Origin of the sequence: Pseudomonas sp. SORGH_AS_0211, assembly GCF_031453455.1 — a bacterium.
In the GTDB taxonomy this organism is placed as follows: Bacteria; Pseudomonadota; Gammaproteobacteria; order Pseudomonadales; family Pseudomonadaceae; genus Chryseomonas; species Chryseomonas aestiva.
Genome location: NZ_JAVIZV010000001.1, coordinates 339194 through 396575, shown reverse-complemented (window position 1 = coordinate 396575; position 57382 = coordinate 339194). Strand labels below are relative to the sequence as shown.

At 66.5% G+C, this 57382-nt stretch carries 47 protein-coding genes, 1 tRNA gene and 2 pseudogenes (2 of these 50 cut by a window edge); 26 read left to right on the top strand and 24 right to left on the bottom strand.

The window, feature by feature from the left end; translation table 11 throughout:
• Nucleotides 1-934, bottom strand: the beginning of a protein-coding gene (gene glnE, locus QE393_RS01805; protein WP_310041776.1) for a bifunctional [glutamate--ammonia ligase]-adenylyl-L-tyrosine phosphorylase/[glutamate--ammonia-ligase] adenylyltransferase. 2027 nt of this gene lie to the left of the window's left edge; the window shows 934 of its 2961 coding nt (coding positions 1-934); its start codon is at nucleotides 932-934; the stop codon falls past the left edge of the window.
• Nucleotides 935-1263: 329 nt separating this feature from the next.
• Between glnE and aceE the strand changes: the two genes are divergently transcribed.
• From aceE to msrA, 4 genes and pseudogenes are all read left to right on the top strand, one after another.
• Nucleotides 1264-3906, top strand: coding sequence for a pyruvate dehydrogenase (acetyl-transferring), homodimeric type (gene aceE / locus QE393_RS01800; RefSeq protein WP_273809804.1), 2643 nt, complete (start codon nucleotides 1264-1266; stop codon nucleotides 3904-3906).
• Nucleotides 3907-3934: 28 nt separating this feature from the next.
• Nucleotides 3935-5924 (top strand): annotated as a pseudogene (gene aceF / locus QE393_RS01795) (dihydrolipoyllysine-residue acetyltransferase).
• Between the two features lie 282 nt (nucleotides 5925-6206).
• The gene (locus tag QE393_RS01790) at nucleotides 6207-8813 is read left to right on the top strand and encodes a bifunctional diguanylate cyclase/phosphodiesterase (RefSeq protein ID WP_273809807.1); all 2607 of its coding nucleotides are present in this window, start codon (nucleotides 6207-6209) and stop codon (nucleotides 8811-8813) included.
• A gap of 81 nt (nucleotides 8814-8894) precedes the next feature.
• A complete protein-coding gene (gene msrA, locus QE393_RS01785) occupies nucleotides 8895-9554 on the top strand; it encodes a peptide-methionine (S)-S-oxide reductase MsrA (protein WP_158889466.1) in 660 nt (219 codons plus the stop codon).
• A 391-nt stretch (nucleotides 9555-9945) separates the two neighbouring features.
• Here the strand turns inward: msrA and QE393_RS01780 are convergent, their stop codons facing one another.
• Nucleotides 9946-10782: a 23S rRNA (adenine(2030)-N(6))-methyltransferase RlmJ gene (locus tag QE393_RS01780; protein WP_273809811.1), complete on the bottom strand. Its 837-nt coding sequence runs from the start codon at nucleotides 10780-10782 to the stop codon at nucleotides 9946-9948.
• 129 nt (nucleotides 10783-10911) lie between these two features.
• On the opposite strand from QE393_RS01780, the gene QE393_RS01775 reads away from it, so the two are divergent.
• From QE393_RS01775 to selO, 3 genes are all read left to right on the top strand, one after another.
• Entirely contained in the window at nucleotides 10912-12651 is a 1740-nt protein-coding gene (locus QE393_RS01775) for a potassium/proton antiporter (RefSeq protein WP_273809812.1), read from the top strand.
• A gap of 98 nt (nucleotides 12652-12749) precedes the next feature.
• Complete coding sequence (gene mscK, locus QE393_RS01770) at nucleotides 12750-16094, top strand: mechanosensitive channel MscK (RefSeq protein ID WP_273809814.1); 3345 nt, start codon at nucleotides 12750-12752, stop codon at nucleotides 16092-16094.
• Between the two features lie 169 nt (nucleotides 16095-16263).
• Complete coding sequence (selO, locus tag QE393_RS01765; protein ID WP_273809816.1) at nucleotides 16264-17724, top strand: protein adenylyltransferase SelO; 1461 nt, start codon at nucleotides 16264-16266, stop codon at nucleotides 17722-17724.
• 187 nt (nucleotides 17725-17911) lie between these two features.
• Here selO and pncB read toward each other — a convergent pair whose 3' ends face one another.
• The 10 genes from pncB to QE393_RS01715 form a co-directional block, all read right to left on the bottom strand.
• Nucleotides 17912-19114 carry a nicotinate phosphoribosyltransferase gene (gene pncB, locus QE393_RS01760; protein WP_273809818.1) on the bottom strand — a complete coding sequence of 401 codons (1203 nt, stop codon included), beginning with the start codon at nucleotides 19112-19114 and terminating at the stop codon, nucleotides 17912-17914.
• Nucleotides 19115-19197: 83 nt separating this feature from the next.
• Nucleotides 19198-19416 (bottom strand): hypothetical protein, encoded by a 219-nt coding sequence (locus QE393_RS01755; protein WP_178083940.1) that lies wholly within the window; start codon nucleotides 19414-19416, stop codon nucleotides 19198-19200.
• A complete protein-coding gene (locus QE393_RS01750; RefSeq protein WP_273809821.1) occupies nucleotides 19413-20111 on the bottom strand; it encodes a lipopolysaccharide kinase InaA family protein in 699 nt (232 codons plus the stop codon). Before QE393_RS01750 ends, QE393_RS01755 begins: the two co-directional genes overlap by 4 nt.
• A gap of 27 nt (nucleotides 20112-20138) precedes the next feature.
• Nucleotides 20139-20825, bottom strand: a complete 687-nt coding sequence (locus QE393_RS01745; RefSeq protein ID WP_273809823.1) for a class I SAM-dependent methyltransferase — start codon at nucleotides 20823-20825, stop codon at nucleotides 20139-20141.
• Nucleotides 20826-20916: 91 nt separating this feature from the next.
• Nucleotides 20917-22206, bottom strand: a complete 1290-nt coding sequence (locus QE393_RS01740; protein WP_310041771.1) for a HAMP domain-containing sensor histidine kinase — start codon at nucleotides 22204-22206, stop codon at nucleotides 20917-20919.
• Nucleotides 22207-22208: 2 nt separating this feature from the next.
• Nucleotides 22209-22883, bottom strand: coding sequence for a response regulator transcription factor (locus QE393_RS01735; RefSeq protein WP_133863004.1), 675 nt, complete (start codon nucleotides 22881-22883; stop codon nucleotides 22209-22211).
• A gap of 176 nt (nucleotides 22884-23059) precedes the next feature.
• The gene (groL, locus tag QE393_RS01730; protein ID WP_133863005.1) at nucleotides 23060-24700 is read right to left on the bottom strand and encodes a chaperonin GroEL; all 1641 of its coding nucleotides are present in this window, start codon (nucleotides 24698-24700) and stop codon (nucleotides 23060-23062) included.
• 39 nt (nucleotides 24701-24739) lie between these two features.
• On the bottom strand, nucleotides 24740-25033 hold the full coding sequence (locus QE393_RS01725) for a co-chaperone GroES (protein ID WP_007161933.1): 294 nt from the start codon (nucleotides 25031-25033) through the stop codon (nucleotides 24740-24742).
• A 189-nt stretch (nucleotides 25034-25222) separates the two neighbouring features.
• Nucleotides 25223-25681 carry an FxsA family protein gene (locus tag QE393_RS01720; protein ID WP_310041769.1) on the bottom strand — a complete coding sequence of 153 codons (459 nt, stop codon included), beginning with the start codon at nucleotides 25679-25681 and terminating at the stop codon, nucleotides 25223-25225.
• Nucleotides 25682-25832: 151 nt separating this feature from the next.
• Nucleotides 25833-26840, bottom strand: a complete 1008-nt coding sequence (locus tag QE393_RS01715) for a DUF481 domain-containing protein (protein ID WP_273809829.1) — start codon at nucleotides 26838-26840, stop codon at nucleotides 25833-25835.
• Nucleotides 26841-27076: 236 nt separating this feature from the next.
• Here QE393_RS01715 and QE393_RS01710 point away from each other — a divergent pair, with 236 nt between their 5' ends.
• Both QE393_RS01710 and QE393_RS01705 read left to right on the top strand, forming a co-directional pair.
• Complete coding sequence (locus QE393_RS01710; RefSeq protein WP_273809831.1) at nucleotides 27077-27415, top strand: MGMT family protein; 339 nt, start codon at nucleotides 27077-27079, stop codon at nucleotides 27413-27415.
• 28 nt (nucleotides 27416-27443) lie between these two features.
• Nucleotides 27444-29159 (top strand): AmpG family muropeptide MFS transporter, encoded by a 1716-nt coding sequence (locus QE393_RS01705; protein ID WP_273809832.1) that lies wholly within the window; start codon nucleotides 27444-27446, stop codon nucleotides 29157-29159.
• A 7-nt stretch (nucleotides 29160-29166) separates the two neighbouring features.
• On the opposite strand, the gene QE393_RS01700 is transcribed toward QE393_RS01705, so the two are convergent.
• Together QE393_RS01700 and QE393_RS01695 are read right to left on the bottom strand one after the other, a co-directional pair.
• Nucleotides 29167-30003 (bottom strand): mechanosensitive ion channel family protein, encoded by an 837-nt coding sequence (locus tag QE393_RS01700; protein ID WP_405046272.1) that lies wholly within the window; start codon nucleotides 30001-30003, stop codon nucleotides 29167-29169.
• 104 nt (nucleotides 30004-30107) lie between these two features.
• Nucleotides 30108-30587, bottom strand: a complete 480-nt coding sequence (locus QE393_RS01695) for a YajQ family cyclic di-GMP-binding protein (RefSeq protein WP_133863011.1) — start codon at nucleotides 30585-30587, stop codon at nucleotides 30108-30110.
• Nucleotides 30588-30711: 124 nt separating this feature from the next.
• Here QE393_RS01695 and QE393_RS01690 point away from each other — a divergent pair, with 124 nt between their 5' ends.
• From QE393_RS01690 to QE393_RS01675, 4 genes are read left to right on the top strand one after another with little or no spacing between them, the layout of a single operon-like run.
• The gene (locus tag QE393_RS01690; protein ID WP_273809837.1) at nucleotides 30712-31626 is read left to right on the top strand and encodes a putative 2-dehydropantoate 2-reductase; all 915 of its coding nucleotides are present in this window, start codon (nucleotides 30712-30714) and stop codon (nucleotides 31624-31626) included.
• Between the two features lie 43 nt (nucleotides 31627-31669).
• Nucleotides 31670-33691 carry an ATP-binding protein gene (locus QE393_RS01685; RefSeq protein ID WP_273809839.1) on the top strand — a complete coding sequence of 674 codons (2022 nt, stop codon included), beginning with the start codon at nucleotides 31670-31672 and terminating at the stop codon, nucleotides 33689-33691.
• Between the two features lie 21 nt (nucleotides 33692-33712).
• Nucleotides 33713-34273, top strand: coding sequence for a cob(I)yrinic acid a,c-diamide adenosyltransferase (locus QE393_RS01680; RefSeq protein WP_310041763.1), 561 nt, complete (start codon nucleotides 33713-33715; stop codon nucleotides 34271-34273).
• Nucleotides 34270-35334, top strand: a complete 1065-nt coding sequence (locus QE393_RS01675; protein ID WP_273809842.1) for an ion transporter — start codon at nucleotides 34270-34272, stop codon at nucleotides 35332-35334. Before QE393_RS01680 ends, QE393_RS01675 begins: the two co-directional genes overlap by 4 nt.
• On the opposite strand, the gene QE393_RS01670 is transcribed toward QE393_RS01675, so the two are convergent.
• The 3 genes from QE393_RS01670 to QE393_RS01660 form a co-directional block, all read right to left on the bottom strand.
• The gene (locus QE393_RS01670) at nucleotides 35315-36169 is read right to left on the bottom strand and encodes an ATPase (RefSeq protein ID WP_310041760.1); all 855 of its coding nucleotides are present in this window, start codon (nucleotides 36167-36169) and stop codon (nucleotides 35315-35317) included. The genes QE393_RS01675 and QE393_RS01670 overlap by 20 nt on opposite strands.
• 173 nt (nucleotides 36170-36342) lie before the next feature.
• Nucleotides 36343-37287 (bottom strand): NAD(P)-dependent oxidoreductase, encoded by a 945-nt coding sequence (locus QE393_RS01665; RefSeq protein ID WP_273809845.1) that lies wholly within the window; start codon nucleotides 37285-37287, stop codon nucleotides 36343-36345.
• An 82-nt stretch (nucleotides 37288-37369) separates the two neighbouring features.
• On the bottom strand, nucleotides 37370-38257 hold the full coding sequence (locus QE393_RS01660) for a LysR family transcriptional regulator ArgP (protein WP_310041758.1): 888 nt from the start codon (nucleotides 38255-38257) through the stop codon (nucleotides 37370-37372).
• A gap of 99 nt (nucleotides 38258-38356) precedes the next feature.
• On the opposite strand from QE393_RS01660, the gene QE393_RS01655 reads away from it, so the two are divergent.
• Together QE393_RS01655 and QE393_RS01650 are read left to right on the top strand one after the other, a co-directional pair.
• Nucleotides 38357-38956, top strand: coding sequence for a LysE/ArgO family amino acid transporter (locus QE393_RS01655; protein WP_273809849.1), 600 nt, complete (start codon nucleotides 38357-38359; stop codon nucleotides 38954-38956).
• 62 nt (nucleotides 38957-39018) lie between these two features.
• A complete protein-coding gene (locus tag QE393_RS01650; RefSeq protein ID WP_273809850.1) occupies nucleotides 39019-39984 on the top strand; it encodes a hypothetical protein in 966 nt (321 codons plus the stop codon).
• Nucleotides 39985-39993: 9 nt separating this feature from the next.
• Here the strand turns inward: QE393_RS01650 and QE393_RS01645 are convergent, their stop codons facing one another.
• Nucleotides 39994-40608: a pseudouridine synthase gene (locus tag QE393_RS01645; protein ID WP_273809853.1), complete on the bottom strand. Its 615-nt coding sequence runs from the start codon at nucleotides 40606-40608 to the stop codon at nucleotides 39994-39996.
• Between the two features lie 63 nt (nucleotides 40609-40671).
• Between QE393_RS01645 and QE393_RS01640 the strand changes: the two genes are divergently transcribed.
• Complete coding sequence (locus tag QE393_RS01640) at nucleotides 40672-41703, top strand: MBL fold metallo-hydrolase (protein ID WP_273809855.1); 1032 nt, start codon at nucleotides 40672-40674, stop codon at nucleotides 41701-41703.
• A gap of 3 nt (nucleotides 41704-41706) precedes the next feature.
• Here QE393_RS01640 and QE393_RS01635 read toward each other — a convergent pair whose 3' ends face one another.
• Nucleotides 41707-42042, bottom strand: a complete 336-nt coding sequence (locus QE393_RS01635; protein ID WP_017640065.1) for a protealysin inhibitor emfourin — start codon at nucleotides 42040-42042, stop codon at nucleotides 41707-41709.
• A gap of 12 nt (nucleotides 42043-42054) precedes the next feature.
• Nucleotides 42055-43116, bottom strand: a complete 1062-nt coding sequence (locus QE393_RS01630; RefSeq protein ID WP_133863023.1) for a M4 family metallopeptidase — start codon at nucleotides 43114-43116, stop codon at nucleotides 42055-42057.
• Between the two features lie 134 nt (nucleotides 43117-43250).
• Here QE393_RS01630 and QE393_RS01625 point away from each other — a divergent pair.
• A tRNA-Gly gene (locus QE393_RS01625) sits at nucleotides 43251-43324 on the top strand.
• Between the two features lie 94 nt (nucleotides 43325-43418).
• On the opposite strand, the pseudogene QE393_RS01620 reads toward QE393_RS01625, so the two are convergent.
• Nucleotides 43419-45107, bottom strand: a pseudogene (locus tag QE393_RS01620) (ATP-binding protein); the annotation flags it as partial.
• Between the two features lie 734 nt (nucleotides 45108-45841).
• Between QE393_RS01620 and cycA the strand changes: the two are divergent.
• Nucleotides 45842-47224, top strand: coding sequence for a D-serine/D-alanine/glycine transporter (gene cycA / locus QE393_RS01615; RefSeq protein WP_310041750.1), 1383 nt, complete (start codon nucleotides 45842-45844; stop codon nucleotides 47222-47224).
• A 15-nt stretch (nucleotides 47225-47239) separates the two neighbouring features.
• On the opposite strand, the gene QE393_RS01610 is transcribed toward cycA, so the two are convergent.
• The 3 genes from QE393_RS01610 to QE393_RS01600 all read right to left on the bottom strand — a co-directional run bounded on the left by QE393_RS01610 (nucleotide 47240) and on the right by QE393_RS01600 (nucleotide 51050).
• Entirely contained in the window at nucleotides 47240-48511 is a 1272-nt protein-coding gene (locus tag QE393_RS01610; RefSeq protein WP_310041748.1) for a Y-family DNA polymerase, read from the bottom strand.
• On the bottom strand, nucleotides 48504-48935 hold the full coding sequence (locus QE393_RS01605) for a LexA family transcriptional regulator (protein ID WP_133862066.1): 432 nt from the start codon (nucleotides 48933-48935) through the stop codon (nucleotides 48504-48506). Before QE393_RS01605 ends, QE393_RS01610 begins: the two co-directional genes overlap by 8 nt.
• A 96-nt stretch (nucleotides 48936-49031) precedes the next feature.
• Entirely contained in the window at nucleotides 49032-51050 is a 2019-nt protein-coding gene (locus tag QE393_RS01600; RefSeq protein WP_310041746.1) for a methyl-accepting chemotaxis protein, read from the bottom strand.
• Between the two features lie 175 nt (nucleotides 51051-51225).
• Between QE393_RS01600 and QE393_RS01595 the strand changes: the two genes are divergently transcribed.
• From QE393_RS01595 to QE393_RS01560, 8 genes are all read left to right on the top strand, one after another.
• Nucleotides 51226-52689: an amidohydrolase family protein gene (locus tag QE393_RS01595; RefSeq protein WP_273809941.1), complete on the top strand. Its 1464-nt coding sequence runs from the start codon at nucleotides 51226-51228 to the stop codon at nucleotides 52687-52689.
• Between the two features lie 265 nt (nucleotides 52690-52954).
• Nucleotides 52955-53734: a transporter substrate-binding domain-containing protein gene (locus QE393_RS01590; RefSeq protein WP_273810341.1), complete on the top strand. Its 780-nt coding sequence runs from the start codon at nucleotides 52955-52957 to the stop codon at nucleotides 53732-53734.
• A 48-nt stretch (nucleotides 53735-53782) separates the two neighbouring features.
• Nucleotides 53783-54445 carry an amino acid ABC transporter permease gene (locus QE393_RS01585; protein WP_273809943.1) on the top strand — a complete coding sequence of 221 codons (663 nt, stop codon included), beginning with the start codon at nucleotides 53783-53785 and terminating at the stop codon, nucleotides 54443-54445.
• Between the two features lie 10 nt (nucleotides 54446-54455).
• Nucleotides 54456-55118, top strand: a complete 663-nt coding sequence (locus QE393_RS01580) for an amino acid ABC transporter permease (RefSeq protein ID WP_160924018.1) — start codon at nucleotides 54456-54458, stop codon at nucleotides 55116-55118.
• On the top strand, nucleotides 55115-55891 hold the full coding sequence (locus QE393_RS01575) for an amino acid ABC transporter ATP-binding protein (RefSeq protein ID WP_158889395.1): 777 nt from the start codon (nucleotides 55115-55117) through the stop codon (nucleotides 55889-55891). Before QE393_RS01580 ends, QE393_RS01575 begins: the two co-directional genes overlap by 4 nt.
• A gap of 28 nt (nucleotides 55892-55919) precedes the next feature.
• The gene (locus QE393_RS01570) at nucleotides 55920-56306 is read left to right on the top strand and encodes a RidA family protein (protein ID WP_273809947.1); all 387 of its coding nucleotides are present in this window, start codon (nucleotides 55920-55922) and stop codon (nucleotides 56304-56306) included.
• Between the two features lie 14 nt (nucleotides 56307-56320).
• Nucleotides 56321-57094, top strand: a complete 774-nt coding sequence (locus tag QE393_RS01565) for an IclR family transcriptional regulator (protein ID WP_273809948.1) — start codon at nucleotides 56321-56323, stop codon at nucleotides 57092-57094.
• Nucleotides 57091-57382, top strand: the 5' portion of a protein-coding gene (locus tag QE393_RS01560; protein ID WP_310041740.1) for an amino acid deaminase. The gene runs 917 nt beyond the window's last position; only the first 292 of its 1209 coding nucleotides appear in the window; its start codon is at nucleotides 57091-57093; its stop codon lies beyond the right edge, outside the window. The genes QE393_RS01565 and QE393_RS01560 overlap by 4 nt, the downstream gene beginning before the upstream one ends.

The following is a 57382-nucleotide window of genomic DNA, read 5'->3' as shown; positions in this document are numbered from 1 at the left end:
TGGCGGAGAAATCCAGATAGCGCCGATAGACGAAGGGTCGCAGCAGGGTCAGCAACTCGGCACCGCTGGCCTGATCGCCGCCGACCACCCGTGCCTTGATCATGGCGTAGCGTTCCCAGTCGCGGCCCTGGTCCTGGTAATAGAGCTCCATGGCGGCAAAGCTAAGCACCAGGGCGCCGGCGCTGCCATAGGGCCGCAGGCGCATGTCGACGCGAAAGACGAAACCCTCCACCGTAGTGGCGTCCAGCGCCTTGATCAGTCGCTGCCCGAGGCGGGTGAAGAATTCCTGGTTGTCCTGCTCGCGCCGCGCGCCGCGCGTCTCCCCGCCCTCGCCATAGGCGAAGATCAGGTCGATGTCGGACGACAGATTCAGCTCTCCTGCGCCCAGCTTGCCCATGCCCAGCACCACCAGCTGCTGGGGCTGACCGCTGTGGCGTCCGGTCGGCACGCCGAACTGGCTGCACTGCTGGGCATAGAGCCAGGCGCAGGCCTGGTCGATGCAGGCGTCGGCCAGGTCGCTGAGGTCGCGGCAGGTCTCCACCAGGTCGGCGCGCCGGGTCAGGTCGCGCCAGACGATGCGCACCTGCTGCAGCATGCGAAAACGCCGCAGCCGGCGCCCCAGCTCGGCTTCGTCCGGGCAGGCGGCCAAGGCCTCGCGCAGGCGCTGCGCCATGGCGCCCGGCGCCAGCGACAGCTCCAGATCGCCGCTGTCGACCAGCGCCAGGCAGGACTCGGGCAGGCGGCAGAACTGCTCGACGACGAAATCACTGAGGGCCGCCACCCGCCGCCAGTCGGCACGCAGCGGCGCGGACCAGTTCGCCTGGCGGGCCGCCGCCACGGGCAGCGGGGCCAGGGCGTCGGCCAGGCGCCGGTCGGCGAGCTCGGCACAGGCGACAAGAGTCGGAGGCAGTTCGGGACGAAGGAGGGGTATCATGGGCAGTCCTGCGCAGGGACGGTCGAACCCCACCACCCTGCCGCGAACCCCATGCCAGGGACATTCCGACGGACCACCTGGTCCGAGCGGGAACCGTTTTCTCGTCCGCGGTTCGGAGTTCGCGAGCCCTCGAGCAGCGCGTTCGACAAACGTCGAATTGTTTTTTATCCCATTACAGCTCGGAGCTGAAACGGATTTGAATTTGTAGTAAAACTACACGCCGATCGGAACCGTCCGGTCATAAATCCAAGAATTTTCGCTGCCCCCAAGAGGCCGGCGGCGACCCTGAGGCGACCGATTTTGGAAGCCTTTCCGCCCTGGAGCAAGCCATGCAAGATCTCGATCCCGTCGAAACCCAGGAATGGCTGGACGCCCTGGAGTCCGTCCTCGACCACGAAGGCGAGGAGCGCGTTCATTATCTGATGACCCGCATGGGCGAACTGGCTACCCGCAGTGGTACCCAGCTGCCCTACTCCATCAATACCCCCTATCGCAACACCATTCCAGTGACCAGGGAAGCCCATATGCCGGGCGACCTGTTCATGGAGCGACGCATCCGCTCGCTGGTTCGCTGGAACGCCCTGGCGATGGTCATGCGCGCCAACCTCAAGGATCCGGATCTGGGTGGTCACATCTCCACCTTCGCCTCCAGCGCCACCCTCTATGACATCGGCTTCAACTATTTCTGGAAGGCGCCCAACGAAGAGCACGGCGGCGACCTGATCTACTACCAGGGCCACGCTTCCCCCGGCGTCTACGCCCGTGCCTTCCTGGAAGGCCGCCTCTCCGAAGACCAGATGAACAACTTCCGTCAGGAAGTGGACGGCAAGGGCCTGTCGAGCTACCCGCACCCGCACCTGATGCCCGACTTCTGGCAGTTCCCGACCGTGTCCATGGGTCTAGGCCCGATCACCGCCATCTACCAGGCCCGCTTCATGAAGTACCTGGAGAACCGCGGCTACATCCCCGCCGGCAAGCAGAAGGTTTGGTGCTTCATCGGCGACGGCGAGTGCGACGAGCCGGAAACCCTGGGCGCCATCTCCCTGGCCGGCCGCGAGAACCTCGACAACCTGATCTTCGTCATCAACTGCAACCTGCAGCGCCTCGACGGCCCGGTCCGCGGCAACGGCAAGATCGTCCAGGAACTGGAAGGCATCTTCCGTGGCGCCGACTGGAACGTCACCAAGGTCCTCTGGGGCCGCATGTGGGATCCGCTGTTCGCCCGCGACACCGAAGGCCGCATGCAGCAGCGCATGGACGCCGTGGTCGATGGTGAATACCAGAACTACAAGGCCAAGGACGGTGCCTATGTGCGCAAGCACTTCTTCGGCGCCAACCCCGAGCTGCTGAAGATGGTCGAGGACCTGTCCGACGACGAGATCTGGAAGCTCAACCGTGGCGGTCACGACCCCTACAAGGTCTATGCGGCCTACCACCAGGCGGTCAACCACAAGGGCCAGCCCACCGTCATCCTGGCCAAGACCATCAAGGGCTACGGCACCGGTGCGGGCGAAGCCAAGAACACCGCGCACAACACCAAGAAGGTGGATGTGGAGTCGCTGAAGAAATTCCGCGATCGCTTCGACATCCCGCTGAACGATTCCCAGCTCAGCGAACTGCCCTTCTATCGTCCGGCCGACGACAGCGCCGAGATGAAGTACCTGATGAGTCGTCGCGAGTCCCTGGGCGGTCACCTGCCCCAGCGTCGCGCGCGCAGCCTGAGCATCCCCACCCCGCCCCTGGAGACCCTGAAGGCGGTGCTGGACGGCTCCGGCGATCGCGAGATCTCCACCACCATGGCCTTCGGCCGCATCCTGTCGCAACTGGTCAAGGACAAGGACCTGGGCAAGCGCATCGTGCCCATCCTCGCCGACGAGGCCCGTACCTTCGGCATGGAAGGCATGTTCCGCCAGCTGGGCATCTACTCGCCCCACGGTCAGCTCTATGAGCCGGTCGATCGCGACCAGGTGATGTACTACCGCGAAGAGAAGGACGGCCAGATCCTCCAGGAAGGCCTCAACGAGGCCGGCGCCATGTCCTCCTTCATCGCTGCCGGTACCGCCTACAGCAACTACAACCAGCCCATGCTGCCGGTCTACATCTTCTATTCGATGTTCGGCTTCCAGCGTATCGGCGACCTGGCCTGGGCGGCGGGCGATGCCCAGACCCGCGGCTTCCTGCTGGGCGGCACCTCCGGCCGTACCACCCTGAACGGCGAAGGCCTGCAGCACGAGGACGGTCACAGCCACATCCTGGCCGGCACCATCCCCAACTGCCGCAGCTACGATCCCACCTATGCCTACGAGCTGGCGGTGATCATGCGCGAAGGCATCCATCAGATGATGGAACTGCAGCAGAGCGTCTTCTACTACATCACCGTGATGAACGAGAACTACCAGCAGCCGGCCATGCCCCAGGGTGTCGAGGAAGGCATCATCAAGGGCATGTACCTGCTGGAAGAGGAAAAAGGCGACTTCAAGCACCGCGTCCAGCTGCTGGGCTCGGGCACCATCCTCAACGAGGTCCGCGCCGCGGCGAGCCTGCTGCGCGAGATGGGTGTCGGCGCCGACATCTGGAGCGTCACCAGCTTCAACGAACTGCGCCGCGAAGGCCTGGCCGTCGACCGCTGGAACCGCCTGCACCCGCTGGAAGAGCGCCGCCTGACCTACGTCGAGCAGTGCCTGGGCGAGCGCCAGGGTCCGGTCATCGCCTCCACCGACTACATGAAGCTGTTCGCCGACCAGATCCGCCAGTGGGTCCCCACCGAATTCCAGGTGCTGGGTACCGACGGTTTCGGTCGCAGCGACAGCCGCAAGAAGCTGCGTGATCATTTCGAGGTCGACCGTCGCTGGGTCGCCGTCGCCGCTCTGCAGGCGCTGGCCAACCAAGGCAAGCTGGAACGCAAGGTCGTGGCCGACGCCATCACCAAGTTCGGCATTGACACCGAGAAGCGCAATCCCCTGGATTGCTGATGCGGCACACGGATAAGAGGAAACAACTGTGAGCGAGACCATCCGCGTACCCGACATCGGCAGTGGCGACGGCGAAGTCATCGAGCTGCTGGTGAAGGTCGGCGATACCGTCGAGGCCGAACAGAGCCTGGTGGTGCTGGAGTCCGACAAGGCCAGCATGGAGATTCCGGCCCCCAAGGCCGGCAAGATCGCCGCCCTGCACATCAAGGTCGGCGACACCCTCAAGACCGGTGATCTGCTGATCGACCTGGAAGGCGAGGACGCCGCCACCGGCAGCGAACCCGCCGCCGAGCCCAAGGCCGAGTCCAAGCAGACCCAGGTCGAGGAAAGCGAAACCCCGACGCCGGCCGGCGACGAGGACGCTTCGGCGTCCGCCGGCGAAGGCGAGTCCCAGGAAATTCACGTTCCGGACATCGGCTCCAGCGGCAAGGCCAGCATCATCGAGGTGGCGGTCAAGCCCGGCGACACCATCGCCGCCGAGCAGACGCTGATCACCCTGGAATCCGACAAGGCCAGCATGGAAATCCCCTCCCCCGCCGCCGGCGTGGTGGAGAGCGTTTCCGTCAAGGTCGGCGACGAAGTGGGCACCGGCGATCTGATCCTGGTCCTCAAGGGCGCAGCCAATGCCAAGCCGAGCAAGAGCGTCGAATCCAAGGCCGGCGACAAGCCCGCCAAGGAAGCCGCCGAACCCGAGCTGCACGAGGAAGCCGCCGCCGAGCCGGCTGGTGAATCGGTCGAGGAGATCAAGGTCCCCGACATCGGCTCCACCGGCAGTGCCAACGTCATCGAGGTGCTGGTCAAGGCCGGTGACCAGGTCAAGGCCGAGCAGTCGCTGATCGTGCTGGAGTCCGACAAGGCCAGCATGGAAATCCCGGCGCCCAAGGCGGGCGTGGTGGAAAGCGTCGCCATCAAGGTCAATGACCAGGCCAAGACCGGCGATCTGATCCTGACCCTGAAGGTGGCCGGTGCCGTGCCCAAGCAGGCGGCCAAGCCGGCTGCCGGCAACGCCGCCGCCAGCGCGCCGTCTGCCGAGAAGAAAGCCGAGGCTCCGGCCAAGGCCGCCGCTCCCGCCAGCGCACCTGCCGCCGGCAAGGGCAAGAAGGTCCATGCCGGTCCGGCCGTACGCATGGTCGCCCGCGAGTTCGGCGTCGATCTGGGCGAGGTCACCCCGACCGGTCCCAAGGGTCGCATTCTCAAGGAAGACGTCCAGACCTACGTCAAGGATCAGCTGCAGAAGAGCAAGGCGGCTCCGGCCGCGGCTGCAGGGGCCACCGGTGGCGCCGGCATCCCGCCGATTCCCACCGTGGACTTCAGCAAGTTCGGCGAGATCGAAGAGGTGCCGATGACGCGCCTCATGCAGGTCGGCGCCAACAACCTGCATCGCAGCTGGCTGAACGTGCCCCACGTCACCCAGTTCGACCAGTCCGACGTGACCGATCTGGAAGCCTTCCGGGTCGGCCAGAAAGCCGTGGCGGAAAAGGCCGGCGTCAAGCTGACCATCCTGCCGTTCCTGCTCAAGGCCTGCGCCCATGTGCTCAGGGAACTGCCGGACTTCAACGCCTCCCTGGCCCCCAGCGGCAAGGCGGTGATCCGCAAGAAGTACGTGCACATCGGCTTCGCCGTGGACACCCCGGACGGCCTGCTGGTCCCGGTCATCCGCAACGTCGACCCAGAAGAGCCTCCTGCAACTCGCCGCCGAAGCCGCCCAGCTGGCGGAAAAGGCGCGGACCAAGAAGCTCAGCGGTGACGACATGCAGGGCGCCTGCTTCACCATCTCCAGCCTGGGTCACATCGGCGGTACCGGCTTCACGCCGATCGTCAATGCTCCGGAAGTGGCGATCCTCGGGGTGTCCAAGGCCAGCATGCAGCCGGTCTGGGACGGCAAGGCCTTCCAGCCGCGCCTGATGCTGCCGCTGTCGCTGTCCTACGATCACCGCGTGATCAACGGGGCTGCCGCCGCGCGCTTCACCAAGCGCCTGGGCGATCTGCTGGCGGAAATCCGTAGCCTGCTGCTGTAAGCCGCCACAGGACGGTAACGGCTTCCCGCTACCGTCTTCCGGTGTAGCGCAAGAACCCCGCTCAGGCGGGGTTTTTGCTGCCAGATCAACCGAAAGATCCAGGAAAAAGGTAGGATGGGCGCCCCGAGTGCCGCCCCTTGCATGGGCCCACCTCTATCGGGCAACCTTGACAGCCATCCCAGCGTGCTGGCGAGGCGGAAAGGAAAAAGGATTAATGATTTGTCTGTCCTTTCCGATAAACCTAGGACATCTTTCCGTCTTCACAAGGACGCGGACCCTCGCATGAGTATTCACTCCGATGCTGCCGATGCCGCGGTAGCCGATCAGGCGGGCGCGCTCAGCGCTCCCGCCCGATTGGGCTTGCTGCGCTTCGAGCGTCTGAATGAAGCCTCCTGGGCGATGCTCTATCTCGATTCCCGCTGTGAAGCCAGCCTTGGCCTGCCCGCCCAGGCGCTGTGCTCGCTCATCGATGCCCCCTATGCCAGCCTGATGGAGCCCAGCGTCCGTCATCGCCTGCACGAAGACATCCAGCTGCAACTCGCCGAGCACGGCAGCTATCAGGTGCGCTACCTGTTCCACTCCCCTACGGCCCCGTACCAGGTGGTCGAGGTGGGCGAAAGCCTGCAGCGCCATGGTCGCCCCCTGCTGCGCGGCTATCTGCTGCGGGTGATGAACGACGATGCCCTGGCCGGCGAATGGGAAGCCCACAACCTGGCCCTGCGCTCCACCCTGGCACTTCTGCAGGACAGCCAGGACCACAGCCAGCAACGGCTGGGGATGGCCCAGGCGCGGCAGACCCTGCTGCTCGAGCTGTCCCGGCTGGCCCTGCGCCAGGCACCGGTCGACGACGAACTGGTGCAACTGCTGCGTGCAGAGGGCCCGGCCGCCTTTGCCGCGGACGAACTCGGCCTGTGGCGTTACGAGGGCAATGGCCTCGTCACCCTGTGCAAGGAAGAGCGCCTGCCGACGCTGTGCAGCGACCACCGGCGCCGGTTGCGCGAGCAGGGCGTGATCGAAGACGCCAGTCAGGTGCTGCACCCGCCCCATACCGGGGGCGGAACGGCGCTGGACGTGGCGCTGCTGCATGACAATCAGCTGATCGGTCTGCTCTGCCTGCGACGGGACCGTGCGGCCACCTGGGAAGCCGAGGACGTCACCTTCGCCCGCAGCCTGGCGGAGTGCCTGGCCGCCCTCCTCCAGCAGCCGGAGCGCCTGCCCAAGGTCCCCCACCCCCTGACCCGGGTGATGGAAGCCAGCAACGATGCCTTCCTGCTGCTGGATGCCGGCGGTTGCCTGGAGCACGCCACCGACAGCTTCGCGCGGATCACCGGATACCCCATCGGCAAGCTGCAGGGCCTGCACGTCGAATCCCTGCCAGCCCTGGAAAACTGGGGCGAGCTGCTCTACGAAGCCTGGCAGCGGTTGGCGCACCAGGACAGCTGGCAAGGCGAACTGCGCTGCTATCGTCGCGACGGCGAGACCTACTGGGGCCAGCTGTCGCTGTCCAAGATCCAGCAGCCCAATGGCGACCTGCAGGGCTATCTGGGCATCTTCCAGGACACCAGCAAGACCCGCTTCGCCCAGCAGCACAACGACGAACTGGTGTTTCGCGACAGCCTCACCGGGCTGGCCAACCGCAACCACTTCATCGCCCGGCTGGAAGCGCGCCTGGAGCAGTCCAGTCCGAGCCGCGAACACTCGCTGCTACTGGTGGACGTCGACAATTTCAAGAGAGTCAACGACAGCCTCGGTCATCGCATCGGCGACCAGTTGCTGGTGGGTCTGGCCCGGCGCCTGCGCAGCGCCCTGGGCAAGGGCGCACTGATCGCCCGCATCGCCAGCAACGAATTCGCCGTGCTGCTCGAAGGCATGGACGCGGTATCCGCTGACAGCCTGGCCCGCGACACCCTGGTGGCCCTGGATCCGCCACTCTATGTGGAGGGCCACCCGACCCTGATCAGTTGCTCGATCGGCCTGACCACCGCGCGGCCGCACGAGACCGATCCGCAGACCCTGATCAAGCACGCCGGCCTCGCCCTGCACAGAGCCAAGGCCACCGGCGGCCATCAGGTCCAGGTGTTCACCGAGGCGCTGATCGCCGAGGCCAGCAACAAGCTGTTCGTGCAGAACAACCTGCGCCGTGCCCTGGAACAGAACGAACTGCTGGTGCACTACCAGCCCAAGGTCTGCCTGAAACGCGCCAAGCTACTCGGCCTGGAAGCCCTGATCCGCTGGCAGCACCCGGAAAAGGGCATGATCCGCCCGGACCAGTTCATCAGCATCGCCGAGGAAACCGGGCTCATCGTGCCCATCGGCAAATGGGTCATCCGCGAGGTCTGCCGCCAGCTGCATCGCCTCGACGCCGCCGGCTTCGACGATCTGCAGATCGCCATCAACCTGTCGCCCAAGCAATTCACCGATCCCGACTTGGTGCAGTCCTTTGTCACCATCCTCGACGAGGAGGGCATCGCGCCCAAGCGTCTGGAGCTGGAACTGACCGAAAGCCTCTTGCTGGATGCCACCGACGCCACCCGCAACACCCTCGAAGCCCTCAAGCGCCTGGGCATGAGCCTGGCGATGGATGACTTCGGCACCGGTTATTCGTCGCTCAGCTACTTGAAAAAATTCCCCATCGACGTCATCAAGATCGACAGGAGTTTCATCAAGGACATCCCGGACAACCAGGACGACATGGAAATCACCTCCGCGGTGATCGCCATGGCCCACAACCTGCGGCTGCAGGTGGTTGCCGAGGGCATCGAGACGACCGAACAGCTGGCTTTCCTGCGCCACCATCGCTGCGATATCGGCCAGGGCTATCTGTTCGACAAGCCCATCCCGGCCGACCAGCTCGACGCCGCCCTGGCGCGTTACCTGCCGACGCGCTGACCCGCCGCGCGGACTCGACCCCGCTGCTGCGATTTTGCGTACACTGAGCTTTTCGCCTGGCCCTTTCCCTCGAGGTATCCCATGGTCCTGCGTTCCGAAATCCTGACCAAGAAGACTCATCTGCCCGCCGCCGAGCAGGCGCTGCCCGGCCGCGAGACGGCCATGGCCGTGCCCGCGGCCCACTATGTCAACGGCAATCCGTTGCAAGGCCCCTTCCCTACCGGTCTGCAGAGTCTGGTGGTGGGCATGGGCTGCTTCTGGGGCGTCGAGCGGCGCTTCTGGCAACAGCCAGGCGTCTGGACCACGGCGGCGGGCTATGCCGGCGGCCATACCCCCAATCCGACCTACGAAGAGGTGTGCTCGGGCCTGACCGGTCATACCGAGGTGGTGCTGGTGGTGTTCGATCCGGCCCAGACCTCGCTGGAGGCGCTGCTGAAGATCTTCTGGGAAGCCCACGATCCGACCCAGGGCATGCGCCAGGGCAACGACGTCGGCACCCAGTATCGCTCGGCGCTGTATTACACCGACGACAGTCAGCGGGAAGCCTTCGAAGCCAGTCAGGCCGCCTTCCAGGCGCAACTGGCCGAGGCCGGTTATGGCGAGATCACCACCGAGATCGCCCCGCTGCCGCCCTTCTACTACGCCGAGGCCTATCACCAGCAGTACCTGGCCAAGAATCCCAACGGCTATTGCGGCCTGGCCGGTACCGGCGTCTGCCTGCCGCCCAGCCTGGCGGTCTGATCCCGAGCCGCCTCAACCCCAATCCGTAGGTTGGGTTGAGCGCAGCGAAGCCCAACAGCCCCAGGCTCGACTCCGCTCTGTTGGGCTTCGGCGGTAGAGCTGCCTCAACCCAACCTACGCCAACGTTGCTCGTAGGTTGGGTTGAGCGCAGCGAAGCCCAACGCTGCCCAGGCTCGATTCCGCCCTGTTGGGCTTCGGCGATGAGGCGGCCTCAACCCAACCTACGCCAAACCATCCCGTAGGTTGGGTTGAGCGCAGCGAAGCCCAACGTTGCCCGGGCGCGATTCCGCCCTGTTGGGCTTCGGCGATGGAGCCGCCTCAACCCAACCTACGCCACGCTGCTCTCGTAGGTTGGGTTGAGCGCAGCGAAGCCCAACGGCGCCGGGCTTCGCTATTCCGCGATCAGCCAGTCCAGCCGCCAGCTGCCTTCGCCCTGGGCCAGGTGCTCGGCCAGCCAGGGCAGCAAGTCACGCAATTCTTCTTCCAGGCCCCACGGCGGATTGACGATGGCCAACCCCGAGCCATTGAGCCGGGTGGGATCCTCTGCCGCACGGATCAGCAACTCGACGTTGAGCAGCTTGGGCGCGCCGCTGGCCTGCAGACCGGCATGAAAGCGTCTGAGCTGGCGGCGATCCTTGATCGGATACCAGAGCATGATCACCGTCTGGCGCATCCGGCCGATGGCCTCCGCGACCGCCTTGACGCAACGCTCCAGCTCGTCGGCCTTCTCGAAGGGCGGATCGATCAGCAGCAAGGCCCGGCGCTCGGGGACCGGCAGCAGCGCCCGCGGCAACAGCCAGCCATCCTTCTGATGCACCGCGACCCGGCGATCACGGGCCATGTTTTCCTTGAGCAGGCGACCATCCTCCGGATGCAGCTCGTTGAGCAGCAGGCGATCCTGGGGACGCAGGGCCTGGCGCATCAGTTCTGGCGAGCCGGGGTAGTAGCGCAGCGCGCCGTCGGGATTGAGCGCCGCCACCGCCTCGCGATAGCCGACAAAGGCCGCCGGCGCGGACTCCAGGGCCCACAGCCGTCCGATGCCTTCGCGCCATTCGTCGGTACGACTGGCCTGATCGCCGGCCAGGTCATAGCGACCGACGCCGGAATGGCTGTCCAGATAGGCGAAGGGCGTCTCCTTGCGTGCCAGCAGCGCGGCCAGGCGCAACAGGGTGGCGTGCTTGAAGACATCGGCGTGATTGCCGGCGTGGAAGGCGTGTCGGTAATTCATGGGATACTCCAGCGTCAGCCCTACAGTGTACCGTCTTCCTCGGGCGCCAGCGGCGTCGCGCTTTGACACCCCGGCCACCCAGCGGGTTAAATCCCCTGGTTCTTCAATTCTTTACCCCAGGAGTCACGCTTGGACGCTGTCACCATCAACAGCTTGTTCTTGATCGGTGCGGTGCTGATCGGCCTGTCGATTCTGGTCAGCTCGATTTCCTCGCGGGTCGGCATCCCGATTCTGGTGATCTTCCTGGTGGTCGGCATGTTCGCCGGCATCGACGGTCCCGGTCACATCGCCTTCGACAACTATCCGATGGCCTACCTGGTGGGTAACCTGGCGCTGGCGGTGATCCTGCTCGACGGCGGCATGCGCACCCGGGTGTCGAGTTTCCGGGTAGCGCTCTGGCCGGCGCTGTCGCTCGCCACCGTGGGGGTGATGATCACCACCGGCCTGACCGGGGTCGCCGCCGCCTGGCTGTTCGATCTCAGCCTGCTGCAGGGCTTGCTGATCGGCGCCATCGTTGGCTCCACCGATGCCGCGGCGGTGTTTTCCCTGCTCGGCGGTCGCGGCCTCAACGAACGGGTCACCGCGACCCTGGAAATCGAATCCGGCAGCAACGACCCCATGGCGGTGTTTCTCACCGTCACCCTGATCGAGATGCTCGCCAGTGGCCAGAGTGGCTTCAGCTGGAGTCTGCTCGGCCATTTCGTCAGCGAATTCGCCATCGGCGGGGTGATCGGCCTGGGCGGTGGCTGGCTGCTGCTGCAGCTGATCAACCGCATCCACCTCGCCGACGGCCTCTATCCGCTGCTGGCGATCAGCGGTGGCCTGCTGATCTTCGCCCTGACCAATACCGCCCATGGCAGTGGCATCCTCGCGGTCTACCTGGCCGGTCTGCTGATGGGCAATCTGCCGATCCGCAGCCGCCACGGCATGCTGCACATGCTCGACGGCATGGCCTGGCTGGCGCAGATCGGCATGTTCCTGGTGCTGGGCCTGCTGGTGGAGCCGCACAACCTGCTGCCCATCGCCCTGCCCGCCCTCGGCCTGGCGCTGTGGATGATCCTGGTCGCCCGCCCGCTGTCGGTGGCCATCGGCCTGCTGCCCTTCCGCGCCTTCCACGATCGCGAAAAGGCCTTTATCGCCTGGGTCGGGCTGCGCGGCGCGGTCCCCATCATCCTGGCGGTGTTCCCGATGATGGCCGGGCTGCCCCAGGCCCAGCTGTTCTTCAACGTGGCCTTCTTCATCGTGCTGGTGTCGCTACTGGTGCAGGGCTCCAGCCTGCCGCTGGCGGCCAAGCTGCTCAAGGTGACGGTGCCACCGGAGCCGGCGCCCTTCTCCCGTGCCGGTCTGCAGGTCCATCCGACCAGCGAATGGGAGCTGTTCATCTATCGCCTCGGCGCCGAAAAATGGTGCATCGGCGCCGCCCTGCGCGAGCTGAAGATGCCCGAGGGTACCCGTATCGCCGCGCTGTTCCGCGGCGAGACCCTGCTGCACCCCTCCGGCAGTACCACCCTGGAAGCCGGGGACATCCTCTGCGTGGTCGGCCATGAACACGATCTGCCAGCCCTGGGCCGGCTGTTCAGCCAGGCGCCGCAGCAGACCCAGAGATTCTTCGGCGACTTCGTCCTGGAAGCCGACGCCGAACTCAGCGCCGTGGCCGCGCTGTACGGCCTGCAACTGGGCGAGGTGGACGGCAACCAGCGCCTCGGCGCCTTCATCACCCACGAGATCGGCGGCGAACCCATCGTGGGCGACCTGGTGGAATGGAACGGCCTGGTCTGGATCGTCGCGGCCATCGAGAACAAACGCGTGCGCAAGGTCGGCGTGAAGTTTCCCGAAGGCCGCAGCAGCGGGCCCGCACTCTTTCTTTAACCGTGGATGAACAGGGTTCGCGCCCTGGAAAGCGCTATCTTGCGCCCTTGGCAGCGCCGCTTTAACCTCGCGCCTTTCCACTGCCCGACGCCCGCCGCATGCAACGCCTGTCCGCTCTGCTTCGCGCCGCCGCTCTCTGCGGTTGCCTGTTCACCCTTCCCGCCGTGGCTCAGGACTCCGGGCCGCCGGATGCCCAGCAGGTGCAGCAGAATCTGACCCAGTTGGCCGATCGCAAGCTGCCCGCCCCCGAGCAGAGCGCCGCCCAGGACAGTCTGCAGCAGACCCTGAAGCTGCTCGACCAGCGTGACCAGTACGTCAAGCAGCTGGCCGATCTGCGCCAGCAACTGGCCCAGGCGCCGCAACAGACCAAGGACGCCCAGCGGCAACTGGCGCGGCTGCGCGCCGAGCCCATCAAACCGGCCCAACAGCGCTATGCCGGCGCCACCCCCCAGGCGCTGGAGCAGCGCCTGAGCGAGACCAGCCTGGCGCTCAACAGCGTGCAGGACGACCTCAATGCGGCCAACAGTCTGGTGATCAATGCCCAGACCCGCCCCGAACGCGCCCAGGTGGACATCGCCAATCTGCAGACGCGCCTGCAGCAGATCGCCGATCTGCTCAAGAACGGGCGCGAGAACGCCAAGCCGCTCACCGCCGAGCGACGCGGTCAATTGCTGGCGGAACAGGCGGCCGCCAATGCGCAGATCCAGCTGCTGCGCCAGGAACTGGGCGGCAACAGCGTGCTGCAGGATCTGGGGGCCATCCGCCGCGAACTCTTCACCGAGCAGGTCAAGCGCTACGAGCAGGAGACCCTGGACCTGCAGACGCTGATCAGCGGCAAGCGCCGTCAGCAATCGGAAAAGACCCTGGCCGAAGCCTCTCGCGAATCGGAAAAGACCGCCGGGGACGATGTGCTGTCCCAGGAGACCGGACTCAATCTGCAGCTGTCGGACTACCTGCTGCGCGCCACGGATCGCCTCAACGACCTCAATCGCCGCAATCTCGAGTCGCGTCAGCAGCTGGATCAGCTCAAGCAGACCACCGAAAACATGGAACAGCAGATCGGCGTGCTCAAGGGCAGCGTGCTGCTGTCCAAGCTGCTCTATCAGCAGCGGGCGGCGCTGCCCTCGGTCAAGGTCAACAAGGACCTCACCGACGACATCGCCGATCTGCGCCTCTATCAGTTCGAGCTCAATCAGCAGCGCGCCCAGATCGCCAATCCGGAAGGCTACGTCGACACCCTGCTGGCCCAGCAGCCGCCGGAAAAGGCCACCCCGCAGCTGCGTCAGCAACTGCTCGATCTGCTCAAGACTCGTAGCGAACTGCAGGAGCGCCTCAACACCGAACTCAATGCCCTGCTCAGCGAATCCATCGACCTGCAGCTCAACCAGAACCAGCTGCGCAGCACCATCACCAGCCTGCGCGGCACCCTCGACGAGCAGATGTTCTGGATTCCCAGCAACAAGCCGCTGGACTGGAACTGGGTCAAGACCGCGCCGCGCAAGCTGCTGCAGCAGCTGCGCGACGTGCCCTGGGGCTCCAGCCTGCATGAACTCTATGTCGGCCTGGCCGAGCGACCGCTGCTGCTGCTGCCGCTGGTGCTGGCCTTCGCCACCCTGATCTGGCAGCGCCCGCGCCTCTATGGACGGGTCAGCAAGCTCAACCAGGACATCGGCCACTATCAGCGCGACAGCCAGTTGCATACGCCCCAGGCGATCCTGCTCACCATCCTGCTGGGCCTGCCGGCGAGCCTGGTGCTGTGGCTGGGCGGCGTGGCCCTGGAGGGTGACGAACGCGGGGTCAACGCCGCCATCGGCGCGGCGCTGCTGGAAATCGCCGCCGGCTGGCTGGTGTTCTACACGGTGTATCGCCTGCTGGCCTCCGGCGGCGTGGCCGAGACCCACTTCCGCTGGGCCCGGCCCCAGGCGCAGTCGCTGCGCCGGCTGGTCAGACGGGTGGGGCTGCTGGCCCTGGCGCTGATGGCGGTGGTGGCCATCGCCGAGCGCCAGCTCGCCGGCCTCGCCGACGACGTCCTCGGCATCCTCATCGTCCTGGTCGCCTATGCCAGCCTCGCCTGGATGCTCGGTCGCTCCCTGCTCAATGCCACCGCCCGCGAGCGGCTGCCGTTCTTTCGCCTGCTGCTCGGCCTGATGATCACCGCCATTCCGGCCGTGCTGTTCTTCGCCGTGCTCTTTGGCTACTACTACACCGCGCTCAAGCTCACCGATCGCCTGGTGGACACCCTCTATGTACTGATGGCCTGGATCATCCTCGAAGCCACCCTGGCCCGTGGCCTGAGCGTGGCCGCACGGCGCCTGGCCTACCAGCGCGCCATCCAGAAGCGCCAGGCGCAGCAGGAAGACGCCGAGGGCGTCGAGGTGGTGCAGGAGCCGACCCTGGACATGGAACAGGTCAACCAGCAGTCCTCGCGGCTGTTGCGCCTGACCCTGCTGCTGGCCTTCCTCGGCGTGCTCTACCTGGTCTGGGCCGACGTGGTGGCGGTGTTCTCCTACCTGGACAACGTCACCCTCTACCAGTACACCAGCGGTACCGGCGCCGCCGCCACCCAGGTCCCCCTGACGCTGCGGGTGTTCATCATCGCCCTGGTGATCGCCGGCCTCACCGTCGCCCTGGCGCGCAACCTGCCTGGCCTGCTGGAGGTGCTGGTGCTGTCACGCCTGAATCTGGCCCAGGGCAGCGCCTACGCCACCACCACCCTGCTGTCCTACGTCATCGTCGGCTTCGGCACCGTGACCACCCTGGCGACGCTGGGGGTGAGCTGGGACAAGCTGCAGTGGCTGGCCACCGCCCTCTCGGTCGGTCTGGGTTTCGGTCTGCAGGAGATCTTCGGTAACTTCATCTCCGGTCTGATCATCCTCTTCGAGCGCCCGGTGCGCGTCGGCGATCTCATCACCATCGGCAACGTGACCGGCACGGTAAACAAGATCCGCATCCGTGCCACCCATATCACCGACGCCGACCGCAAGTCGGTGGTGGTGCCGAACAAGACCTTCGTCACCAGCCAGCTGATCAACTGGACGCTGACCGACACCGTCACCCGTATCGTGCTGACCTTCGGCGTCAATCGCGGCAGCGACCTGGCCCAGGCGCAACAGCTGATCATGCAGGCGGTGAAGGAGAATGCGCGAGTCCTGCACGATCCCGAACCCTCGCTGTTCGTCACCCACTATGGCGCCACCACCCTCGATCACGAACTGCGCATCTATGTCCGGGAACTGGGCGATCGCAGCGCCGCCACCGACGAGCTGATTCGCCGGGTCGACCAACTGCTGCGCGAGGCCGGCATCAACCTGCTGTCCACGCCGCAGATGGAAATCACCCTGAAGAATCGACACGGAGCGGAGAAACAACTGGGTAAAAAGCCTCTCCTATCTGAAGGGGATGCCCAGCAGGAGGCCGAGGATCCCAAGCCATCCAAGGCCTGACGGCCCCCAAGAGCCTGTCCACAATCTGCTGCGCGTCGGCCAAACTGCGTTGAAAATGGCTTCGGAATGCTCATTTACCACTCGTAAACTCCGCTTCCTCCGCCATTTTCGCCTTATTTGGCTCTAGCTCGCGAGATTGTGAACAGGCTCTACAGCCCCTGGGATACCCATGAAACAGCTGCTCGACCTGACCTTCGACAACAGATTCGCCCGCCTGGGCGATGACTTCTCCACCCATATCGACCCTCGGCCGCTGGACGATCCGCGGCTGGTGGTTGCCTCGCCCGCGGCGATGGCGCTGCTGGACCTGGACCCGGCAGTGGCCGAGACGCCCGAATTCACCCAGGTGTTCGCCGGGGCCCAGCTCTGGGACAGCGCCGAGCCCCGGGCCATGGTCTATTCCGGTCATCAGTTCGGCTCCTACAACCCACGCCTCGGCGATGGCCGCGGCCTGCTGCTGGGCGAGGCGGTCAACGACCGCGGCGAGCACTGGGACCTGCACCTCAAGGGTGCCGGTCTCACGCCCTTCTCGCGCATGGGCGACGGCCGCGCCGTGCTGCGGTCTTCCATCCGCGAATTCCTCGCTTCCGAGGCCCTGCACGCCCTGGGTATCCCGACCACCCGCGCCCTGTGCGTGATCGGCTCCGCCACCCAGGTGGTGCGCGAGCGGCTGGAAACCGGTGCCACCCTGCTGCGCATGGCCCCCAGCCATGTGCGCTTCGGCCATTTCGAATACTTCTACTACACCCGCCAGCATCAGCTGCTGGAGCAGCTGGGCGAGCATGTGCTGGCCGCGCACTTCCCCGAATTGCTGACGACGCCCGAGCCCTGGGCCGCGCTGTTCCGCGAGGTGGTGGAGCGCAACGCCCGGCTGATCGCCCACTGGCAGGCCTATGGCTTCTGCCACGGAGTGATGAACACCGACAATTTCTCGATCCTGGGTCTCACCTTCGATTTCGGCCCCTTCGCCTTTCTCGACGACTTCGACGCCCAGTTCATCTGCAACCATTCCGATCACACCGGGCGCTACTCCTACAGCAACCAGGTGCCCATCGCCCACTGGAACCTGGCGGCCCTGGCCCAGGCGCTGACGCCCAAGGTGGCGGTGGAGACGCTGCAGGAGAGCATTGCCCTCTTCCTGCCGCTGTACCAGGCACACTATCTCGACCTGATGCGCCGTCGGCTGGGTCTGCAGGACGCGCGTGAAGAAGACCAGGAGCTGGTCGAGCGCCTGCTGGCCCTGATGCAGCAGGGCGGCGTGGACTATCACCTTTTCTTCCGCCACCTGGGCGAAGACGAACCCGCCGCGGCGCTGGCCCGGGTGCGCGAGGACTTCATCGACCTGCGCGGCTTCGACGCCTGGAGCCAGGCCTATCGCGCGCGCCTGGAGGCCGAAGGCGGTACGGCAGCCGACCGCACCGCACGCATGAATGCGGTCAATCCGCTGTATGTACTGCGCAATTACCTGGCCCAGCAGGCCATCGAGCAGGCCGAAGCGGGCGACTACCGCGAGGTGCGCCTGCTGCACGAGCTGCTGTCACGCCCCTTCGAGGCTCAGCCGGGACGCGAACGCTTCGCCCAGCGGCCGCCGGACTGGGGCAAGCACCTGGAGATCAGCTGCTCGTCCTGAAACCAAGCGTCGGCACTCAGAGGCTGTTCAAAGTCTCGCGAGCTAGAGCCAAACAAGGCCTAGGCGGCCCCACGAAAAGACCTGAAGAAGCGGACCGGGCTCGCGAACGCGTTTACGAATAGCAAATGAGCATTCTGAAGGGCTTTTCAACGCCGTCTGGCCGACGCGCAGCAGACTTTGCTTAGGCTCAGGCGCCGTTGACCTGGAAGACGTGCCGCAGATAGTGCAGGAAGTCCGGCTCGCCGCCCTGGGCCTTGCCTGGGGCGTCGGAGATCTTGGCCACCGGCTGGCCGTTGCAGCGACTCATCTTGAGCACCATGTTCATCGGCTGCACCCCGGGGATGTCGCAGGTGAAATGGGTACCGATGCCAAAGCTCACGTTGATCCGCTCGCGCAGGGCACGAAACAGCGCCAGGGCCTTTTCCAGGTTGAGCGAGTCGGAGAACACCAGGGTCTTGGTCAGGGGATCTATGCCCAGTTGCTGGTAGTGGGCGATGGCCTTTTCCGCCCACTGCAGGGGATCGCCGCTGTCATGCCGCAGGCCGTCGAACAGCTTGGCGAAGTAGAGATCGAAATCCCGCAGGAAGGCATCCATGGTGATGGTGTCGGTCAGGGCGATACCGAGCTGACCGCGATACTCGCGCACCCAGCAGTCGAGGGCGGAGATCTGGCTGTCGATCAGGCGCGGCCCCAGTTGCTGGTGCGCCATCAGCCACTCGTGGGCCATGGTACCCAGGGGCGCGACGTCCAGCTTCCACGCCAGGTGCACGTTGCTGGTGCCGACGAAGCGACCGGGGAAGTCGTCCCTCAGGCTGCGCACCACCATCTCCTGCACCCCATAGGAGAAGCGCCGCCGGGTGCCGAAGTCGGCCATCTTGAATTCGGCCAGTTCATCGGCGCCCGCCTCTCGTGCCAGCCAGTCGAACTTGCGATAGAGCTGATCCCGCGCCACCTGCAGCGGCAGATCGGCATGGCGCTGGCGATTGCGCACCTCGCTGATCAACGCCAGGATCGGCACCTCGAAGAGAATCAGGTGCAGCCAGGGACCTTTCAGGGTCAGGGTGAAGCGCCCCTCTTCCTCGCCCAGGAACACATAGGAGGGATTGAAGCGAAACAGCCGCAGGAAGCGGATGAAGTCCGGGGTGATGAAGGGGATGCGCTCGAGAAAGGCCAGCTGACCGTCGCTGATGGCGACATCGGCAAGGGCATCGATCTCGGCCTGGATGGCCGCGTGATAGGGCCGCAGGTCTTCGTCGTTGCGGCAGCGAAAGGCCCACTCGACTTCCGCATTGGGATAGTTGTGCAGGACGGCCTGCATCATGGTGAGCTTGTAGAAGTCGGTGTCCAGCAGGCTTTGCACGGCCTGCTCGGAAAAACTATCGGCCATCATCGGCGGGGGCTCGGCAGCTAGAAGTCAGACGACAGGATGCCCAACTTGCCGAGGAAGCGAAAGGCGCTTGACCGCCCGAGGGCCTAGCGGTTGTGGGTCTGGGTCATGCCGAAGAGGAACAGCAGCAGGTCCTGACTACCGGTGCTGGAGGTGGTCAGGCTGCGAGCCACCGGCGTCTGGCAATACTCGAGGCCTTCACTGCCGACCACTACTGCCGCCGGCCGCAGCCAGCTCGCATAGGCCAACGTGGTGACCCCACAGAAAGCCGCGATCAGCAAACCTCGAGTAATTTGTGAAGTCATGGTTCTAACCCTCTGATCTTCCGTCCCAACGCCTGTTGGTAAACGTAGAGGAGAGTTCGCCATTGCGCAGCATTCCACGACGAATGGCGGCGTAATTGCAGCATATCCCGACGGGCGGCCGTGTCTATGCCGATCCGCTGGCGACATTTCTCCAGATCGAGCAGGGCGACGGAGAATTCCTTGCCCCGAGGGCCGACTCGCTCGGCGACGAAGATGTGCTTGGGATAGAGGCAGCCATGCTGCCAGCGGTGCCGATGCATGCGCGCCAGCACCTCGCCGAGGGTGGTCAGGAAACGCTCGTGCTCGGCTTCGCTGAGAGACTGGCCGCCACCTTCGGCGTACCACTGATCGAGGTCCTGATAGCCTTCCAGGGCGGCGCTCACCAGGAGCGCGCGCCAGCCGCCCTGGGCATGCCGGGCATCGCAGAACAGCAGTTCGGGAACCTGAATGCCCAGGTCGCGAAAGGCGATCAGCGCATCGCGCTCGCGCAGGGCGGTGGGACGCCCCAGGGGATGACGCAGGCTGCGATAGAGATGGCCGACCTGACGCTTGACGTAGGCCAGGGTACCGTCGGGCAGCTGCAGGCGCTGAACACCGCTTTCGCCACCGCGGCGGACGTTGGGGGCTTCCACCCAATCACCCGCGGTGTTCCACCAGCGATCGAAACGCTCTTCGCCTCGCGTTACGGCTCCCATCAGCTGCCTCTCTTATTCTGAATAGCTTCAATTGGCCTTGCGCAGGACATAGACCCGCCACATGGCATAGCCCGGCAGGAAATCCAGGGCGCGGTCGACCACGAAGCCGGCCTGGGCGACCTCCGCCTCGAATTGGCTGCGCTCGACGATGAATCTGTTCTGATAGCCGCCACGGTCGCGGCCCTGGGCCTTGCGGCGGCGTTCCAGTCCCTGACGCCGCCAGGCCTTGAAGTTACCGTCCACCCACAGCGACAGGATGACGCTGTCGCGGGTCACCCGGTGGAACTCCCGCAGCAGTGCCAGTCGGTCCGCCGATTCGCCCACGTGGTGAAACAAGCGCATACAGAAAATGCAATCTACAGAATTGTCGGACAGGTCGATAGCGAAAGCCGACGTCTGTAGGGTCTTCACCCGCGCCACGACGTCCGCGGGCTGCTGTTCACGGGCGGTGGCCAGCATGTTTTCCGAATAATCGGCACCGATGATCAGGCGATTGCGCTTTTCCGCCAGCAACGGCCAGAAGCGCCCTGCCCCACTGGGCAGATCCAGCACCAGATTAGGCTGGCCGGCGATGCTCAGGGCCTGTCGCGCCAGCTGCTGGTCGCGCCAGTTGGACAGACGCCGGGCCAGACCGTCCTGATGCTTCAGGTAATACTGGCGGGCGTGGTCGGCGTCGTACTTTTGCGAAAAGGGCAGGTCGATGGGCGCTTTCACGGAGGCGGCTCCTGAGGGAGTGGAGAAGTGCCGCCACCCTACCGGGGCCCCTGTCAAACCCCGGTCAAGCCTTTGTGAAATTTCTGTAACCTCAGTCCGCTAGTCTGTCGCTGCCAAGCGCTATCTCGAAGCGGCAACCTCCCGCAGCGCTGTCCCCCAGGGTCACGTGCCAGCCCTGTAGCTGGCAGATCCTGCGTACCAGCGACAGGCCCAGTCCGAGGCCCTCGCCGCGTCCCTCGGCGCCCCGCACGAAGGGCTGGAACATTGCCTCGCGCTGCTCCTCGGGGATGCCGACGCCGCTGTCTTCCACCGCGAAGCCTGCCGTACCGACGTGCAGGCCGATGTAACCCCGCTCGGTGTAATGCAGCGCATTGCGCAACAGATTGCTCATCACCGAGCGCAGAAAGGGCTCGTGCCAGAGCGCCCGATCAGCCCCCGGCGCCACGCTCAGCCGCCACTGCAGGCCCTTGGCTTCCACCGCCGCCTGCCACTCCTGGGTCTGCCGCCGCGCCACGTCGGCCAGGGTGGCCCGCGGGGCCTGGGTGTCGTTGTCGCCCTGGTTGCGGGCCAGGGCCAGAAAGGTCTGCACCAGCTCCTGCATCTCCCGCGCGGCACGGGTCATCCGTTCCAGCGGACCCTTCGCCCGCGCTGGCAGATCCGGCGTGGCCTCGAGCAATTCGCAGGAGGAGTTGATCACCATCAGCGGAGTACGCAACTCGTGGCTGACGTCGCTGGTGAACAGCCGCTCCCGCGCCAGGGCAGCACGCAGGCGCTCAAGGGCATCGTCGAAGGCCCCGGCCAACTCGCCGACCTCGTCCTTGGCGTAGTCCGGCGCCAGGGGCGGGGTTACATCGAGCAGCTGGTCACGCCGGCGCACCTGACGCGCCAGCCGTACCACCGGGGCGATCACCCGCCGCGCCAGGGCCCAGCCCAGCAGCCAGGCCAGGGCCACGCTGATCAGGAAGCCGACCAGCACCACCTTGTAGAGCAGGCGTTCGCGCGCCTCGAAATCGCTCTGGTTCTGCAGCAGGACGAAGTGGTTGCCCTCCAGCTCGGCCACGTAGGCATAGAAGTACTGCTGGTCCTCTTCCACCTCGCTGAAGCCGGCCGGCAGCTCGCGCAGGTGCGCCGGCAGCTGTGCCACCTCGGCGAGGGGCACGAAATACAGGCGCATGTCCGGGTCCAGCACCGGCTGGCCGCCGCGCTTCATGTCGCGCTGCACCATGCGCTCCAGCTCATTGTGCAGATCGGTGGAGATCAGGCGTTCCTCGACCGTGTGCACCGCGGCGACGATCCCCAGGGCAAAGACGCCACCCACCAGAAAGGTCATCAGCACGAAGGCGATGACGATCCGCCGCGACAGGCTCAGGTGATATTCCATGGCTAGTCCTGCTCGACCAGTTTGTAGCCCACGCCGTGAATGGTGCGCAGCAGCGGCTGCTCGAAGGGCTTGTCGATCACCTGGCGCAACTGGTGGACGTGGCTGCGCAGGCTGTCGCTGTCAGGGTAGTCCTCGCCCCATACCGCTTCTTCCAGCACCTCGCGCCGCACCACGTGAGGCGACTTCTGCATCAGCAGGGCGAGAATCTTCAGACCGATGGGATTGAGCTTGAGCGGCTTGCCGGCGCGACTGACCTCCAGGGTGTCGAGGTCATAGCTGAGATCGGCGACCTGTAGCTGACGGCGCCCGCCGCCCTTGGCCCGGCGCATCACCGCCTCGACGCGGGCGGCCAGTTCGGACAGGGCGAAGGGCTTGACCAGATAGTCGTCGGCGCCGGAGCGAAAACCCTCCAGCCGATCATCGAGCTGGTCGCGGGCGGTGAGCATGATCACCGGGGTATCGCGGCGGGCATCCTGGCGCAGTCGCTGGCAGAGGGTGTAGCCATCGATGCCGGGCAGCATGATGTCGAGGATCAGCAGGTCATAGTGCTCGGTCGCGGCCAGGTGCAGGCCCGACAGTCCGTCCTGGGCACAATCGACGCTGTAGCCCTTGAGGCTGAGGTAGTCCAGCAGATTGCTGAGGATGTCGCGGTTGTCTTCCACCACCAGGATACGCATGTCGCTGACCTCTTGCCCGAGCCCACCAGGGGCCTCGTTGTCGTCTGTTCGGCACAGAGCCTAACCGGCCCCGGCGGCCTCGACCAGCGCCGGGCGGGCCGGCGACCGGCCATAAAAAACCCCGGTGTCCGCGAGGAGCACCGGGGTTGGGCTCGGCCCTGGGGCCGGAGCGGGTGTTACATCATGCCGCCCATGCCACCCATGCCGCCCATGTCGGGCATGGCCGGAGCGGAGTCGTCTTTCGGCAGCTCGGCCACGATGGCTTCGGTGGTGATCAGCAGACCGGCGATGGAGGAAGCGGCCTGCAGCGCGCTGCGGGTCACCTTGGCCGGGTCGATGATGCCGAATTCCAGCATGTCGCCGTATTCGCCGGTAGCGGCGTTGTAGCCGTAGTTGCCGCTGCCCTGCTTGACCTTGTCCAGCACGACGGAGGCTTCGTCACCGGCGTTGGCCACGATCTGGCGCAGCGGGGCTTCGACGGCGCGACGCAGGATGTTGATACCGGCGTTCTGCTCTTCGTTGATGCCTTTCAGATCTTTCAGCGCGTCCAGGGCACGGACCAGGGCGACACCGCCGCCAGGCACCACGCCTTCTTCCACGGCAGCGCGGGTAGCGTGCAGGGCGTCTTCAACGCGGGCTTTCTTCTCTTTCATCTCGACTTCGGTGGCAGCGCCAACCTTGATCACGGCAACACCGCCGGCCAGCTTGGCCAGACGCTCTTGCAGCTTCTCTTTGTCGTAGTCGGAAGAGGTTTCCTCGACCTGGGCACGGATCTGCTTGATGCGGGCCTGGATGTCGACTTCCACGCCGGCGCCGTCGATGACGGTGGTGTTTTCCTTGTTCAGGACCACACGCTTGGCTTGACCCAGGTGCTCCAGGGTGGTGCTTTCCAGGCTCAGACCGACTTCTTCGGAGATGACGGTACCGCCGGTCAGGATGGCGATGTCCTGCAGCATGGCCTTGCGACGATCACCGAAGCCCGGCGCCTTGACGGCAGCGACCTTGACGATGCCGCGCATGTTGTTGACCACCAGGGTGGCCAGGGCTTCGCCTTCGACGTCTTCGGCGACGATCAGCAGCGGGCGACCGGCCTTGGCGACAGATTCCAGCACCGGCAGCAGTTCGCGGATGTTGGAGATCTTCTTGTCGACCAGCAGCAGCAGCGGGCTGTCCAGCTCGGCCGACATGGTGTCGGGCTTGTTGATGAAGTAGGGCGACAGGTAGCCACGGTCGAACTGCATGCCTTCGACGACGGACAGTTCGTTTTCCAGGCCCGAGCCTTCTTCGACGGTGATGACGCCTTCCTTGCCAACCTTCTCCATGGCCTCGGCGATGATGTTGCCGATGCTTTCGTCGGAGTTGGCGGAGATGGTGCCTACCTGGGCGATGGCCTTGCTGTCGGCGCAGGGCTTGGACAGGTTCTTCAGCTCGGCGACGACGGCAGCGGTGGCCTTGTCGATGCCGCGCTTCAGATCCATCGGGTTCAGGCCGGCGGCCACGGACTTCAGGCCTTCGGTAACGATGGCCTGGGCCAGCACGGTGGCGGTGGTGGTGCCATCACCGGCAGCGTCGTTGGCCTTGGAGGCCACGTCTTTCACCAGCTGGGCGCCGATGTTCTCGATGCGATCCTTGAGTTCGATCTCCTTGGCGACGGACACGCCGTCCTTGGTGATCAGGGGAGCACCGAAGCTACGCTCCAGAACCACGTTACGGCCTTTCGGGCCCAGGGTGGCCTTGACGGCGTCGGCCAGGGTGTTGACACCGGTCAGCAGCTTCTTGCGCGCGGAGTCACCGAATTTGACGTCTTTTGCAGCCATGTTCTGTTTCCTCTAAGAAATTCGAAAAGTGAGCGGGGATCAGCCTTCGATAACGGCCAGGATTTCGGACTCAGCCATCACCAGCAGTTCTTCGCCATCGACCTTGATGGCGTTGCTGCCGGAATAGGGACCGAAAACCACCTTGTCACCCACTTTCACCGCCGGAGCACGGACGTCACCGTTGTCCAGCACGCGTCCAGTGCCTACGGCAACCACTTCACCGCGGTTCGGCTTTTCGGCAGCCGAGCCCGGCAGCACGATGCCGCCAGCGGATTTGGTCTCTTCTTCGCTGCGACGAATCACAACGCGATCATGCAGAGGACGAAGCGCCATTGTCGTATCTCCCAAAGTTCTAAGTGTTTCCAGCGCCGATGACTGCATCGGCAGTTTGTTTTTACCGGCTGCGCCGGGTGCGCCCCGTGCATGACAGGACGCGAAACCTGCTCGCCTTGCGGCGACAACCTTGCGGTGTCCGCTACATGAGGTTGTCGCCAGGCATTTCAAGGGCGGAGGGCAAAATTTTTAGCGTTTTTGCTCGTCGCGGTGCACCACTTCACCCTCGATCACCTCGGGACGATGGGGCGCGCCCTGACCGGCGCCCGGCTGATAGCCCTGGACACCGGGATTGCGCCGGGTGACCCGGCCGATCACCGCACCCAACAGGGCCTTGCGGGTCACCGGCAAGAGGCAGACGAGCGCCAGGACGTCACTGATGAAGCCCGGGAAAATCAGCAGGGCGCCGGCGATCGCCAGGGTCAGGCCCTGGATGACTTCCTGTTCGGGCATCTGCCCCTGGGCCAGCCGCATGCGGATGCGCCAGAGGGTGGTGAAACCGGCGACGCGCAGCAGGGCGACGCCGACCAGAAAGCTCAGCAGCAGCAGGGCGAAGGTGGCGAGTACGCCGATTTCGCTGCCGATCTTGATGAGCACGGCCAGTTCCACAAAGGGGAACAGCAAGAAAAGTAAGGCGGTCACGCGCATCTCAGGTCCTTCACGGTGGAAACCGGTTGAAAGATCGGAGATGGAGGCGGACGAGCCGATTTCAAGGTCGCCGCCAGGCGGCAGGCAGAAACGACAAGGCCGCGAAAGTCGCGGCCTTGAGGGTGTTGCGGAGCATCAGGGAAACATCGGGTTACCAGGACACGCCGACACCGGCGGTGTACTCGGTCTGGTTGACGTTGCCCTCGGCGCCGCTGGTCAGTTCCTTGGACGCCTTGAGGTTCAGCGACGCCCAGTTGGTCACCTTGTATCTCAGCCCGACGTCGCCGTCGAAGGTGAAATTGGCGGTGTTGTCCAGCGGACGACCCAGTTCACCCGTGGTGAAGAACTGGATGGTCTGGCCGTACAGATAGCGGTTGTAGTCCCACTTCACGCTCGCCGAGAGGAACTGGTCGGAGCCGCCGTCAGCGTACTGGTAGCGATTGTGGTTGAGCAGGCCGGTGAGCGAGAAGGCCCCCAGTTCATTGTCCCAGAACTGGTAACCGGGACCGGTACCCAGGGTGCGCTGCTTGGCCAGCGCCTGGATCCAGTCGCGCTTGTATTCGGCGCGGCCCTGCCAGAAGAATTTCTCGTCGAAGAAGCGATCCAGGGCGTATTGCAGATCGTACTTGTTGGTCGAGACGGTGTCGTTCGCCTTGTAGCGGTCGTAGCTGCCGTTGGCGTTGTGCCGCCACATGCCGTGCCGCGCCTGGGTCTTGAAGTCGATGTCGTACTTCTGGCTGTCCTCGGACGAGCTGATGTAGTCCAGGCCGGCGTCGATGTTGCCTTTCCAGGCGAAGTCGCGCAGGAAGGGCCGCGGCGGCACGATCTGGGTAATGCTCGCCAGGGGCACGGTCTGCTGGCCATCGGTGGTGGTGACCACCACCTGGCCGTCGTCGGCCGGCTTGAGGCTTTCCACCGGGAAATCGGGTTCGTACTTGCCGCGCTGGACGATGACGGGCTTGTCACGCTGCAAGGTCTTGATCTTGTCCCACGACAGGGGAATGTTGCCGCCGTACTCGGTCTGCAAGAGCAGCTTCTTGCTGTCGAGCAGCTTGATGGTTCCGGTCAGCCGGTCGCCGTTCTTGAGCCAGACGGTGTCGGCATGGGCGAAGGAGGCGAGTGACAACAGCGCGAGCGAGGAGAGCAATCGAAAACGCATGGGCACCAGGACACCTTGGGTGGACTTGGGTGGAAAGGTAACGAAACGAGAGGGGCGCGATTATCCGGGTGCCAGAGGCTCGCGCAACCGTTCCTGGGTAAAAGTTAGGCAAGTTTCCGGAAATACTGCCCAAAGGTCGGACGTCTGGGGAGAAAGCGGCAGCTCGACACGTTTCAGCACCACCGTAACCAAACTTTTCGGCACACTGGCACTCTCTCCCCGAGCAGCAGGGCGTCATGAGTGCATCCCCTCCACCCGAACCCCGTCGCCAGGCCGTCTTCCTGGCGCTGGCCGCCATTCCCGCCGGGCGGGTGGTCAGCTATGGCCAGTTGGCGGAGCTTGCGGGCCTGGGCCGCGGGGCGCGCTGGGTGGGCCGGGTTCTGGGGCAGTTGCCGGAGGGCAGCGCCCTGCCCTGGCATAGGGTGATCGCGGCGGATGGCCGCCCGAGCCTGACCCGCGACAGCCCTTCTGGCCGGGAGCAACGCGAGCGGTTGCGGGCCGAGGGTGTGTTGCTGCACGAGGACCGGGTGGACATGCGTCGGTACCGGTGGAATCCAGCTGAGAGTGTCGAGTAGAGTGCGCGTTTTTTCCGAGCCCAAGGGCATGTTTGCACGTTTCTGGCGAGAAGCCGTCACCACCTACAAATCCAAGGCCTGCCTGGCCCTGCTGCTGCTGGGGTTCGCCGCGGGCCTGCCGGCCATGCTGGTGTTTTCCACCCTGTCGGTCTGGCTGCGCGAGGCCGGCGTGAGTCGCGAGACCATCGGCTACGCCAGCTGGATCGGCCTGGCCTATGCCTTCAAGTGGGTCTGGTCGCCCATGCTCGACCTGTGGAAGCTGCCGCTGATCGGCAAGCTCGGGCGGCGACGTTCCTGGCTGGTGCTGTCGCAGATTCTGGTGGGCCTGGGGCTGGTCGGCATGGCGCTGTGCAATCCGCAGCAGCACCTGGAGCAACTGATCGCCCTGGCGGTGCTGGTGGCCTTCGCCTCGGCCACCCAGGACATCGCCGTGGACGCCTATCGCCTGGAGATCGCCGACGACGATCGCCAGGCCGCCCTCGCCGCCTGCTACATGACCGGCTATCGCATCGCCGCCCTGCTCGCCAGCGCCGGCGCGCTGTTTCTCGCCGAGGAACTGGGCTCGTCCCGCCTGGGCTACAGTCAGAGCGCCTGGGCCACCACCTACATGCTGTTCGCCCTGCTGGTGCTGCCGGGCCTGGTGACCAGCGTGCTGATCCGCGAACCCGAGCCGGTGGCGCCCATGGCCATGGCGGAATCGCGCTTCGGCTTCAATCACCAGCTGGTGGCGGTCGCCCTGCTGCTGGTGATGCTGGTCTCCCTCCCCGCCGCCATCAACGCCGCCATCGCCCAGGCCTGGCCACGCGCCCTGCTCTACAGCCTGTTCATCGTCGGCTGCCTGTCGCCCTGGGGCCGCTATTGCTCCAAACCCCTGAGCGATCTCATGCGCCGCATGCGCGAACCGCTACGGCTGCGTGACGCGGCCAATGCCGAGGAGCTGCCGCGTTTCGATTTCGTCCACCAGATGGTTTCGGTGATCCTACTGATCGTGCTCATCGTCGCCTTCACCGGTGGCCTGTCGGCCCTGGCTGGTGGCTACTGGCCGCGGGGCCTGATGTACGCCCTGATCGTCTGGCTGTGCCTCACCGCGCCGGGTCGCCGGCTGATGGCGCCGGTGCTGACGCCCATCACCGAATTCATCCAGCGCTACCAGTGGCAGGCGCTGCTGCTGCTCGGCCTGATCTCCACCTATCGGCTCTCCGACACGGTCATGGGGGTGATGGCCAGCGTCTTCTACATCGACGTGGGCTACAGCAAGGAAACCATCGCCGGGGTCAGCAAGATCTTCGGGGTGTTCATGACCCTGTTCGGCGCCGGCCTGGGCGGCGTGCTGATCACCCGGGTAGGCATCCTGCCGATCCTTTTCCTCGGCGGCGCCGCGTCGGCGCTGACCAACCTGCTGTTCGTGGTGATCGCCTCCACGGGCGCCAACGTGCCGCTGCTGATCGCCACCATCTGCGCCGACAACGTCAGCGGCGGCATGGCCACCTCGGCATTCGTCGCCTACCTGTCGAGTCTGACCAACCTCAGATTCTCGGCCACCCAGTACGCCATGCTCAGCTCGCTGATGCTGCTGCTGCCGCGCCTGCTGGGCGGCTATTCGGGGGCCATGGTGGAGCACGTCGGCTACAGCTCGTTCTTCTCGCTGACCGCGCTGATGGGGGTACCGACGCTGCTGCTGATCGCGGTGCTCTGGCTGCGCCAGCGGCGCGATCCCGCCGTCGTCAAGACCGGCGGGAGCTGAGCGGGACCTAGGCGGCGGGGCTAGACTCGCCCTGCGCTTCAGTGACCGGAGCGGTGTTGGCGAAGTGCACCACCCGCTGCGGGAAGGGAATGCCGATACCCACCGCGCCCAGGCGGTCGCGGACCTGCTCGTTGAGCATGAACGTCATCGGCCAGTAGTCGCCGCTGTCGGTCCAGAAGCGCAGCGACAGGGTGATGGCGCTGTCGCCCAGGGCCGATACCACCACCTCGGCGGCCGGATCCCGATGCACCCGCGAGTCTTCCGCCAAGGCCAGCAGTACCTCACGACCTTTCTGCAGATCGGCTTCGTAATCCACGCCGACATCGAAAACCACCTTGCGCTTGGGCTGGCGCGAGTAGTTGGTGATGATGCCGTTGGACAGGTTGCCGTTGGGGATGGTGACGGTCTTGTTGTCCCCGGTCAGCAGGATGGTGTGGAAGATCTGGATGGAGCTCACCGTGCCCATCACGCCTTGGGCCTCGATGAATTCACCGACGCGGAAGGGGCGGAAGGTCAGGATCAGCACACCGCCGGCGAAATTCGACAGGCTGCCCTGCAGGGCCAGACCCACGGCCAGACCGGCCGCACCGATGATGGCGACAAAGGAGGTCGTGGCGATGCCGATCATGGACGCCGCGCTGACCGCCAGCAGGATCTTGAGGATGATGCTGACCAGGCTGCCGAGGAAACTCAGCAGCGCCGGATCGGCGCCATGGTGGGCCGCCAGGCCGCTGGCCTTGGCCGAGACCTTGTTGATCAACCACCAGCCGATGGCCAGGGTCAGCAGCGCCAGCAGCACCCGGCCGGAATACTGCAGGACAATGGGTAGCCAGCCCGCGGTCATCGCCAGCAGGTGGTTGTATTGGTTTTCGATATCCAAACGGCGTCTCCTGTTACCTCTTCAGTCAGATGCCGCCGCGCTTGGCGGCGACCCTAAAGGGAGTCGGCTCAATCACGGAAGTTCTGGTATTGCAGCGGCATGTCCAGGGACTGGCCGCGCAGCAGGGCGATGACCTCCTGCAACTCGTCGCGCTTCTTGCCGGTGATGCGCACCTGCTCGCCCTGGATGGCGGCCTGGACCTTGATCTTGCTGTCCTTGATCAGGGCGACGATCTTCTTCGCCAGCTCCTTGTCGATCCCCTCGCGCAGGACGGTCTCCTGCTTGACGGACTTGCCGGAGGCATAGGCATCCTTGACCTCCAGGCACTGGACGTCGATCTTGCGCTTGGCCAGGTTGACCTTGAGGATCTCCAGCATCTGTTCGAGCTGGAAGTCGGCATCGGCGGTGAGGGTCACCGTCAGGTCCTTGGCTTCGAAGCTGCCCTTGCCGCGCAGGTCGTAGCGACGATCAAGGTCCTTGATGGCGTTGTCGACGGCATTGGTGACTTCGTGCTTGTCCAGCTCCGATACCACGTCGAAGGAAGGCATGGATTTTCTCCTCGGTTGCGATGGGGCAGCCTTGACGCTGCGGCATGACCGACCATTATAACGACTGACCCTAGCCTTGCAGGAATCCAACCATGCCCCGCGAATCCACCCTGGAGTCACAGTTGTGAGCTGGCACGTACTGGGTGCCGGCAGTCTTGGCGGACTCTGGGCCGCGCGGCTGTTTCGCGGGGGCGAACCGGTCCGGCTGATCTTGCGTGACCGTACGCGCCTGGCGCAGTACCGCGCCGGCGGCGGACTGCAACTCAGCGAAGGCGACACCACCAGTCTCTATCCGCTGCCAGCCGAGACGCCCGAGGCCGGCAATCCGATCCGCCGCCTGATCCTCGCCTGCAAGAGCTATGACGCCGAAGAAGCCATCGCCAGCGTCGCCGCGCGGCTCGAACCGGAAGCCGAGATCCTGCTGCTGCAGAACGGCCTGGGCAGCCAGGATGCCGTGGCCGCCCGGGTGCCGCGGGCGCGCTGCCTGAGAGCCAGCACCACCGAGGGGGCCTATCGCGAGACCGACTTCCATGTGGTGGCGGCCGGCGCCGGGCAGATCTGGATCGGTGACCAGCTCGGCAGCCATACCCCGCCGCCCTGGCTGGACACCCTCGCGCAACTGGGTTTCCCGGTGCGCTGGACCGACGACATCGACGCCCGGCTGTGGCGCAAGCTGGCGATCAACTGCGCCATCAATCCGCTGACCGTGCTGCATCGCTGCCGCAACGGCGAGCTGCGCCAGCATGCCGCGGAGGTCGCGGCGCTCTGCGACGAACTCGCGGCCCTGCTGGAAGCCATGGGCCTCGCCCCGGCGGCCCAGGGGCTGCAGCAGGAGGTCGAGGCGGTGATCGTCGCCACGGCCAACAACAGATCCTCGATGCTGCAGGATGTGGAGCGCGGCCAGCGTACCGAGGTGGGCCATCTGCTCGGTCATGCCCTGCCGATCGCCGGGCGCCTGCGCCTGCCGGTGCCGCACCTGACGGACCTCCAGCAGCGGTTGCGGGCCCGGCTCGCGGAGCGCGGATTGCCCGAGGACTAGCTGCGGGCTACCCTGCCCGCTCCCCTGTTGCCGCGGCTGCGCCATGATCCTCGCCAAACGCCTGAAGAATCTCCCGGTCGGCCGCAAGTTGCTGGCCGCCCTGCTGGTGATGATGATCGCGGTGCTGGTGGTGGCCAACGTGACCTTCATCAGTGCCGCCTACTGGATCTCCCAGGAAAGCGTGGCGCCCCAGGCGCTGCAGACCCTGGGCCGGCTGTTCGCCAGTCCGGTGCTCAGTCGCGAGGTGCTGGCCTCGCCGGAGGCGGCCCAGGTGCAGTTGCGCCAGCTGGACGGCTATGCGCCGCTGCGTCTGGCCGCGGTCTACGACAGTCAGGGCCAGCGCCTGGCCGAATTGCACAACGGCGATCGCCTGCAGGTACCCGCGCGCTTCGAAGAGCTGCAGACCTGGCGCCTGCGGGAATTCCGCACCAACCTGCTGGTGGAACTGCCGCGGCCCGAGGGCGCGCCCGGGCATCTGCTGCTGGTGGCCAGCAGCGAGCTGCCGGGCGCCTTCTACCGTGGCACCCTGACCGCCAGCCTGGCGATCCTGACCTTCAGCATCCTGCTCTGGCTGGTGGTGGCGCGGCAGATCAAGCGACTCATCACCCTGCCGATCCGCGAGCTGGAAGAACTTTCCCGCCAGGTGACCCGCGAGGAAAATTATTCGCTGCGCGCCAGCAAGGGCAGCGAAGACGAACTGGGCCGCCTGGCGGAATCCTTCAACACCATGCTCGGCCGCATCCAGGGCCGCGAGCAGCAACTCAAGCGCGCCCGTGACGACGCCCAGTACGCCGTGCTGCAGGCCCAGAGCCTGGCCGAGGAGACGCGCCGTTCCAACCGCAAGCTGGAACTGGAGGTGCAGGTCCGCGGCAAGATCGAGAAGAAGCTCACCGGCTTCCAGAACTACCTCAACAGCATCATCGATTCCATGCCCTCGGCGCTGATCGCGGTGGACGAGCAGTTCTACGTCACCCAGTGGAACCAGGAAGCCACCCACCTCTCCGGCACCCAGCTGGACGAAGCCCTGAACCAGCCGGTGTTTCTCGCCTTTCCCTCGCTCAAGCCGTTCCTGCCGCAACTGAGTCGCACCGCCGAATTGCTGCGGGTGGAAAAGGTGGAGCGGGTGACCTGGGCGCTGACCGATACCCCGCGCCACTACACCCTGACCTTCTACCCGCTGATGGGCGGCGCCGGGCGCGGCGTGGTGATCCGCATCGACGACATCACCCAGCGCCTCAACATGGAAGAGATGATGGTGCAGTCGGAAAAGATGCTCTCGGTGGGCGGCCTGGCCGCCGGCATGGCCCACGAGATCAACAATCCCCTGGGCGCCATCCTGCACAACGTGCAGAACATCCGCCGGCGGCTGTCGCCGGAATTGCTGAAGAATCTCGAGCAGGCCGCCGAATCCGGCGTCGAACTCAATGCGGTGAATTGCTACCTGGAAAGCCGGCAGATCCCCCGGCTGCTCGACGGCATCCACCAGGCCGGCAGCCGCGCCGCCAAGATCGTCAGCCACATGCTGGCCTTCAGCCGGCGCAGCAATCGCAAGATGGAAGCCAGCGAATTGCCGCCGCTGATCGACCAGGCCATCGAGATCGCCGGCAACGACTTCGACCTGGCCGAGGGCTTCGACTTTCGCACCCTGTCGATCATCCGCGAATTCGATCCGGCGCTGGGGCCGGTGCCGGTGATCGGCAACGAGCTGGAGCAGGTACTGCTCAACCTGCTGAAGAACGCCGCCCAGGCCATTCACCTGCGCGACGACGAGGAAGAAGGCGAATACGGCCGCATCACCTTGCGCACCAAGCTGCGCGGCGGCTGGGCGGAGATCCAGGTGGAAGACAACGGCATCGGTATCCCCGAGGACATCTGCAAGCGCATCTTCGAGCCCTTCTTCACCACCAAGGAAGTCGGCCAGGGCACCGGCCTGGGCCTGTCGGTGTCGTACTTCATCATCACCAACAACCACAAGGGGCAGATGGAGGTGCACTCCACGCCCGGCGTAGGGACCTGCTTCACCCTGCGCCTGCCGCTTATCCAGGCCGACTTCGACGCGGCCTAGGACCTCATCAGGAGCTACGCCATGGGTTTTCGCCTTACCGAGATCTACACCCGCCAGGGCGACGCCGGCGATACCGGCCTGGCTGACGGCAGCCGGGTACCCAAGGATCATCCGCGCATCGAGGCCATCGGCGCGGTGGACGAACTCAACAGTGCCCTGGGTCTGCTGCTCGCCGAGCTGGCGGACGATGGCCGCCTGGCCGAGGTGAGTGAGATTCTGGCGCCCTGCCAGCACCGCCTGTTCGACCTCGGTGGCGAACTGGCCATGCCCAGCTATCGCGCCCTGCAGGCGGGGGAGATCGAGCGGCTGGAAGGCGCCATCGACCGCTGGAACGCCGAACTGGGGCCGCTGGAGAATTTCATCCTGCCCGGCGGCTCGCGCGCCGTGGCCCAGGCCCATGTCTGCCGCACCCTGGCTCGCAGCGCCGAGCGGCGCTGCCGCAGCCTGCACGCGGTGGAGCCGCTGGAGGGCCAGGGCCTGCCCTATCTCAATCGGCTGTCCGATCTGCTGTTCGTCGCCGCCCGCATCGTCGCCCGGCGCCAGGGGGTGAGCGAGGTGCTCTGGCAGGCCGCACGGCCATGAGCGCGCCGGCCGCGCCCGCCGCGCCACCACCGCGCCGCCATGAGGGCCTGCTGGCGCTGTGGGACGGCCTGATCCTGATCCTGGTCTGCGTGAACCTGGCGCTGATCCTGTTCGACAGCCTCTATGCCCTGGGACCGCTCAACCAGGCCCTGGCCGCCGTGCTGCCCGGCTTCCACGCCTTCTACGGCGAACGCATCCATGCCCACTTCACCCGCATCGACCTGGTGTTCGTCGCCTTCTTCATCGCCGATGTGCTGCTCGGCTGGCTGGTGGCGGTGGTCGAGCGCCGCCATGCCCGCTGGTACCACTATCCCTTCATCCACTGGTACGACGTGCTCGGCTGCATTCCCCTGGGTGGCTTCCGCCTGCTGCGGGCGCTGCGCATCGTCTCGCTGCTCCTGCGCCTGCAGCGCCTGGGGCTGATCGACATGCGCGGGTGGCGGCCCTATCGGCTGTTCAACCACTACTACCAGCTGCTCATGGAGGATTTGTCGGATCGGGTGATGATCAAGATCTGCGGCGAATTGCAGGACGAGCTCAACACCCGCGACGACTTCTCCCAGAGCGTGATCGACCGTGTCATCCGTCCGCGCAAGCAGCGGCTGATCGACGGCATGGCGCTGCGCATCCAGGCAATGGTGGAACAGGGCTACAACCAGAATCGCGCCACCCTGGAACGCCTGGTCGGCGACGTGGTGCAGCGCACCCTGGACGAGAATCCCGACCTGGCCCGGCTCAAGCGCCTGCCCATGGGTGAGCGCCTGGCCGACACCTTGGACGGGGTGCTCACCGATATCGTCAACGGCCTGGTGCGGGAAGCGGCGGCCAGTCTGCGCACCCGCGACTTCCGCGCCCTGGCCAGTCGCCTGGCCGACCACGGCTTCGATCAAAGTCTGCCCAGCGGCGCCCAGGACAATGCCCTGGACGAGGTGCTGGTGGAGATCCTCGAGGTATTCAAGCAGAAGGTCCTGCAACGCCGGCTCGATCAGCTCGACGGCGAGCTCTGGCCGCAGGAATGGCAGCGCAGCGAGATCGATCCGATCAACGCGCCCCGGCGCTGATCTGCTGCTGCAGATTCTGCACCTGGGTCTGCAGGGTGGTGATGTTGCGGGTGGTCTGCAGGCGGAAGGCGTCGAATTCCTTGCTGTCCGGGCCCACCGGGCGAGCGTCCAGTTCGCTGCGCAATACCAGTAGGTCCTGCTGCATCTCGCCCAGGGCCTGGTTCTGAGCGCTGGGCTTCTTCAGCGCGGCGATGTCGGCCTGCAGCGCCTTGTTCTGCGCATTGAGGCTGGCGACCTGTTCGCTCAGGCTGGCGGTCTGCGCCAGGCCGTTCTTCAGCGCGGTCTGCTCCTCGGCCAGCGCCTTGAGCCGGCTATCCACCTCGCCACTGCCGGTCTGCACCGTCTGCACCGCGGTGGAGAGATTCTGCAGGCGGTTGTCCTGGGCCTGCTGGTTGTCCGTCACCCCCTGCTGCTGGCGGGTGAGTTCGACGACCTTGGTCTGCAGCGTCTTGACCTGCAGCAACAGGGCCTCGCGACTGGTGGTGCCGGAGGATTCGCTCTCCACCAGCTTGCCGGAGATGTCCCTCAGCCGACCCTGGGCGTCTTCGCTGATGCGCGCGAAGTTTTCCTGGGTGGCCACCACCTGCTCCTGCATCAGCACCAGTTGCTGATGACTCCACCAGGCGACCCCGGCCAGGGCCAGGGTCAGGGCCGCGACCAGCACCCACAGCGGCGCGGTGGAGGGCCCGCGGCGTACCGGGCGGGCATGACCGGCAGCGGGTTCGCGATAGACCTCTTCGGCTTCGACCGGACGCCGACCGCCGGGACGGCGATCGTCGCGCTCCGGGGTCAGACTCGGGACGTTATCCATTTCATCGAGAAGATCGTTGCGCATGGCAGACCTGTGAGCAGAGGCAAGAAGACGGAATCGCGGCCAGTATAACGGCCGTCGCCATGGACGCGAGGCAGCCGGCACGCGGATTGGCCCCGGGAGCGTGCGCCGAAACGCAGTCTGCGTCGATAGCAAAGCGCCAGCATGCCATGCCCCGGGTGCGCTGGGGATGGCCGCTAGACCGGTCCGCTACGGGCCTGGGGCGCCCGCGGGCGATATTCTTCCAGCGCGCTCCAGGAACTGGCCTCGGGCAGGTAGCCGAAGGCCTCCTGGGCGGCACGGATGTCCAGGGTGAAGGAGCTGTCGAGCAACTCGGGCCAGTAGGATTCATGACCCGGGGTGCGCAATCGGGCATAGAGCCGCCGGGGATCGAAGGCCTTGCGCTCGACCACCGGCGGCAGCTCGAAGCGGCGCAGCAGGAAGTTGATCGCGTCCCAGCACACCAGCGACTGGCCATCGCTGAGGTTGAAGACCTTGCCGTGGGTGGCGGCCGGTTGCCTGAGCAGCAAGGTGACCAGGGCCTTGCGCAGGTTGCCGGCGCTGGTGAAGTCCCAGCGATTGAGGCCGTTGCCGCTGCGCACCAGCTGCCTGGCCCTGGCCCGCTCCAGCAACCAGCGCGCCCAGTCGCGATCGGCCAGGCCGAGCACCTGGGCTGGCCGCAACACCGTGACCTGAGGGCCGAATTCACCGGCGGCCAGGACCAGGCGCTCCAGTTGCAGGCGACGCTGGGCCTCGCGGCTCCTGGGCTTGGCCGGCACTTGGTCTTCCTTGAGCGCCTCGCCGCCTCTTTCGTAGAGGCGCGCGGACGACACATAGACGAATTGCGCGACCTGCTGCTGCAGGGCGGCCTCGATCAGCACCTGACCGTGATCCAGATCGGCGGCGCTCGGCACGCCGGCCACGTCGGTGCAGTGGGCGATGGCGTCGATGTCGTCGCACAGCGCCACCACCTGCGCGGGCTGGTCGAGCAAGGCCGGGTGGTAGTCGGCGCCGCGTTCGACCAGGGCATCCAGGGTCGCGCCGGGGCGGCCGTGCACCCGCACCAGTTGGCCGCGGTCGAGCAGATCGCAGGCCAGACCCGCACCAAGCGCCTCGCTGGCGCCCGTGATCAAGATACGCATGTCGCTGGGATTCCCGAAACCTGTCCGCGGTCGCCGAGGACGACCCAAGGTCCAGTGTAACCAAAGCCTTCGACCGGCGCCGCTAGTCGCGCACCAGCCACTGGCCGGCGACGCCCTCCAGATGGCGGGTCAGCGCCTGCAGGGCGACACCGCCATTGCGCCAGTGATGCCAGAACAGCGGGACATCCACCCAGTGACCGGGCGTTAGATCCACCAGGGCCCCATCGGCCAGGGCGGCCGCACTCTGGATATCGGGCAGCAGCCCCCAGCCGATACCGCTGAGGGCCATCTGCTGGAAACCTTCGGCGGACGGGCAGAGATGGTAGTCGAAGGGCGCGGTGACACCGTGCTGCTCCAGGTAGCGGTGCTGCAGGCGATCGTCCGGGCCGAAGACAATGGCGGGTGCGTGCACCAGGGCCTGGGCGATCGGCCGCCCGGTCAGCCAGCGGGTACAGAAGTCCGGACTGGCCACGGCGCGATAACGCATGGCGCCCAAGGATCGCACCCGGGCACCCGCCAGGGGCTGACCGCTGGCGCAGAGACAGGCCGCCACCTCGCCCGCGCGCATACGGCGCAGCACCACGTCCTGATCCTCTACCACCAGATCCAGCAGCAGCCCCTGCTCCACCAGCCAGGGGCCGACCGCGGCCGGCCACCAGCTGGCCAGGCTGTCGGCGTTCAGGGCGATACGTAACCGCTGCGGCGCCTCTTCGGCCAGTCCCGGCACCTCGCTGCCCAGATCGGCTTCCAGCAGGCGGACCTGCTGGATATGGCGCAACAGCCGCAGCCCCGGCGCGGTGGGCTGGGGCGGTGTCTCCCGCACCAGCAGCGCCTGGCCGACCCGGGCTTCGAGCAACTTGATGCGCTGGGACACCGCCGATTGCGACAGGCCCAGCCGCCGCGCCGCCCGTTCGAAGCCGCCCTCTTCCACCACCACCGCCAGGGCTTCCAGCAACTTGTAGTCGATCATCGATTCAGCTAATGCTGCATAAGGAATATTGGTTTTTCTTATACACCCGGACCCGGCAAGGTGGCAGCCATTCCAGGACGACAGGGCACTACCTTCGCAATGAACAGCTACTTCACCGGCCTCTTGACCATGGCCAGTCTCATCATGGCGCTGGGCGCCCAGAACACCTATCTGCTGGCCCAGGGGCTGCGGCGCGAGCACCATCTGGCCATCGCCGCCTTCTGCCTCACCTGCGACGTGATCCTGGTGGCCGCCGGGGTGCTGGGCCTGGCCGCGCTGATCCAGCACAGCCCGCTGCTGGTGGTCATCCTGCGCTGGGGCGGCGCGGCCTTTCTAATCTGGTACGGCGCCCAGGCGCTACGGCGGGCCTGGCGGCCGGTGGCCATCGACAAGCTGGAGACCACGAGTCCGCGCAGTCGACGCCAGGCGCTGCTCGCCGCGGCCGCCGTCTCGCTGCTCAATCCCCACGTCTATCTGGACACGGTGCTGCTGGTGGGCTCCCTGGGCAGCCAGCAGGCTGCGCCCCTGGCCTATGTGTTTGGCGCCGCCACCGCCTCCATGCTGTGGTTTTTCGGACTCGCCCTGGGCGCGGCCTGGGCCGCACCCTACCTGGCCCGTCCGGGGGTGTGGCGGCTGATCGATCTGCTGGTGGCCGGGGTGATGTTCGCCGTCGCGGTGCAATTGCTGATCTCGACCTGAGGCTGGCCTTCGCCCGGCGAGCGCCCTAAGCTGCGGCTCTGCGTTTCCTGTCGAGAGTCCCTATGCCCTTCGCCCGCTCGCTCCGCAGTCAGAGCCTGCTCCTGTTCGGCGGCAGCCTGCTGCTGATGCTGCTGATCGCCCTGGCCGGCTTCGGCCTGCTTTCCCGCGAACTGCACCGCTACCAGCACCTGATCGAGGGCCCAATGGAGCGGCTGGTGGAGATCGACGACACCCACCTGACCTTCAAGATCCAGGTGCAGGAATGGAAGAACTTTCTCCTGCGCGGTGGCGATGCCGACGCCGCCGAGCGCTATTGGCAGGCCTTTCTGAACCGCGAAGCCGAGGTCGATCAGCGGCTGCAACAGCTGGCCACCCGCGTCGACCCCGAATTGCAACCGCGGCTCCAGGCGCTGCGGACCCAGCACGGGCGCCTGGGCGAGCGCTATCGCGCCGGTCATGCCGCCTATCTCGCCCATGACCGCGATCCACGTCGCGGCGATGCCGAGGTCCGAGGTATCGACCGCGAGACCGCCGAGGGCTTCGCCGCCCTGGTCGATGAACTGCACGGCCGTACCGCCGCGCAGATCGCCGCCATCCGCGCCGAGGCCCAGCGCGACATCCTGCTCGCCGGTCTGGCCCTGCTGCTCTGTGGCGGCGGCCTGCTGTTCCTGGGTGTCAGGCTGGTGGAGCGGCGGCTGGTCGATCCGCTGGTGACCTGCGCCCGGCAACTGGGGCTACTGGCGCGCGGGCGCTTCGGCGAGCGCCTGCCCGGCGGGCGCGATGACGAACTGGGCCGCCTGACCCTCAGCACCAATCTTCTGCGCGACGCCGCCGTGCAGCACACCCACGAGCTGCGTCACCAGGCCAGCGAGGTCGGCGCTCTGAGCGCCCTGCTGGCCAGTCAGCTGCTGACCGAACCGGGTCAGCCCGCGCGCGCGATCGATCCGCAGGTCCTGAAAGAGGTCAGCCGCCGCCTCGCCGACATCGCCGGCGACCTGCAGGAGGCCGCCAGCCAGCGGCAGGATTGAGATGCGGCGCTAGAGCTGCGCCGGTACCTCGCGCCATTGGCCCGGCGCCAGCTCGTCCAGCGTCCAGGGGCCGATGCGCACCCGCACCAGGCGCAGCGTCGGCAGGCCCACCGCGGCGGTCATGCGCCGCACCTGGCGATTGCGCCCTTCGCGGATGGTCAACTCGATCCAGGCGGTCGGCACACTCTTGCGAAAGCGCACCGGTGGATCGCGCTCCCAGAGCACCGGTGGCTCGGCCAGCAGACGCGCTTCGGCGGGCAGCGTGGGGCCGTCATTGAGCTCGACGCCCTGGCGCAGGCGCTGCAGTTGCGCTTCGCTGGGCGCGCCTTCCACCTGGGCCAGGTAGGTCTTGGGCAGCTTGTGCCGGGGATCGGCGATGCGCGCCTGCAGCTGGCCATCGTTTGTCAGCAGGAGCAGGCCTTCGCTGTCGCGATCCAGGCGGCCAGCGGGATAGACGCCCGGCACCGCGACGTAGGCCTTCAGGGTCGCGCGGCCATCGGCGTCGGCGAACTGGGTGAGCACATCGAAGGGCTTGTTGAGCAGCAGCAGCCGCGGCGTGACCGGTGGCGCCTTGGCCTGGCGACGGGGTCGCTGGCCGGGGGTGGAGCGGGTATTTCGCGACATGGGGATCGACGGCGGCTAGCCAAAGGGTAATCTGGACCGCCCAGTCTATTCGTCCGAGGTCCCATGCGCATCTTTCGTCCGCTGTGGCTGATCCACCTGCTGACCCTGGCCGGCTGCGCCTCTTCGGCCTATGAAGGCCCACGCTCCGACCACTTCGACGGCGAGCGCTTCCACAACCTGGCGCCGCGCGAGGACAAGAGTCTCTGGACCTTGCTGAAATGGCAGTTCACCCGCACCCGTCCCGAGTGGACCTGGCAGGAAGAACCGGCCGTGCCGACGCGGCCAGCGGCCCGGGTCGAGGGCGGCGAATTGCGGGTGACCTTCGTCAACCACGCCACCCTGCTGATCCAGCATCAGGGCCTCAATATCCTCGCCGATCCGGTCTGGTCGGAGCGGGTCAGTCCGTTCAGCTTCATCGGCCCCCGACGCTATCACGCACCTGGCGTGGCCCTGGATGACCTGCCGCCGCTGGACCTGATCTTTGTCAGCCACAGCCACTACGACCATATGGATCTGGCGACGCTGAGGCGCCTGGCCGAGCGCGCGCCCCTGACGCCGGTGGTGACGCCCCTGGGCAACGCCGAGCTGATCCGCCGCGAGACCGGCTTCGTCACCGTCAGCGAACTAGACTGGTGGCAGAGTCTGCCACTCAGGGACGGCCTGCGCCTGCACCTGGTGCCGGGCCAGCACTGGTCGGCGCGCAGTCGCTTCGATACCAATCGGCGGCTGTGGGGTGGCTTCGTGCTGGAAGCGCCAAGCGGACCGGTCTATTTCGCCGGCGACACCGGCTGGGGCCCGCACTTCGCGCAGATCCGCGAACGCCTGGGCGCACCGCGTTTCGCCGCCCTGCCCATCGGCGCCTACGAACCGCGCTGGTTCATGCAGGACAGCCACCTGAATCCCGACGATGCGGTACGCGCCCATCAGGCGCTGGGCGCGGCCAGCAGCCTGGGCATCCACTTCGGCACCTTTCCCCTCAGCGACGAAGGGCAATTCGCTCCGCCCCGCGACCTGGCCCATGCCCGCGCCCTGCATGGCCTGGCGGACGAGGCCTTCAGGACATTGGCGCCGGGCGAGGTCTGGTCGGTGCCCTAGCGACTACTCCACCAGGCCCTTGTCCCAGAGCCGTACCAGCTCGCTGGGCGCCCGATCTTCGGGGATCAGCAGGGTCAGTTCGTCTTCCTGCTCGGCGGGTTGCGGGCGAAAGCGCAATTCCACCTTGAAGTAGCGCTGATCGCCGCGCCCGACCTGGGTCGGTTCGCCGGACTCAGGCAGGCAGCGCTCCAGCACCGAGCAGATGCGCCCGCGCTGGGCGCTGTCGTACTGGCCGAATTCGATCTCCCGCGGCTTGCTCAGCGCATGCAGGGGCGCGAAGCCCCCCTGCCGCGAGAGCCGCACCACGGTGTCCTTGCCCAGCGGGGGAAGTTCGCGCATTGCCCTGCTCCTCTAGCTAAGGGTGACACCCACGCCGGCCCAGGCCTCCTCGACCGCCCGGACCTCGGCCGACTCGGCGCCGAAACGGCGACCGGCGTTGGACACAGTGAGGCGGGCGAAGGCGGCGAAATCCGCATCGTTGGCCAGGCGACTGTCGCAGAGGGTGTCGTACCAGATCGGCCCGGCCTTTTCCCAGGCGTGACCGCCCAAGGCCAGCGCGGCCAGGTAGAAGGCCCGGTTGGGAATGCCCGAATTGAGGTGGACACCGCCATTGTCTTCGCGGGTCTCGATGTAGTCGCGCATATGGCCAGGCTGGGGATCCTTGCCCAGAGTCGGATCGTCGTAGGCGGTGCCCGGCTCGGCCATCGACCTCAGGCCCTTGCCCTTGATCTTCTTGGTCAGCAACCCGGCGCCGATGATCCAGTCTGCCTCGGCAGCCGTCTGCTTGAGCTTGTACTGCTTGACCAGGATGCCGAAGACATCGGAGACCGACTCGTTGAGTGCGCCGGACTGGTTGAAGTACACCAGCCCCGCCTCGCTCTCGGTGACGCCGTGCACCAGCTCATGAGCGATGACGTCGAGGGCGATGGTGAATCGATTGAAGATCTCGCCGTCGCCATCGCCGAATACCATCTGCTCGCCGTTCCAGAAGGCGTTCTGGTAGTCCTGGCCATAGTGGACGGTACCGGCCAGCGGCAGGCCCTGGCCATCGATGGAATTGCGCCCGAAGACCTCGTTGAAGAAGGTGAAGGTGGCGCCCAGGTAGTCGTAGGCCTCGTCCACTGCCACATCGCTCAGCGCCGGCTGGCCTTCCTGGCGCACCAGGCGCCCGGGCAGTTGCATGGCATTGCCGGCATCGAAGATGCTGCGCTGCGGACTGGCGTCATCGGTACGCGGCAGCGGCCCGATCGGCGCCTGGCGCACCCCGGGCCGACCGGGATTGTGCAACAGACTCTGGACGTGGCTCAGGGTGGTCAGGGCGCAGGAACGCTGGTGTTCATCGCCATGATCGATGATGCGGCCAAGAATGTAGGGGGGAATCACTCCCTGATAGGTGCCCGGATAACGAGACATGCGCGACCTCCTCCTCTGGGGGACAAAGGTCCCCGATCACCGCAGCGTGCGGTCCTGTCCGTTGGACCACGAAACAGCCAGACCACTCCCGCCTCTTCACCCGGAGGCAGGCTTCTGGTACAAAGGCACCCCACGCGGGCGTCGTATAATGGCATTACCTGAGCTTCCCAAGCTCATGACGAGGGTTCGATTCCCTTCGCCCGCTCCAGATTTCAGGCGGCCTCCAATCAGTCCTTGCGGACACGCTGATTGGGGGCCGTTGCGTTTCCGGGCTCTGCCAAGGGGTTTTGCGTGCGCGAAACCTACCCCGCTACCAGGCTCCTCACCCGCTGCGCCAGGGCCTCCACCGCGAAGGGCTTGGTGAGGATCGCCATGCCGGGCTCCAGGTGGCCGTCGCTGAGCAGCGAGGTTTCGGCGAAGCCGGTGATGAACAGCACCTTGAGTGCCGGACGCTGGACCCGGGCGGCGTCGGCCAGCTGGCGACCGTTCATGCCGCCGGGCAGGCCGACGTCGGTGACCAGCAGATCGATACGGGCATCGGAGTGCAGCACTTCCAGGCCGCCGGCGCCGTCGGCGGCCTCGATGATGACGTAGCCCAGTTCGCGCAGCAGATCGGTCACCAGCATGCGCACCGTGGGTTCGTCGTCGACCACCAGCACCGTGGCATGGGCACCTTCCAGCAGACCGGGCTGGCCCGCTGCCAGAGGCAAGCCGCATGGTCGCCCCACCGGTCGCAGGGGCAGGTAAAGGCAGACCGTAGTGCCTTCGCCTGGCATCGAGCGCAGCCGCAGCTGGCCGCCCGACTGGCGGGCGAAGCCATAGATCATCGACAGCCCAAGGCCCGTGCCCTGCCCCATCGGCTTGGTGGTGAAGAAGGGTTCGAAGGCCTTGGCGGCGACCTCCGGCGGCATGCCGCTGCCGGTATCGGTCACGCTCAGGTGCAGATAGCGCCCGGGGGCCAGTTCGAAATCGCGGCTGTCCCCTTCGCCGAGGGTGCGATGACTGGCGGCGATGAGGATACGCCCGCCCTTGGGCATGGCGTCGCGCGCGTTGATGCACAGATTGAGCAGGGCGTTTTCCAGCTGGGACTGGTCCACCAGCAAGGGCTGGTCGTCCGGCAGACTGGTGAAGTGCACCTGGATGGCCGGCCCCACGGTGCGCTGCACCAGGTCGAGCATGCCGCCCACCAGCTGGTTGACCACCGTGGCCTCCGGGGCCAAGGTCTGGCGGCGGGCGAAGGCCAGCAGCCGGTGGGTCAGGGCCGCGGCGCGCTTGGCGCTGCCCTGGGCGGCCAACAGGTATTTTTCCAGCTCGGTGAAGCGCCCCTGGCCGATGCGCAGACTCATGAGGTCGAGGCTGCCGGAGATCCCCGCGAGCAGGTTGTTGAAATCATGGGCCAGGCCGCCGGTGAGCTGGCCGACCGCTTCCATCTTCTGCGACTGGCGCAGGGCTTCTTCCGAGCGGCGCAGTTCCTCGGTGCGCTCTTCGACGCGCTGCTCCAGGGTGGCGGTCAGGTCGCGCAACTCCGCCAGGGCACGGTCGCGCTCGTCGGCCAGGGCACGCCGGGCATCCACGTCCAGCAGCACGCCGGGGAAGCGCAGCGGGGTACCGTCCGGCGCCAGTTCGACGTGGCCGTTGGCCTCCAGCCAGTAGTAGCGGCCGTCGCTGCGGCGGACCCGGTACTGGTGGGCATAGCGCCCACCGCGCGCGATGACGTCGGCGATGGCCGCGGCCAGGCCGGCCTGGTCGTCCGGGTGGACGGTGGCCACCACCTGCGCCAGGCTCAGGCCATCGCGGCCCAGCGCCGGGTCGAGGCCGAAGTTCATGGCGAAGGCCTCGTCGACGGTGAATCTGTCGGTGGGCAGGTCCCAGTACCAAGTGCCGATGATGGCACCGGCGGCGAGGGCCAGTTGTACACGCTCGGCGGCGGCCAGCACGCTGCTCTCCGCGGCGCGCGCGCTGTCGCGCTCGTCGATACGCGCCGAGAGTTCCTGTTCGAGGGTCAAGTTGTGCCGGCGCAGGGCGGCCTCGGCCACATCGCGCTGGTGGTGGGCCTGGACGCCGGCAGTGGTCTCGGTGGTTATGTTGAGCATGCCGACGATGGCCTCACCGTCACGCAGCGGGCTGTAGGAAAAGCTCCAGTAGGTGTCCTCGGGATAGCCGTTGCGGGTCATCACGAAGTGCTTGTCGACGAAGTGCAGTGCCTCGCCGGACAGCGTCCGCTCGATCAGCGGCGCGATCTCGTCCCACAGTTCCGCCCAGACCTTATCGATCGGCTGCCCCAATGCGGCAGGATGTCGCGCGCCGAGAAAGGGGGCGTAAGCCTGGTTGTAGATCAGCGTCTGCTCCGCGCCCCAGGTGGCGCACATGGCGAAGGGGGACGCCATCAGCAGGTCGTAGGTAGTCCGGAGGGCCACGGGCCAGCTGGCGCGCGCGCCCAGTGGCGTGGTTTCCCAGGCGAAACTTTCGAGATAGGACAAGGGACGACTCACTGGCAGAGGCACTGAGGGATCTCGTGGCCGTCCGGGTCCGCTGCAGGAGCCCGGATGGCCATGATAGGCAGGTACGAGCCTGCCTGCCAGAGTTCCAGGTGACCGACGGCGCCGCCGCCCCCATCAGTGGCAGGCCGGCCCTGCGGCATGCTGTCCCGGTGAAACGACTGGCACGTCCGCCGTGCATCTCTTACCGTGTGGCCCCCGCTGTCGCTGTCAGGTATCCGCTCGTCATGTCCGCGTCTTCCACCCCGCCCGAGGGGCTGCAACGCAGCCTGTCCAATCGCCATCTGCAACTGATCGCCATCGGCGGCGCCATCGGCACCGGCCTGTTCATGGGCTCGGGCAAGACCATCGCCCTGGCCGGCCCCTCGATCCTGCTGGTCTATCTGATCATCGGCAGCGCCCTGTTCTTTGTCATGCGCGCCCTGGGCGAACTGCTGCTGTCGGACCTGGACTACAAGTCCTTCATCGACTTCTGCACCGATCTGCTCGGCCCCTGGGCCGGCTTCTTCTGCGGCTGGACCTACTGGTTCTGCTGGATCGTCACCGCCATCGCCGATGTCATCGCCATCGCCGCCTATGCCCAGTTCTGGCTTCCAGGCCTCGCCCCCTGGATCCCGGCGCTGCTCTGCGTACTGCTCCTGCTGGGGCTCAACCTGGTCACCGTGCGGCTGTTCGGCGAACTGGAATTCTGGTTCGCGCTGATCAAGATCGTCGCCATCTGCGCGCTGATCGTCACCGGCTTCGGCCTGGTGCTCTGGGGCTTCCAGTCGCCCTCGGGCAACGTCGCCAGCCTGGCCAATCTGTGGAACGACGGCGGCGTCTTTCCCATGGGACTGGGCGGTTTCTTCGCCGGTTTCCAGATCGCCGTCTTCGCCTTCGTCGGCATCGAACTGGTGGGTACCACCGCCGCCGAAACCGCCGATCCGCGACGCAACCTGCCAAGGGCGATCAATTCCATTCCGCTGCGCATCCTGGTGTTCTATGTGCTGGCGCTGGTGGTGATCATGGCGGTGACGCCCTGGCGCCAGGTGGTGCCGGACAAGAGTCCCTTCGTCGAACTCTTCGTGCTGGCCGGCGTGCCCATGGCCGCCAGCCTGATCAATTTCGTGGTGCTGACCTCGGCCACCTCCTCGGCCAACAGCGGCATCTTCTCCACCAGCCGGATGCTCTATGGCCTGGCCCGCGAAGGTCATGCGCCACGCGGCCTCACCCGCCTTTCGCGGGCGGCGGTGCCGGCGCGCGGGCTGGTGCTGTCCTGCCTGTGCCTGCTGCTGGGTACGGTGCTGATCTACCTGATCCCCAACCTGGTCACCGCCTTCACCCTGGTCACCACCCTGGCCGCGGTGCTGTTCATGTTCGTCTGGTCGCTGATCCTGCTGGCCTGGCTGGCCTATCGCCGCAACCGTCCGGAGCGCCATGCCGCCTCGGCCTTTCGCCTGCCCGGCGGACGCTGGGTGTGCTACGGGGTGCTGGCCTTCTTCGCCGCGGTGCTGGTCCTGCTGACCCTGCAGGACGACACCCGCCAGGCGCTGCTGGCCAGTCCGCTGTGGTTCCTGCTGCTGGGCGTGGGCTACTGGTGGCGCGGGCGGCGGGTGGTACGCGCCGGCTAGACCGGCGCTGGGCGCTCAGCCCACCGTCCAGAGTTCATCGCGCCGGGTGGTGTAGCGCGGGCTGAGCAGGTCGCGGCGCATCTGCCAGGCGGGATCGCGCGGAATCCGTGCCGGTCTCAGGGTCTCGCGACCGAACCGGCCGTTGATGGCGTCCAGGGTCGCCATCAGCCGCGCAGCGGCCGGATCCGGGGCGGCGGCGAAGAGATCCGCCGCCACCTCGCCACGGCCGCAGAGATCGAGCAGCAGCACCTCGGCCTTGGCATAGCCGAAGCCGTCGCGAAAGATCTCGCGCAGGCCCGCCTGGGCCTGGTCGTTGAGCACCCGGGTGTCGTCGCTGGGCGCCGGCAGGTTGAGCAGGGCGGCATTGGCGTAGCGGCCGTCGTCGGCGCCGTGCATGCCGGTCTGGATACTGACCCTCAGGGTGCGACAGAGCGAGCCCTGGGCGCGCAGCTTTTCCGCGGCGCGGGCGGTGTAGCTGGCCACCGCCTCGGCCAGGGCGCCGAACTCATACTGGCGGCGACCGAACATGCGACTGCTGCAGATCGTCTGCCTTGGCGCTTCCAGTTCCTCCAGGCTCAGGCAGGCCAGTCCGCGCAATTCCCGTGCGGTCTTTTCCAGCACCACGCTATAGCGCTGGCGCAGCGACCAGGCGTCCTGCCCGGCCAATTCCCAGGCGGTGCTGACGCCCTCCCCGCGCAGGCGCGCGGCCAGGCGCCGGCCGACCCCCCAGACGTCTTCGATGGGCGAATGCCTGAGCACCCAGTCGTGCACTGCCGGGTCGCGCAGATCCAGCACCCCGCCGGTGCGCGCCGGCCAGCGCTTGGCGGCGGCATTGGCCAGCTTGGCCAGGGTCTTGGTGCCGGCGATGCCGACGCTGACCGGGATACCCGTCCACTTCTGCACCCGCGCCTGCAGACGCTGGCCGAGGGCATCCAGGGGTTCGGGCAGGCCGGCCAGATCGGCGAACACCTCGTCGATGCTGTAGCGCTCCAGGCGCGGCACCAGGGTCGCCAGGGTGCGCATCACCCGATCGCTGAGATCGCCATAGAGGGCGTAGTTGGAACTGAAGGCCTCGACCTCGCCGCGCCGGGCCAGTTCGCGCACCTGGAACCAGGGCGCCGCCATGGCGATGCCCAGGCGCTTGGCCTCGGGCGAGCGGGCGATCACGCAGCCGTCGTTGTTCGACAGCACCACCACCGGCCGCTGCGCGAGATCGGGACGGAAGACCCGCTCGCAACTGCAATAGAAGGCGTTGCAGTCGATCAGCGCCAGCACCGACTCAACCATGGCCGAAGCGCCGCAGGCTGTGGGTGGCGACGCCCCAGACCTCGAAGTCATCGCGCTCGCCGATGACCAGGGGCGCATAGGCCGGATTTTCCGCCAGCAGGACGAAATGGGCACCGCGCCGGCCGAGGCGCTTGAGGGTGGGTTCGCGATCGCGTACCGCCACCACGATGTCGCCGACCCGTGCCGGCCTGGCGCGATCGACGATCACCAGATCGCCGGCAAAGATCCCGGCGCCGGTCATGCTGTCGCCACTGACCTGGATGACATAGGTGTGGGGCGCGCGCAGGTCGACCAGTTCGTCCAGCGAGACCTGGCGCTCCAGATGATCCTGGGCCGGCGAGGGAAAGCCGCACGGCAGGCGAAAATCATAGAGCGGCAGCCGGGTCTCGGACGACTCCAGGCAACCCAGGACGGTAACGGACATGACAAGGCGCTCCTGCGGATAACTGTCTATTTATACAGTTATCCGCAGCTGCCGTGTTGTAAAGTCCGACCTAACCCTCGCCGATGAGCGGCGCCCTCAGGCGCTGAGGCGAAAGCGCGAAACGATGCCGCGCAGGTCCTGGGAGAGACCGGCGAGACGCTCGGCGGTGCCGGCATCGGCTTCGATCCCGCCCAGGACCTGCAGGGTGCTGGCGCGGATGCCGGTGGTGTTGCGGTTGATGTCCTCGGAGACCGCGGCCTGCTGTTCCGCGGCGCTGGCGATCTGCACGTTGACGTCGACGATGCGCTCCACGGCGGCGCCGATGCTGGTCAGGCTGACGCTGGCCTGCTCGGCCGCCGCGACGCCGGTCAGGGCATGGCCGCGACTGGCCTGCATCTGCCCGACGGCCTCGCCGGTGGCGGCCTGCAACTGCTCGATGATGCGGCGGATTTCCTCGGTGGAGGTCTGGGTGCGCGAGGCCAGGGTGCGGACCTCGTCGGCCACCACGGCGAAGCCACGGCCCTGCTCGCCGGCCCGGGCGGCCTCGATGGCGGCGTTGAGCGCCAGCAGGTTGGTCTGCTCGGCGATGGTACGGATTACCGCGATGACCCCGCCGATGGCCTGGCTGTGGCTTTCCAGGGCCGCGACCTTGGTGGCGCTGAGGTCCACCTCGGCGGCCAGGGCCTCGATGGCCTGTTGCGTCTGCTGCATCACCCGGGTGCCTTCCCGGGTGGCCTGATCGGCCTGCTGGGCGGCGGCCACGGCACCTTCGGTGTTGTTGGCGACGTCCGCCACGCTGGCGGTCATCTCGGTGATGGCGGTGGCCACCTGGTCGGTTTCGCCCTGTTGCGTCTGCATGGTCGAACGCGCCTGGCCAATGGAGCCAGCCAGAGATCCCGAGGCCTCAGCCACCGCGTTGGAGGCCTGATCGACCTCCCGCAGCGAACGACCGAAGGCCTCCAGCATCGCGTCCAGGCTACGGCCGATGTCGGCGATCTCGTCACGTCCGCGCAGGGCGGCGCGGCGACTCAGATCGCCCTGGGCAGCGGCGGCGGTCACCCCGACCAGTTCGGCGATCCCCTGGCGCAGCGCCTGGTAGATACCGGCGAAGGTGTAGATCAGCAGCAGCAGGGCACCCAGGATCAGGCCCACTACCAGATTACGCAGCGTGGTCGCATGGACCAGTCGCTCGGCCAGCAACTGGGAGAGCTGGCCCTGCGCCTCTTCCTGCACCTTGTAATAGCGGGCGACCACGGCATTGCCCTGGGTACCCAGGGCGCGCCCGGAGACCGTACCCTCGTTGGTCATGGCCGCCTGCATGCCCTGGCGGAAGTTGGCATAGTCGTCCGCCGCCTGGGCCAGGGAGCCCTTGAGCCGCTGGGCCAGTTCCGGCGCCTGACGCGCCAGGAGTCTGAGGCCCTGCTCCAGTTCGTCGGCGCTCTGCCGTTCCTGGTTCACCACGCTGCGCGCCAGGTTAAGACTGGCCGGATCGAATCTGTTGGTGGCGCTCAGACCGGTGGCCAGGCCGCGCAGTTGCCCGATGAGGTTGATCTCTCGCGGCAGGCGCACGGAGGTGATGTCGATGAGAAAGAGGCTGGTGTAATCCGAGTCCAGCGCCAGGCCGGAGGTGGCCGAGACGTAATAGAAGAGGTTCAGGGTCTGGGTCAGTTGCTCGTTCCAGGCCTCGAACACCTCCAGCGGGGTGCCCGTGGCTCCCTGCATCAGGCGCTCGGCGCCCCGCCGCAGCTGGCTCAGGCGATCCCCGGTTTCCAGCTGGGTGCCGAGTTCGCGATCCAGCCGGCCCAGATCGTCATAGGCCTTGAGCAGGTTGTCGCGGTTGTTCTGCCAATCCTGCTGAGCGGAGGCATCGCCATCCTGGAGCCGCTTGGTCAGGGCGCGCTGCAACATGCTCAGGCGGGCGACCGGGGTCAGTTGCGTCAGATAGCGCTGACCGTCGATTTCCTGGACCAGGCCGATCCGCTGTTCCTGGATATCCTGATAGAGGTAGACACTGAGAAACACCAGGGGCACCAGGACGATGGCCGCCAGACAGGCGAATTTGGCGGGGAATCTCAGACGATTCATTAGACTTACGACTGGGGTCAACAGATTCATGGCGAGCTCACGGGCGGCAGGAAGGGTCACTCGGGCTGTACCGCCCAATTTGTGACGTAATAGACAGAGTTTTCTGTAACAGTTCTCTCGCTATCGGCCTGCCGCTTCGCTTATATGGCGCTTTGCCACCCGACGGTCAAAAGGCGCTCCTCAACGGTTGCAGGATGGCTCTAGCATGCATGATGTAGTGATTCTCAATGCCCTTGTGCTGGATGGTCGCGACCGTCCGGGCCGGGTACTCGACGTGGCGATTGCCGGCGAGCGCATCCAGGCGCTGGGCGAGCTGGCCGGCCAACCGGCACGGGAGGTCCGCGACGGCAGCGGCCTGGTACTGGCCCCCGGCTTCATCGATGTCCATACCCACGACGACACCATGGTCATCCGCCGGCCGCAGCAACTGCCCAAGCTCAGCCAGGGGGTCACCACCGTGGTGGTCGGCAACTGCGGCATCAGCGCCGCCCCGGTGCGGCTGCGTGGCGAGCCGCCGGATCCGCTGAATCTGCTCGGCCCGGCAGCGGCCTTCGGCTATCCCACCTTCGCCGCCTACCGCGCGGCGGTGGAGCAGGCGCGGCCCGGCGTCAACGTGGCCGCCCTGGTCGGCCACACGGCGTTGCGCAGCAACCACCTGGACGATCTCCAGCGTGCCGCCACTCCGGCCGAAATCGCCGCCATGCGCCTCGAATTGCGCGACAGCCTGGCGGCTGGCGCCCTGGGGCTCTCCAGCGGGCTGGCCTATGCCTCCGCCGCGGCGGCGCCGACCTCAGAAGTGGCCGAACTGGCCGCGGAGCTGGACGCCGTGGGCGGACTCTATGCCACCCACCTGCGCAGCGAATTCGCCGCGGTGCACGAGGCCCTGGACGAAGCCCTGGACATCGGTCGGCAGGCACGGGCACCGGTGGTGGTCTCGCACTTCAAGTGCGCCGGGGTGGACAACTGGGGCCGCGCACCGGAATTGCTCGGCGCCCTGGAGCGGGCCGCCCATCGTCAGCCGGTCGGCTGCGACTGCTATCCCTATGCGGCCAGTTCCTCCACCCTGGACCTCAGGCAGGTCACCGATCGCCACCGCATCACCATCACCTGGTCCACCCCGCATCCCGACTGCGGCGGCCGCGACCTGGCCGCCATCGCCGCCGACTGGGGTCTGGATCTGCAGGAAACCGCCCGCCGCCTGCAACCGGCGGGTGCCGTCTACTACGGCATGAGCGAGGCCGATGTGCGGCTGATTCTCGCCCATCCGCTGAGCATGATCGGTTCCGACGGCCTGCCCGAGGATCCCTTTCCCCATCCGCGGCTCTGGGGCGCTTTCCCGCGGGTGCTGGGTCATTTCAGTCGTGACCTCGGCCTCTTTCCGCTGCACACCGCCGTGCACAAGATGACCGGCCTGTCCGCCGCCCGCTTCGGCCTCAGCGGCCGCGGCCTGATCGAGCCGGGCGCCCAGGCCGACCTGGTGCTGTTCGATCCCCGGCGCATCCGCGACGTGGCCGATTTCAGCGACCCGCAACGGCCGGCCGAAGGCATCCACGCCGTCTGGGTGAATGGCCGCCTGGCCTATGCCCCGGACCAGGCCATTGGCGAACGCCATGGCCGCTTCCTGCCACGCGCCGGCGATCTGCGGCACGGCTTCCCGCGCCCCTGCTAAGCGCTACCAGGTAACGCCTCGCCCTGGTGCACCGCCGTTACCTTCCGCCACCTCCCGGTGCCCCCTGGCGCACCGGGAGCACCCTCCGCTGCCCGTCGCTCGAGCCAAGCCGTTGATTTGCAACGCCGGGCGAATAGCTGGCACAGTCACTGCAATCGATTCCGTTGTTATGAACATAATTCCGCTACAACGGAAACGGAGAGACGCTATGACAGGCAAGACGAAGGGGTGGAAAACGCTGGCGCTGCTGGTCGGCCTGGTCGCCATGACCGGCGCCCAGGCGGCCAAGCTGGATGACGTACTCAAGCGCGGCCATCTGGTCGTGGGTACCGGCAGCACCAACGCCCCCTGGCACTTCCAGGGCGCCGACGGCAAGTTGCACGGCTTCGATATCGATATCTCCAAGGTCATCGCCAAGGGCCTGTTCAACGATCCGGAAAAGGTCGAGTTCGTGGTCCAGGGCTCGGATGCGCGCATCCCCAACCTGCTCACCGACAAGGTCGACATCAGCTGCCAGTTCATCACCGTGACCGCCAGCCGCGCCCAGCAGGTGGCCTTCACCCTGCCCTACTACCGCGAGGGCGTGGCCCTGCTCCTGCCGGCCAACAGCCGCTACCAGCAGATCGATGACCTCAAGGCGGCCAAGGGCGACCTGACCGTGGCCGTGCTGCAGAACGTCTATGCCGAGGAACTGGTGCACCAGGCCTTGCCCGGCGCCAAGGTCGACCAGTACGACAGCGTCGACCTGCTCTACCAGGCCCTGGGCACCGGCCGCGCCGACGCCGTGGCCACCGACCAGTCCTCGGTCAAGTACCTGATGACCCAGAATCCCGGTCGCTATCGCTCGCCCGACTACGCCTGGAGCCCCCAGACCTACGCCTGCGCGGTCAAGCGCGGCGACCAGGACTGGCTGAACTTCGTCAACACCGCCCTGCACGAGGCCATGACCGGCGTGGAATTCCCCACCTACCAGGCCTCCTTCAAGAAGTGGTTCGGCGTCGAGCTGCCATCCCCGGCGATCGGCTTCCCCGTCGAGTTCAAGTGATCCTGGCCCCGGCGCGGCCTGTCCGCGCCCTCTAGGTAGACGTCGAGCATGAACTACACCCTCAACTTCGCCCCCGTGTGGCAGAACCTGGACCACCTGCTGGCCGGGCTCGCCCTCGGCCTGCAGCTGGCGCTGGTGGGCATCGCCATCGGCTGCCTGATCGGCCTGGCCACGGCCTTCGCCCTGCTCTCGCCGGTGCGGGCGCTGCGCTGGCTGGCGGCGGGCTACGTCACCCTGGTGCGCAACACCCCGATCCTGGTACTGATCCTCCTGCTGTACTTCGCCCTGCCCAGCATCGGCATCCGCCTGGACAAGCTCAGCTCCTTTCTGATCACCCTGGCGCTCTATGCCGGCGCCTACCTGGCCGAGGTGTTTCGCGGCGGCCTCATGGCCATTCCCAAGGGCCAGCGCGAGGCCGGCCTGGCCATTGGCCTGCGCGAATGGCAGATCAAGGCCTACGTCATCATTCCGGTGATGCTGCGCAACGTGCTGCCGTCGCTTTCCAACAGCTTCATCTCGCTGTTCAAGGACACCTCCCTGGCGGCGGCCATCGCCGTGCCGGAACTGACCTACCAGGCGCGCAAGATCAACCTGGAAAGCTACCGGGTCATCGAGACCTGGCTGGTGACCAGCGCCCTCTACATCCTCACCTGCTACGTCATCGCCCTGCTGCTGCGCCAGCTGGAGCGACGGCTGAGCCTTAACCGCTAGGAGCCCGATCGTGTACGAAGCCCCCTCCTGGTTCCTGGAGTTGTGGAACGCCCGCCAGACCCTGGCCGCCGGTTTCGCCACCACCCTGGCGTGCTCCGTGCTGGCGGTGCTGGGCGGCACCCTGCTCGGTACCCTTGGCGGCCTGGCGCTGACCTATGGCCGCTGGCCGCTGCGCCTGCCGTTCCGTCTCTACTCCGACCTGATCCGCGGCACCCCGGTGTTCGTGCTGGTGCTGGCCTGCTACTACATGGCCCCCGCCCTGGGCCTGCGGCCCACGCCCTTCCAGGCTGGCACCGCGGCGCTGCTGCTGTTCTGCGGCTCCCATGTGGCGGAGATCGTCCGCGGCGCCCTGCAGGCCATTCCGCGTGGCCAGCACGAGGCGGCCAAGGCCATCGGCCTGACCTTCGCCCAGAGTCTCAAGGAGGTGCTCCTGCCCCAGGCGCTGCGCCAGATCCTGCCGACCTGGGTCAACGCCTCCACCGAGATCGTCAAGGCCTCCACCCTACTCTCGGTGATCGGCGTGGCCGAGTTGCTCCTGAGCAGCCAACAGGTCATCGCCCGCACGTTCATGACCCTGCAGTTCTATCTGTTCGCCGGGCTGCTGTTCTTTCTCATCAACTTCGCCATCGAGCGGCTCGGCCGCTATCTGGAAAAACGGGTGACCCTGCCATGACCGATTCCAACGTCCCCCTGCTGAGCATCAACGACCTGCACAAGAGCTTTGGCGCCGTGGAGGTGCTCAAGGGCATCGACCTGTCCCTGGATCGCGGTGACGTGGTCACCCTGATCGGCTCCAGCGGCTCGGGCAAGACCACCCTGCTGCGCTGCGTCAACCTGCTGGAAGACTTCCAGGGCGGCAGCATCCGGCTGGCCGGCGAGGCCATCGGCTATCGCGAGGAAGGCGGTCGCCGCCAGCGCCTGCCGGAGCGCGAGATCGCCCGCCAGCGCTCGCTCACCGGCATGGCCTTCCAGCAATTCAATCTGTTTCCCCACCTCACCGCCCTGGAAAACGTCACCCTCGGCCTGCGCAAGGTCAAGAAGCTGGGCAAGGACGAAGCCGTGGCCATCGGCGAGCAGTGGCTGCGCCGAGTCGGCCTGATCGAGCGCCGCGATTATCATCCCGGCCAGCTTTCCGGCGGGCAGCAGCAGCGGGTGGCCATCGCCCGCGCCATCGCCATGAATCCCAGTCTGATGCTGTTCGACGAACCCACCTCGGCGCTGGACCCGGAGCTGGTCGGCGAGGTGCTGGCGGTGATCAAGGACCTGGCCCAGGACGGCATGACCATGCTGCTGGTTACCCACGAGATGAGATTCGCCTACGAGGTGTCCGATCGCATCGTCTTCATGAGCCAGGGCCGCATCGAGGAGCAGGGTCCGCCCCGCGAGCTGTTCGAGCGGCCGCGCTCCACCCGTCTCGCCGAATTCCTCGGCCGGACCTCTTTCTGAATCCTTCCCCCGTAACAGGAGCAACCTTATGAGCATCACTCGATACGGCGCCGGCGAACGCGGCGCAGGTGGCCAACCCCTGCCCTTCGCCCGCGCGGTGGAAGCCGATGGCTGGCTACACGTCTCCGGCCAGGTGGCCATGGAGAAGGGCGAGATCATCGACGGCGGCATCGTCGCCCAGACCCACAAGACCATGCAGAATCTGATCGCCATCCTCCACGAAGCCGGCTACGGTCTGGAGCACGTGGTGCGTGCCGGCGTCTGGCTGGACGATCCGCGCGACTTCTGGAGCTTCAACAAGGTGTTCGCCGAGTACTTCGCCGGCAACGCCCCAGCGCGCGCCTGCGTGCAATCCTCCATGATGGTGGACTGCAAGGTCGAGATCGACTGCATCGCCTACAAACCCAAGGCCTGAGACAAACCGCACAGATGACCGAACCTACCCGCCAACGAGCCCGCGGCCTGGACCGCGCCTTCGATATCCTCGATCACCTCAAGCGGGTGGGTCGGCCGCTGCGACCCAACGAGATCGCCGCCGGCCTGGGCATTCCCAAGTCCACCGTCTACGACCTGGTCGGCCTGTTGCTGGAGCGGCACATGCTCGATGCCGTGGGCCGCGACGGTCAGGTCTACCTGGGCCGCGAGCTGTACTTTCTCGGCCAGGCGCACCTGCGCCACTTCGATCTGGCCCGCGAGGCCGGGATGCTCTTGGACGATATCGTCGCCCAGACCCGCGAGACCGCCCAGCTGTGTCAGCTCAACGGCCGCAAGTACACCGTCTCGCTGATGAAGGAAGGCGCCCGCGCCTTTCGTATCTCCTCCAATGTCGGCGAGGACGCGCCCATTCCCTGGACCGCGTCCGGGCGACTGCTGCTCGGTCATCTGAGCGATGCCGAGATCCTCGCCCTGATCGATCCGGACGACTTCATCCTGCCCGACGGCAGCCGCCTGCCCCCGGCGACCTTTATCGCCGAGATCCGCAGCGCCTGCGCAGAAGGCTTCTTTTCCTTCGACAGCATCGCCGACACCTACACCCACTGCTTCGCCGCCCCGGTGCGGGATGCCAGCGGCCTGAGCATCGCCACCCTGTGCATCGTGGCGCCCCGCGCCGACGCCCAGGCCCACCATGCCGAGTACCGCCAGGTGCTGGTCGACAGCGCGCGCCGCCTGTCCCAGCGCCTGGGCGGCCAGGAGAATCCATGACCGCTCTACATGCTCCCGATAAAGGCGCCGCCAGTCCTGGCGCCAGCCTGCTCAGCGACATCGCCCTGCCCGCCCTGGTCATCCACCAGGACGCCCTCGACCACAACATCGCCTGGATGCAGGCCTTCGCCAGCGAGCGCGGTGCCGAACTGGCGCCCCACGGCAAGACCAGCATGGCGCCGGCGCTGTTCCAGCGACAGCTGGCCGCAGGCGCCTGGGGCATGACCCTGGCCACCGCGGTGCAGACCCGTGCCGCCCAGGCCCATGGCGTGCGCCGGGTACTGATGG

Coding starts and splice junctions, on each gene's coding strand:
- cycA (WP_310041750.1), top strand. CDS start 45,842: ATGTCCGCGTCTTCCACCCCGCCCGAGGGGCTGCAACGCAGCCTGTCC.
- QE393_RS01635 (WP_017640065.1), bottom strand. CDS start 42,042: ATGCGCGAACTTCCCCCGCTGGGCAAGGACACCGTGGTGCGGCTCTCG.
- QE393_RS01750 (WP_273809821.1), bottom strand. CDS start 20,111: ATGGGAGCCGTAACGCGAGGCGAAGAGCGTTTCGATCGCTGGTGGAAC.
- QE393_RS01585 (WP_273809943.1), top strand. CDS start 53,783: ATGAACTACACCCTCAACTTCGCCCCCGTGTGGCAGAACCTGGACCAC.
- selO (WP_273809816.1), top strand. CDS start 16,264: ATGAAACAGCTGCTCGACCTGACCTTCGACAACAGATTCGCCCGCCTG.
- QE393_RS01735 (WP_133863004.1), bottom strand. CDS start 22,883: ATGCGTATCCTGGTGGTGGAAGACAACCGCGACATCCTCAGCAATCTG.
- QE393_RS01645 (WP_273809853.1), bottom strand. CDS start 40,608: ATGTCGCGAAATACCCGCTCCACCCCCGGCCAGCGACCCCGTCGCCAG.
- QE393_RS01575 (WP_158889395.1), top strand. CDS start 55,115: ATGACCGATTCCAACGTCCCCCTGCTGAGCATCAACGACCTGCACAAG.
- QE393_RS01790 (WP_273809807.1), top strand. CDS start 6,207: ATGAGTATTCACTCCGATGCTGCCGATGCCGCGGTAGCCGATCAGGCG.
- QE393_RS01695 (WP_133863011.1), bottom strand. CDS start 30,587: ATGCCTTCCTTCGACGTGGTATCGGAGCTGGACAAGCACGAAGTCACC.
- QE393_RS01605 (WP_133862066.1), bottom strand. CDS start 48,935: ATGTCCGTTACCGTCCTGGGTTGCCTGGAGTCGTCCGAGACCCGGCTG.
- QE393_RS01590 (WP_273810341.1), top strand. CDS start 52,955: ATGACCGGCGCCCAGGCGGCCAAGCTGGATGACGTACTCAAGCGCGGC.
- QE393_RS01755 (WP_178083940.1), bottom strand. CDS start 19,416: ATGACTTCACAAATTACTCGAGGTTTGCTGATCGCGGCTTTCTGTGGG.
- QE393_RS01660 (WP_310041758.1), bottom strand. CDS start 38,257: ATGATCGACTACAAGTTGCTGGAAGCCCTGGCGGTGGTGGTGGAAGAG.
- QE393_RS01715 (WP_273809829.1), bottom strand. CDS start 26,840: ATGCGTTTTCGATTGCTCTCCTCGCTCGCGCTGTTGTCACTCGCCTCC.
- QE393_RS01630 (WP_133863023.1), bottom strand. CDS start 43,116: ATGTCTCGTTATCCGGGCACCTATCAGGGAGTGATTCCCCCCTACATT.
- QE393_RS01780 (WP_273809811.1), bottom strand. CDS start 10,782: ATGAATTACCGACACGCCTTCCACGCCGGCAATCACGCCGATGTCTTC.
- QE393_RS01600 (WP_310041746.1), bottom strand. CDS start 51,050: ATGAATCTGTTGACCCCAGTCGTAAGTCTAATGAATCGTCTGAGATTC.
- QE393_RS01595 (WP_273809941.1), top strand. CDS start 51,226: ATGCATGATGTAGTGATTCTCAATGCCCTTGTGCTGGATGGTCGCGAC.
- QE393_RS01610 (WP_310041748.1), bottom strand. CDS start 48,511: ATGGTTGAGTCGGTGCTGGCGCTGATCGACTGCAACGCCTTCTATTGC.
- QE393_RS01655 (WP_273809849.1), top strand. CDS start 38,357: ATGAACAGCTACTTCACCGGCCTCTTGACCATGGCCAGTCTCATCATG.
- QE393_RS01650 (WP_273809850.1), top strand. CDS start 39,019: ATGCCCTTCGCCCGCTCGCTCCGCAGTCAGAGCCTGCTCCTGTTCGGC.
- QE393_RS01670 (WP_310041760.1), bottom strand. CDS start 36,169: ATGCGCAACGATCTTCTCGATGAAATGGATAACGTCCCGAGTCTGACC.
- QE393_RS01725 (WP_007161933.1), bottom strand. CDS start 25,033: ATGGCGCTTCGTCCTCTGCATGATCGCGTTGTGATTCGTCGCAGCGAA.
- aceE (WP_273809804.1), top strand. CDS start 1,264: ATGCAAGATCTCGATCCCGTCGAAACCCAGGAATGGCTGGACGCCCTG.
- QE393_RS01675 (WP_273809842.1), top strand. CDS start 34,270: ATGAGCGCGCCGGCCGCGCCCGCCGCGCCACCACCGCGCCGCCATGAG.
- groL (WP_133863005.1), bottom strand. CDS start 24,700: ATGGCTGCAAAAGACGTCAAATTCGGTGACTCCGCGCGCAAGAAGCTG.
- QE393_RS01640 (WP_273809855.1), top strand. CDS start 40,672: ATGCGCATCTTTCGTCCGCTGTGGCTGATCCACCTGCTGACCCTGGCC.
- QE393_RS01685 (WP_273809839.1), top strand. CDS start 31,670: ATGATCCTCGCCAAACGCCTGAAGAATCTCCCGGTCGGCCGCAAGTTG.
- QE393_RS01720 (WP_310041769.1), bottom strand. CDS start 25,681: ATGCGCGTGACCGCCTTACTTTTCTTGCTGTTCCCCTTTGTGGAACTG.
- QE393_RS01665 (WP_273809845.1), bottom strand. CDS start 37,287: ATGCGTATCTTGATCACGGGCGCCAGCGAGGCGCTTGGTGCGGGTCTG.
- msrA (WP_158889466.1), top strand. CDS start 8,895: ATGGTCCTGCGTTCCGAAATCCTGACCAAGAAGACTCATCTGCCCGCC.
- QE393_RS01680 (WP_310041763.1), top strand. CDS start 33,713: ATGGGTTTTCGCCTTACCGAGATCTACACCCGCCAGGGCGACGCCGGC.
- QE393_RS01565 (WP_273809948.1), top strand. CDS start 56,321: ATGACCGAACCTACCCGCCAACGAGCCCGCGGCCTGGACCGCGCCTTC.
- QE393_RS01710 (WP_273809831.1), top strand. CDS start 27,077: ATGAGTGCATCCCCTCCACCCGAACCCCGTCGCCAGGCCGTCTTCCTG.
- QE393_RS01705 (WP_273809832.1), top strand. CDS start 27,444: ATGTTTGCACGTTTCTGGCGAGAAGCCGTCACCACCTACAAATCCAAG.
- mscK (WP_273809814.1), top strand. CDS start 12,750: ATGCAACGCCTGTCCGCTCTGCTTCGCGCCGCCGCTCTCTGCGGTTGC.
- QE393_RS01700 (WP_405046272.1), bottom strand. CDS start 30,003: ATGACCGCGGGCTGGCTACCCATTGTCCTGCAGTATTCCGGCCGGGTG.
- pncB (WP_273809818.1), bottom strand. CDS start 19,114: ATGATGGCCGATAGTTTTTCCGAGCAGGCCGTGCAAAGCCTGCTGGAC.
- QE393_RS01740 (WP_310041771.1), bottom strand. CDS start 22,206: ATGGAATATCACCTGAGCCTGTCGCGGCGGATCGTCATCGCCTTCGTG.
- QE393_RS01570 (WP_273809947.1), top strand. CDS start 55,920: ATGAGCATCACTCGATACGGCGCCGGCGAACGCGGCGCAGGTGGCCAA.